The organism is Pauljensenia sp. C0254C2 (genome assembly GCF_056583835.1).
Genome location: NZ_JBWPJO010000006.1, coordinates 115,344 through 173,014 on the forward strand (window position 1 = coordinate 115,344; position 57,671 = coordinate 173,014).

A 57,671-nucleotide genomic window follows, 5' to 3' on the forward strand; every position below is an offset into this window, starting at 1 on the left:
AGCGCAACTCGATGGTTCAGAACGCTCAGACCCAATCAGATGCATACTGCGTTATTTCTCTGGACAACATCCACGTCGCCGAATTTGCTGCTCACCGCTGGGTTGAGCCGCTCAACGAGGCAGACTTCGAAAAGGACAAGATTCTGCCGGCTGTGTGGCAGACAGGCCTGTACCGTGACCAACTTTACGCCGTTCCATACGCTTCTGATGGTGGCATTCTGTACTACCGCAAGGACCTGCTTGAGCAGGCCGGCGTGACCGATCCGCCCAAGACGTGGGATGACATGAAGAAAGGCTGCGAAGCTGTGCGCGGCCTCGACGGTCATTCAGACATCGGGTGCTATGGCGGACAGATGGCCAAGTACGAAGGCCTGACGGTCAATGTTGACGAAGCCATTCACTCCGCCGGCGGACAGATTGTCAGCCCCGAGGGCGAAGTGGTTGTCGACTCGCCTGAAGCCCTCAAGGGTCTGCAGACGCTTGAAAACGCCTTCAAGGATAACTTCATTCCTGAAGAAGCCCTGACTTACAAGGAAGAAGAAGGCCGCGCAGCATTCGAGAGCGACCGCCTGGTCTACTACCGCAACTGGCCATACCAGTACTCCCTGACCAAGGAAAAGCTGGGCGACAAGTTCGGAGTTGCTCCGCTGCCTGGTTTGACCGCAGATCAGCCTGAAGGAGGCATGTCCTCACTGGGCGGCCACAACGTCGCCATCTCCAGCTTCTGCAAGAACAAGGCAACCGCGTACGACTTCATCAAGTGGTTCACCTCAGAAGATATCGAGAAGCGCCTGCTCACCGAGCAGACACTGGCCCCGATCTACTCCGCGCTGTACGACGATCAGGAACTGATTGACCAGTACCCGTATCTGCCGGCGCTGAAGGGCTCCATCGAGAGCGCTGCACCGCGCCCGCAGGTTGTGAACTACGGCGACGTGTCGGCAGCGATCCAGGATGCCGTCTTCCCCGTACTGCAGGGACAGGCCACGTCCGAACAGGCGGTTAAGGACCTGAGCGCTAAACTCACCGAGCTCACATCTGCTCAGCAGTAACATTGTCACCGCTCTTGGTTGGGTGGCTGGTGCCACCCAACCAGGAGCCTTAGCGCGCTTTCCAGGAGGAAGAACTCATGGCGAAAGCACCCGCTCAGAAGACGCAACGTCGCGGAAAATCTGAGTCGCAGAAACAGCAAAGTCGCCTGGCGGCACTGCTTGTTTCGCCCACCATCATCGTTATTTCAATCGTCATTTTGTTCCCCACGATTTCGGCTCTGTATCAGTCGCTGTTCGGCGCCAAGGGAATCGATCCTGAAACAGGATTCGTCAACGATACCGAGCCATTCGTTGGACTGGACAATTACATCAACATTTTCGCCGGAGACACCGGCGCACGATTCTGGACCGCGTTCTGGAACACGACATTCTTCGCGTTTGTCACAGTCAGTATCGAAACCGTCCTCGGCGTGATCATGGCGCTCATCATGCACCAGGCCATCAAGGCGCGCGGATTCGTCCGTGCGGCAATCCTCGTGCCATGGGCCATTCCCACTGCCATCTCGGCCGTGCTGTGGAAGTGGATCTTCGATGCGCACGGAGCTGCGAACGCCCTGCTCAATACGCAGATCCTGTGGGCGACATCTGAATGGCCCGCCAAATTCGCCATCATCATCGCCGACACGTGGAAGACGGCGCCGTTCATCGGACTGCTGACACTAGCCGGTCTGCAGATCATTCCCGAGGAAGTCTACGAGGCAGCCAAGATTGACGGTGCAAACGCATGGCGTCGTTTTCTGTCCATCACGCTTCCACTGGTCAAACCAGCACTTGTTGTCGCAGTCCTGTTCCGCGCTCTCGATGCTCTGCGCATGTTCGACCTGCCCTACATTCTGATTGGACCGCGTAAAGGATCTGTCGAAACGCTGTCCATGCTGGTTCAGGATGAGGCGACGAACCTGAGATACGGGTCAGGTGCTGCGTACGCAGTGATCCTGTTCCTCTACGTCTTCCTCATATCCTTCGCCTTCATCAAGCTGCTCGGCGCAGAACTGTTTGAAGATGACGGCCAGTCGCAGAAGAGCTCGAAGCTGCGTTTGAGCGCGTTCTTCAAGCGTTCGAAGGAAGCGAAAGAAGTCCAAAGGCCACCCTCGTCCACCACCGGGGGAGCTGACGCGCCTGCCCAGGCCGGATCGACTGCGGAGGTGTCACGATGAAAAGCAAAGGTGTCAAGGCGGCTCTGCTCGACACGTCCTCATGGATCGGCATCATCGCGATCGTGGTGTTCTGTCTGGCTCCGTTCTACTGGATGATCGTGTCCTCACTGCGTCCCACGCGCGACATTTTCGACACGACGCTGTGGCCGCGCGAAGTGAGCATGGAAAACTACGTTGAGGTCTTCAAGCCAGACCGCCTGTTCACGCAGTCACTGTTGAACTCGCTGATCGTTGCCGGCGTGACGACGATTCTGGCACTGCTGGTCGCGACGTTCACCGCGTACGCTCTGGCGCGACTGGAGTTCCCGGGCAAGACGTTGGTACTGACCATTGTCATCGCCTCGTCGATGTTCCCGTTGGTCGCCATCGTGGTGCCGTTGCTCAAGCTGTTTACACAGTGGGAATGGATCAACACCTATCAGTCGATGATTGTGCCCGACCTGTCATTCGCACTGCCGCTGGCCGTGTGGAACCTGACCAGCTTCTTCAGGCAGATGCCGCGCGAACTGGAACAGGCCGCAATGGTCGATGGCTGCACGCCAGGTCAGGCCTTCCGCAAAGTCATCATTCCGATCGCCGCTCCCGGCATTTTCACCACTGCCATCATCGTCTTTATCAATGCGTGGAATGAGTTCCTCATTGCCGTGACGATGGTCAACAAACAGGACATGAAGACTGCTCCGGTCATTGTGTCCCAGTTCGGTGGCGTATCCGGGTTTGAGACGCCGTTCGGCTCCCAGATGGCGGCCGGCGTGGTGGTCACCGTGCCGCTGGTCATCATGGTGCTGATCTTCCAGCGCCGCATCGTTGCCGGCCTGGCAGCAGGTGGCGTCAAACAGTAAAGGAGGCGCAGGCGCCGCGGAACGCCAGACGGAACGGGCAACCGAGGCGCCAGGGTACTCCACTACACGCGAATACTCCCCAGGTGAAATGCCCAATGTGATGTCATGGGGCAAGCTCTCCGCGCCGGCACTGCACGCGGTAGGCTTGCCCCATGACTAATGACTCCCATAAATCGCGCCTGGCCGAACTGGTACGTGAACTCGCCGTGATCCACGAGCACGTCACGCTGGCATCGGGCAAAGAATCTGATTTCTACGTCGATATGCGCCGAGCCACCCTCCATCACGAGGCAGGCCCCCTGATCGGCCACGTCATGCTGGACATGCTGGAAGAGGCTGGTTTCGGGCCCGAAGACTACGACGCGGTGGGCGGTCTGACGATGGGCGCCGACCCGGTGGCCACCGCCATGATGCACGCAGCCGCCTCTCGCGGCCTGAACCTGGACGCATTCGTGGTGCGCAAAGCAGCCAAGGACCACGGCATGAAGCGCCGCATCGAAGGCCCAGACGTTCAGGGCAGGCGAGTGATCGTCCTGGAAGATACCTCCACCACGGGTGGCTCACCGATCGAAGCTGTCCATGCTCTGCGTGAAGCCGGGGCAGAAGTCCTGGCAGTTGCCGTTGTTGTGGATCGCGCCACGGGTGCCAAAGAGCGTATCGAAGCAGAAGGACTGCCGTATTTCAGTGCCCTCGGACTGGCTGACCTCGACCTCGATTAGCTTTTACCTCGATCTCAGTGAGTGCTGACCGGAAGGTCGATTCACGAGGGTAGCCTGCACGCTGATCCCAGCCTGGCGCGGATTGGCCGGAGCTTAGCCGCGTCCGGCTTCGACCAATTCGACCAGATCGCCAATGCCTTGGTGAACACCAAACGGGCGGTACGGGAAATTCTGAATTTCGTGTTCATCGGTTGAGCCAGTGAGCACGAGGTGTGTGCGCAGTCCGGCCTCCACACCGGCCTGAATATCGGTATCCATACGGTCACCGACCATCGCCGCGGTCTCGGAGTGTGCGCCGATTTTATTGAGCGCGGCCCGGATCATAATGGGATTCGGTTTACCTACGTAGTAGGGCGAGCGGTTTGTTGCACGCTCGATCATCGCGGCAATGGAGCCGGTTGCCGGAAGGGTGCCCTCGTCGGAAGGCCCGGTCGCATCTGGGTTGGTAGCGATGAACTTCGCGCCTTTTTCGATCAAACGGATCGCGCGAGTCAGGGCGTTGAAGTCGTAGGAGCGTGTTTCGCCCAGAATCACGAATTCAGGATCCGTGTCAGTCATGATATAGCCCGCATTGTGCAGAGCAGTGGTCAGGCCGGCCTCGCCAATAATGTAAGCCGATGATTGCGGGGACTGCTGCGACAGGAACGCAGCGGTCGCGTTGGCAGACGTCCAGATACGGTCTTCCGGAACGTCCAGGCCGGAACGAGCCAGTCGGGCGGACAGGTCGCGGTTCGTGAACGTTGAATTATTCGTCAGCACCAGGAACGGCATGTTGTGCGATTTCAATGCGTCGAGAAACTCCTGCGCGCCGGGAAGCGCGCGGTTTTCCTTGACCAGGACGCCATCCATGTCGGACAGCCAGGCAGTGGCCGGTGGCATCTGCGAGAGCGGCACCGTGTCGTAGAGGTTTTCGTTCATGGCTCTAATGTATCGAGGATCAACCGTTAGTGGGCAGATGCGGGGCAAGAAGGTGCAGATGCTGTCGCGACATGTGTCTGCGTGTATGGCGGTGCGCGGTATTCAGGTCGAGAAGTGGCAAGACGAGGCGAGGGGGCAAGCTGGAGTGCAGTGTCAAGGCGACCTGTGAAACCGAGGTGCTCATTATCCGTGTACCCTAGTCGCCGTGGAGGATACGAATCGTTCAACAGCATCCAACGCTCCTGCAGGGGTAGGGCCGTGGCCAGGGGGATCAAATTCATGGCCCGATGACGAGCGACTCGACCCCGACTTGTTGGCGAACGGCGATACGCGAAACGTTGAAGACCAGTACCGTTACTGGACCATGGATGCCATCCGTGCCGACATGGCACAGCGCTCCACCGGGCTGCATGTGGCGATTGAAAACGTCGAGCATGATTTCAATATCGGCTCGATTGTGCGCACCGCAAACGCTCTTGGCGCCAGACGTGTGTGGATTGTGGGGCGTAAGCGGTGGAATCGTCGAGGCGCGATGGTCACTGATCGCTACCTGGATGTAGCGCATGTTGACGACTGTCAGGCACTCGCTCGCCAGTGCGTCGAGCAGGGAATCACGCTTATCGGCATCGACAATGTGGAGGGCTCGCGCCCGCTCGAAGGGGCCGTGATTCCCGAGCGGGCATGCCTGGTTTTTGGTGCCGAACGCGGCGGGCTGAGCGAAGCTATGCGGCGGGCTTGTTCCCAGATCCTGCACATCACGCAGTATGGGTCGACCCGGTCGATGAATGTGGGTCATGCCGCTGCCATTGCTATGTGGGCATGGGTTGTGCAAACAAAGGCGACGAGCTAGAGGCCATTGTCAACACTCATGCGCTGGGCCTGCTGCCAATAAGTGTGCAATGGTCGGACGGGACTTTCTCCCCTCCACGGCCGAGCAAAACATGAGATAATACTGATTGACCGACTGTCGTTCAAAGAGGAGGCTCCTGTGCCTATCGCAACACCTGAGGTCTACAACGAAATGTTCGATCGCGCCAAGAAGGGCAAGTTTGCTTACCCTGCGATCAACGTGACCTCATCCCAAACTCTGACTGCAGCTCTGCGAGGCTTCGCGGAAGCAGAATCCGATGGCATCATCCAGGTTTCTGTGGGCGGCGCAGAATACTGGTCCGGCTCGACGATCAAGGATCGCGTTGCCGGCTCACTCGCTATGGCTGCATACGCACGCGAGGTTGCCAAGAACTACCCAGTCACCGTCGCGCTGCACACTGACCACTGCGCCAAGCAGAACATTGATTCCTGGATTCGTCCGCTCATGGAACTGGAAGCCGAAGAGGTCAAGGCAGGACGTCTGCCCTTCTACCAGTCCCACATGTGGGACGGCTCATCCGTTCCGTTGGACGAGAACCTGAAGATCGCTCAGGAACTGCTGGAGCTGTCGCAGAAGTCCAACACCATTCTTGAAGTTGAGATCGGTGTTGTCGGCGGAGAAGAAGACGGCATCAAGGGTGAGATCAACGAAAAGCTCTACACCACTCCTGAAGACGGCATCAAGACCGTCGAGGCACTGGGTCTGGGCGAAAAGGGCCGTTACATCACAGCGCTGACCTTCGGTAACGTCCACGGTGCGTACAAGCCTGGTTTCGTCAAGCTGCGCCCGGAGATCCTCGGAGAGATCCAGGAAGCTGTGGGCAAGAAGTTCGATGCTGGCGATCGACCCTTCGACCTGGTGATGCACGGCGGATCCGGTTCGACCGCTGAGGAAATCGCCACCGCTGTCGAAAACGGCGTCATCAAGATGAACGTCGACACCGACACGCAGTACGCATTCACCCGTCCCGTTGCCGCCTGGATGATGCAGAACGTCGAAGGCGTTCTGAAGATCGACGGCGAGGTCGGCGTGAAGAAGCAGTACGATCCTCGTTCATGGGGCAAGGCTGCTGAAGCTGGCATGGCTGCTCGCGTTGTCGAGGCATGTGAGCGTCTGGGCTCCACCGGCACCAAGATGAAGTAAGCATTCGCGAGCCGCTGTCACTGACAGCATCCGCGAACGGTCACCTTGCCGGTGACTGACGTGAAGAAGGCTCGGATGGGCGCGCTGTCGAGCGTGACCATCCGAGCCTTTTCGCTGTGTAAAGGCAGAAAACGGCGCCTGACTGCTCAAAATGGGGCGCAAGACGTCTGCTCGTGATGAGATACTGGTAGTGAAATCAACGTGGGAGGATCCAATGACGCAACAGTGGAATCGGATTGACGGCATGATGATTGCCCAGACACTCAATCCTGAAGAAGTCGCTGAAGACTTGTCCAAGAGAGGAATCGTCGCGCGACTGGAGTGGTTTGACCGCAGCACGCGGCTGCTGGGCTTTGTCATGGCATCCAACGATGATGGCAAGCTCGCCACCATCGGACCTCGCTCCGAGATCCTCAAACCGGGACCAACCGAACAGGAACTCGCTGACGAACTTGCCACCACCTACAAGGCCGAGGTGCGACTTGGCGCCGGCCAGTCAGACCACCTGGATGAAGTTGTTGACGGACCGCACGACGATGCGCGGGCGGACGAGGCAGGCGACGACGATTCCGACAAGGACGCACCAGATACGGCCGACGAAACAGCCTCATTAAGCCAGGACGAACTGCGCGCCCAATTCAATGGCGACATGAACGAACCGCTCGATGCAGTGAAATCGCGCATTATCGAAATCGGACGGACTCCCGCATCGTCCGTCCCACTGTTGGCGGCACTCGAAGGTGTCGATATTGCAGATCTCGAGCTGCCCGGCGATGCACGCGCACTCTTTGCCGAACTGCCCCCGGAACGTTTGGGCTGGAACTTCGGCGATTTGCCGCTGGTCACGCTGTCCATGGCAGATGACGAATTCCAGATATTCCTGGTGACCGACGACCATCTTGAACATGTCATTTCCTTCAACTGGGCAATGCGATACCTGATGGTCCCCGGCAAACGCGGTGTCAGCGGGAAAAGCACCGACGAAATCGACGCGCTCGTCGGCGAAAACACGAATATGAAAGAAATCGCCGCGATGATTCCCGGTGCCGACGCCGACGCACTCATTGACGCCACCACAAAGAGCGGTGACGAGGCAGTGAAAGCCGTCGTAGCGGCAGTTGGCCTGCCGGATAGTGCCGCCGACTTCCTGCTCGGCAGGTGCGAGGCTGAAGCAGTTGAGGGAACGCAGCCTCACATGGCGCGCGGAATTTCCAATGCAATTGGTCGAAGCGTTGACATTCTGCTGCGGGAACCGGAAGCAACCGGCCACAACATCTGGGAAGCTTACCACTCGACCGCGCTTGAAAAGCCCTGGATTGTGCGCGTCGGCGCAGCGGTGGAAGCTGCAACCGGTGCGATGCTGGTGGCAACGGCGATCCGCACCTCGAAACCCCGATCCGGATGGAGCAAGGTCGCCGGTATCCTCGGTTCACTGCTCATCATTGACTCCGTTGCTGAAGTGTCACTGGCGAAACTGCTGGCACTGCGAGCCGACCGGCGCACGGACGCTGCCGCACAGTAGTTTCTTTCTTGGGGAACTGAGCGTTGTGGGCGGAGACGGCATGGGATGTTGAGGCTGTTACCGCAGTCTTTCTGCATCCAGGAGCCATACGGCCATTGCGCCCTGGCCGCGGTTATTCCATGCGTAGTACGGCACCAATGTTGCGCGAGTGCTTGTCAATGACGGCGAGTGATGCGAGTACAGTGCCGCGTTGTCCGAGGAGGTGGCCGCGGCGGCAGAAAGATGAAGCTCGTAGAGACCAAGCTCATTGTTGAAAGAAGTATCGGCGTCAGAGCAATCGGCTATGGCAATGCATGGTATGGGTGCATCGTTGTCAATCTCTTCAGCGCAATACACCAGAGGTCCACGTTCAATTGCCACCTTGCCGGCGCAGCCTCCTACGCGGGGATTTGCCCACACGCGGGTTGTGTCCATCGCAAGACGAAGGTCCACCTGCGTCGAGTCGTGCCACGTTCGTTCGATGCACGCGTACCCGTCGCACATCGCAGGGGTAACAGACTCGCCATTGATGGCCAGTGTGAATGACGAAGCCCATTGCGGAATTCGTAAACGCAGCATGTGCTCTGTCGGGGAACTGGCACTGACAGTGAGATTGACGTGGCCATCCCATGGCATGTTGCTCGTCTGCTGGATTTTCATGCTGCCGTTTGCAACAGGCCACGATGCCTCACTGCTGATATAGAGATTGACGGTCATCACTTCAGCCTTGTGATCGTCAGCAGTGTGACACGTGGTATCTTCAGTCGAAGTGGCAGGAGAGTCGCCCTCGTCGATGGAGTAAATAAAGTGTTCGAGCGAAGTGAGCAGACGTGCGAAATTCGGCGGGCAGCATGCGCACCCAAACCACGGTGAACGCGAACGCGTCCCATCGGACTCAAGAGGATTATCGTAGAAATAGCTCATGCCATCGAGTGAGGCTCCGGAAAGCACCCCGTTGTACAGTGCGCGCTCAAGAACATCAATGTGACGTGCTTGACCGGTCATGTACGCCATGCGTTGTGCCCAGAAAACGAGGCCGATAGCTGCGCATGTTTCGGCGTAGCCGTGTTCGTTCGGCAGATGATAGGCAGGCCCGAAGGATTCGAGTGCTGGTTCGGATCCCACTCCGCCCGTGACATACATTTTGCGTGTCGTCACGTCATTCCACAGGGTCTCGCATGCGTCGCGCAGACGCTGATCGTGAGTGGCGATTGCGAGGTCAGCCATTGCGGTATAGAGGTACATGGCTCGCACTGCGTGCCCAACCGCTTCATCCTGCTCGCGTACGGGTCGATGCGCCTGATGATATTCGTATGTGTCATCTGACTGCATGCCTGTCCGCGCGCGTTCTTCGAGTGCGAAGTATGAGGGTTTCTGGCCGCGCCGATCAATAAAGCGTTGCGCCAATTCAAGATAGCGTGTCTGGTTCGTAAGACGAGCCAACTTTACCAAAGCGAGTTCAATTTCCTCGTGACCTGGGTAGCCGCCACTGCAGGGTCCATCATCTGCAAACACACGGTCAATCAGGTCGACATAGCGGGTGACAACACCCAGCAGTTTTGTCGAGCCGGTTGCATACGTATGCGCGACGGCAGCCTCAATGAGATGGCCGGCGCAATACAGCTCGTGTTGATCTCGCAAGTTTGTCCAGCGCTTGTCAGGCTCGACCAGCGTGAAATGGGTATTGAGATAGCCGTCGTCCTGCTGGGCGCCGGCAAGCAGTTCAATCGTGGAATCAACGGCTTTTTCGAGGGCGGGATCTGGATGGGCGGCCAGAGAATTCGATGCAGCTTCGATCCATTTGGCGATATCTGAATCCCAGAAGATGTGAGGTTCTGGTGTCTGGCCAGGTTTCCACGCCATTTTTAGCGCATCAAAATGATGCCCCGGTTTGCTCATCTGAGCCTGCTGATGGGAAAGTGAGCGCGTGCGGACGATTTCGCGACGTGGAGACCAGAAATCATCAGTAACTGTGACTGACTTGAGAGGCAGTGCGCCTGGTAACGGAGAAAAAAACGATAAATGTGAACGTTCACGAATCACGGCAGTGTGAATCCTTTCGAACCGTTTTCTTTGATGGTAGTAGCCTGATGGCCATTCGTCGAATGTGCGTTGATACGCTGCACACCTGGCGTATCAGAAACTGCCAGAAGGAGACGGCGCGTCGACCGGCATACGGCCGACGCGCCACAACGTCTTCTAGGCGCGCAGAGCCTCAGCCGGGAAGTCCTGAACCCGGTCAGTGAAAATACCCGTGACACCCCATGCGGCCAGTTCGCGTGCGCGATCAACATCGTTGACAGTCCACACGTTCACTTCCAGGCCAGCCTGACGGGCATACTCCACGTCGCGATGTGTGACAGCCTTATTTGCAGGGTGAACCGCTGTGCACCCCAGTTTGGCGGCGGCATCGACGGCACTGGTGATCGACTCGGATTCGGGGTCAACGAGCCAGCCCAGATCGAGGGATCGATGCACCGTACCGAAGGCGCTGGCCTGGCCGCCCTGGTGATGTGCCTGCCATGCGACGGAAAAGTCGCAGAGGAGGGCGTGATCAAAGGAGGACACCAGGATCTGCGACGGATTCTTCATACCGGCAACGAGCACACAAATACGGTCGATCAGCTCGCTGCGCAGCGTCTGCCCACCCTGGCACGGCTTGATCTCCAGGTTGCCGATCATCTGATTGGCGTCCAGGAACGTGAGCACCTCGCTCAGCTCAGGAACTCGCTCAAAGCGATATGTGTCGGAGAACCACGCGCCCGCATCCAGGCGACGCAGGTCCTTGAAACCTTTGTCGTAGTAGCCGCCGGTACCGGACGTGGTGCGGTCGAAAGTCTGGTCGTGCATGACCAGTAATGTTCCATCGCCCATGATGTCGACATCGAACTCGATTCGACGAGCCCCGACTTCCATCGCTTTGACGAACGCTCCCATCGTGTTTTCGGGCGCGAGGGATGAGGCCCCGCGATGGGCGAAAAGGTGAGGAAACTCAGACACGGATTCTCCTTCAGACGTAGTCAGGGGCGGTGCAATGTCGCCCTCGTTAATACATATCCTCATTGTGGAAGGCAGGCAACTCTGCAGTATCGAGCGGGTCAGGATCGAGAAGCACAGCCTCGTCACGCTTTTGAGGCAGAACGGAACGCGTATAGGAATCGATGACGTCAGCGAGCGGGATATCATGTCCGGCTTGCTGAGCGAGGTACCAGCGGTGCTCCAGAACTTCATGGAAAATCTGCGCCGGCTCGAGTTTCCGGGTCATCTCGGGCGGCACGCCGGTGACGATCGGTTCGAACACGTCACGCATCCATTCGTGCGCCACGATTTCAATGGGCATGTTCTGACGACCGGTGATCGCACGATACGTTTGCAGATCATTCAGCATGCGGCGTGCCTGCTGTTCGCCCACATCCATTCCCGTCAAACGCATGATCTGTCGGTGGTAGTGCCCTGCATCCACCACTTTTGGCGTGATCGTCAGGTGCGTGCCGTCAATATCTGACACCATCTGCAGTTCGCCCACATTGAAACCCAGGTCGTTGAGGCGTTCGATGCGCTCAGCGACCTTCCACCGCTGATTCAGCTCGATGGATTCGGATGCGGTCAGTTCGTGCCACAGGTCCTCGTAGCGCGAACGGATGCGGTCGCCCACGATGATCGGGTCTTCGTCCTCCGGAAAGAAACCGCCAGCCTGCAGGTCCATCAGTTCACCGATAATGTTCGTGCGCGCCAGGTCAACGTCGTAGTCACGCTGACCGGGCGTCAGGTTCGGGTGCAGCTCGCCGGTTTCCGCGTCCACCAGGTACGCCGAAAATGCCCCGGCATCGCGGCGGAACAGTGTATTCGACAGGGACACGTCGCCCCAGTAGAAGCCGAGCAGGTGGAGGCGAACGAGCAGCACGGCAAGCGCGTCGATGAGACGAGTCGCCGTGTCGGGAGTCATGAACTGGCTGAACAATGCGCGGTAGGGCAGTGAAAACTGCAGGTGCTCTGTAACCAGTGCGGCGTTGAGCTCTTCGCCCTGCGGGTCGCGTCTGCCAGTAATGACAGCTGTAGGTTGGACGGACGGAGCATCCAGACGCACGAGATCGCGCAGGAGCTGATATTCGTGGTGGGCAACCGACTCGCCAATCTCCTTGACGGCGATCACGCGCCCGGACAGGTTGACGAAACGCACGATGTGTCGCGAAATTCCTCGCGGCAGCGCGGCCAGAATCTCACTGGGCCAGTCTTCCAGCGGAACTTCCCACGGAAGGTCCAGCAACGCAGGATCGACGCGTGCAGCAGTGATCTCCATGGACTGAGGCATAGGTCTATTCTCGCACTTTATTGGCGTGTCATGTGGGACGCATGGATGGACCGGCGGACGCCGGCTTGCAGATGCGCGGGGTGGGGTCGCCCTCGTTGAGAGTGAAAGATCACGAGGAGCGACTGACCAACCCGGTTTCTGCCTTGTGCGCGAGTTTAACGCTGCGCAAGAATCGCGTCGGTGAGCGTGTCGGCTTCCGCTGCCCAGCCACTGGGCGTGGGATGCATGTAGCCCATAAGGTCGGTGGAGGCGAAAGGTGCTGAGATCCAGGAATGATCTTGGGACGCCGCCATGTGCGGATCGAGGCCGTGCCCGTCGAAGGCGTCTCGAATGTCAACAAGGTGGAAGCGGGTCGTCCCATTGGCCTTGTTCAGATCGCTGATGATGCTGGACTGCAGGTCGGTGTAGCGAGCCTGGAGGGTGCGCAGCGTGGTGCCGGCATCGAACCAACCTGCAGGACCTTCGGGAAGCATGTAGGACGGCGTGCTCAGCAGATCCGGGTAGGACAGCAGATAGATGTCAGCGTTGCCGGCGGCACGCTCGTCAATATCTCTCAGAAGGGTGGTGAGGCGCGTGCGGAAGGTGTCGACGGTGACGGTAGCCTCGTTCATGCGCTGCTGGCAGGACGAGGCATCACGCCCGATGAAGCAGGACACGATGATGCCGAAGAAGTTGGCATCGTTGCCGCCAATTGTCAGGAACACGGAGTCATAGTCGGGGGTGACGGCGTCGAGCTGAGGGAGCGCGTACAGGTGGCATTCGGCGGTGGCCGTGTAGAGAGAACCGGCAGGTGCGGGAGCGACCTGGCGAATATCCCACGTGAAGTTCCCCTCGGGAAGTACGCCGCAGATCTGGGATTCTTCGACGCGGCGCTGCCATTCAGCGGGCTGGTCAGGGTAGGTCGACTTGGGTAGAACGTAGGTCTTCGTCACCGACTTCTTCCACCCCAGGGACTGTGAGGAGTAGAAGTCCTTCGACTGTGCACCTGAGCAGGCACGGTTTGTGTACGAGGCGCCAAGGCGTTCAGCGGTGACAGCACCGTAATTATTGGGCGAGCGGTAACAGTTCGTGTCCGTGTAGTTCTGCGCGCCGTTCCCGGCCGAGTAGGAATCGCCCAGCTGCAAAATAGTGTGCGGGGTCGAGGGTGACTCAGATGCGGTGGCGCTCTCAGCGTGCGCTGTAAGCGGTGCGAGGAGACTGAGGCATGCCACTGCAATGCCTGATGCAACTAGACGACGCATTTGACATCCTTCCATGATGGCCTGAGGAGCGGCCGCAGCTGGCCCCTCCTGTCATGACAATACCTTGTGAAGGGGACAGAACGCGTGAACAGGCCGCCAGGAATAGGCTGGTCGGTAAATCGCTGGACGTAGCGACACAGGGGGTCACGATGAGCCTAACGGTTAATCTGTATTACACAGGACACAATGGGAGCGCCCGCGCATTTGCTCAGGAGATGGTAACCAGCGGCATTGTTGATCGAGTTCGCGCCCAGGAAGGTAATGAACGTTACGAGTATTTCTTCCCGATGAATGATCCGGAGACGGTTCTGTTGATCGACCGTTGGCATGACCAAGAAGCCCTTGACCGGCATCACCATTCAGAGATGATGACGCAGATCGCGCAGCTACGTGAGAAGTACGCGCTGCATCTGCGGGTCGAACGCTATCGCGACGATCACTGACCATGGGGGCCTGACGGCGATCCGTGTCGTCCTCGATATCGCCCTACCTTCCAGCGAAAGCTGTACGATCAGGTGATCAGCCCTGATGGTGAAAACCGTGCAGGGGCGTGGTCTTCGCCATCAGGGCAGCTTCTCATCTCTCAGCCCTGCGCCGTAAACGCGCTCCAGCCCTGACAGCGACTCCTGCAGCGCCCAGTGCGCCGAACAACCACAGCGCCGTGGAATCAGCTCCCGTTTTCACCAGACGAGGCGGTGCCGGGGGTGTCGGCGGGGTTGGTGGAGTAGGCGGTGTCGGTGGCTTCTGCCTGTTCGTCAGTGTCACCACCACATCGTGAGAGCCCTCCTGCGTTGCTGTCTGCTGCGCAGCTGAGTCAAATCCTTCGATTGGCGTCTCGGCCACTGCGTACCGAACCGGCTCGCCTGCAACGGTTCGTGGCAAGTTCGTAAAGGTGTAAGTCCAATTGCCGTCAGCATCGGGGGTGATGGTGACGGGGTCGCCCACGTTGGTTGGGTCGCCCTTGCCAATTTGGCGAGTGAGCTGGACCGTGATGCTGTCCGGGATGGCGGGGGAGGTGCCTTCAAGCGTTTCGCCATCAACATCTTGCCAGATCTTGTTGACCGTCACAGTCATTGGAGTCTGCGTATTCGTGACGGTGAGTGCCTGTACTTGGGGATTATCCGAAACCACGGTGGTCGGGGAGATGAGTGAATCGTAGCCATCAACGTGCAGCTCACGAACCGAGTATGAGACCTCCTGTGATTCAGCACTGTCTGCGACGATGAGGGTTGTTGGAAGACCTTTAAACGTGTGACGCCAGTTGCCGTCCTTATCAGGAGTAATGGTAATGGGATCGCCGAGCTGAGTCGGATCGTGCTGCCCGATTTGGCGCATCAACTGGATCGTGATGCTTGAGGGCAACGAGGGCGACGCACCGGGAATCTCGGTGCCTTCACTGTCATGCCACTGCTTAGCGACTTCCAGATCAACTGTGTCGGGTTTTCCGAAAGTGACGTTACCGTTTGAACCGATTCCTGCACCTCGTTCGGCACTGTTTTCCGTGATTGTGAGCTTGGCCAGCGTTGATGCATCATTCTTCGTGTGATCTGTAGCCTCTGAGTGGAGACCCTCATTTCGGAGCGGCCGATCCCAGAAATTTTGCGGATCTCCTGGAGCCTCTGGGGAGAAACGTTGGTCTTCGTTATCGAAGTAGTAGGTGACGTCGCCGCCACCCAGCATACGATTGGCCAAGCGTAAATTGATCGACCCGGCGGAACCGTAATTGTCGTGGGCGATATCGGAACCGAAATGGCTGGCAGAGTTATTGAAAATCCCGGCACCTTCTGTCACGTATAAGTCGATGGAGCCGGTCGGGCAGACCCATACTCCGCCACCGATATGCTTAGCCTCATTACGGTTGACTGCAACGTTTTCAAAGTGCGCTGAGTAGGACTTGGTCGACACGTACACGCCGCCGCCCATTTGCTTCGCCGTGTTCGCTTCGATGTTTCCGCCGCGTAAAGTAACGCGGTTGCTGACGACGTTAATTCCGCCACCGGTGCGGTCCGCGCTATTGTGGGAAATCGTTCCACCATTCATGATAAAAGCTGCCGGAGAAAGGTCTGCCCAGGCATCAGCGGTGTACCCAGCCTGCTTTCCTGTGCTGGGGATCTCTGCCCATGTCTTTTCAGCGCCTTTTACGTAGTCATCGAATGTTCCTACGCCGCCTCCATTGGGAGCGGTGTTATTGGTGATCGTTCCGCCGTTCATTGTCACAACGGAGTTGCCAAATGAAAAAACTCCGCCGCCGCTGAATCGACTGGTGTTGTTGGTGATCGTTCCGCCGTTGATTTCTACTGTATTGCGTGCTGATTCTTTGGTCTGTTCAGCTTCTTCTTTCGAGAACGGCCACGACATTGCGAGAATGCCTCCGGCGAAGCCGTTGTTGCTGGAGATCTCACCGCCATTCATCACCATGTGGCCGCCGTTGTACAGGCCGACCCCTCCTGCTTCACCGTAGTCGTACTGTGAGTGTTTACTGACGCCGGAGCCCCAACCGTCGGTGATGAGTCCTCCATTCATGATGAACGTTGCACCATCGCTGACTGCGATATTGCCTGCACCCCTTTGAGTAGTGGTGGGATCTTGTCGCCTGTGGTTATCGGTGATGGTGCCGCCATTCATGGTGAACGAAGCTTTGGAACCCGTGACGGTCACTGCACCGATGTGAAATCCTGAGTGGTCGCGTACGCCGCTGAGCGTGCCTTGATTGAGGACAAATGCTCCTCGTGAGTGGACAAGGATCTGCCCATTCTTAACGTACTCGCCGCGAGCGCCCATCTCGATCTCGCCGCCTTCGGGTTGAGCAGAAATGGTCAGGGTAGCGCCTTCCTCGACGTTGAACAGAGCAGAACCCCTGAACCCGTCCTCAGCGATGAGCGACGAGGAATTGGCTCCCCACGCATTGGCAGGATAATTGACCAGCTCAATGTCAGCTCCGCGTGGAATCGTGACAGTGTCGGTGAGATAGGGGCCGACCATTCCCAGAACGATGCGAGTTGGTGTGGAGCCAGCCTGTGTGATCAGTGAACGGAATTGGTCCTCGCTGCACGTGAGATCTTGCTGAGGCGTGTAGCAATAGACCTCAGTGCGTTCAGCATCTGGCGCCGATTCGGTTGCGGCTGACCGTTGAGTACGGGTGCGTGCTGAATCGGTGGCCGGCGCTGTCATCAATGGGGTAGCTCCAGACATCGGCGCGCCGGCTGCTGTGGAGTAGTCTTCATCTTCCACAGTACCGACAACAGCGGGATCCCCCGGATTTTCAGGAATATGAAGACCTCCCTGCTCTGAGGGCGATTCAGTACCGCTTTGCGGTGAATCTGCAATGGTATTGGAGGCTTCGGGAGAGTCGGAGGCGGCGTCATCAGCCCAAGTCGGGGAGACGAAACCAACTACGAGGCTCGAGGTACACGCGAGCGCTGCCGCGCATAATGCTGCCAAATGTGTGAAAGCTGATGTGCGAGTGCGTGTCGGACTGTGCCCTGGACGAGAGGGTGCAAGAAACATGTGATCACCTGTCAATGGATTTGAGTTATGCTGCCGTGCAACTGTGAGAGACAATCAACGAAAGCTTACCACTAGGTTGGAGTAAAGAAAAAGGGGTCGTGACAAGTGCTCGTGGGAGGATGTCCACCACCACCATCGCCCGCCTCACCGGCCACGGGTCGTGACAAGTGCTCGTGGAAGGATGAGTCAGGCAAATAGTGCGCTGAAGATTCCCTCAGTGGTCTTGAAACGAAGCGTTGCGCTTTTGTTCTACGTGTTTCGGAGGTTTGGGAATGTGGTCGGGAGGTATTGGCGGGAGTTGAGGTGCTGCGAGGTCAGGATGGCTGCGGATCGTCCTACCGATGGTGGGCCGATGGCAGCGTGTGTTTTCTCAAACGACAAACGTCGCTGACGTGCAGGAATAAACCGGCAACGGGTAATGTATGTGATTCTGACGCGGAAGCCCTCGCCTGAAACCATCAACGGCCTGTTCGAAACTGAACCGATATGCAAGCAAATTTTTGGGACCGCTCCATCTTGTCGTACTCCCCACGAGCTAGAGCCCCTGGTAGAACGCTGCTTGCCTCCAGCAAGCCCTCAACTGCACCAGTGAAGAGCAAAGTGTTCGATCCAAATTTGACAGAGTGTAAAATTTGTGTCTAGAAGAGATACGAAAAGGTGGCCCGCCCCGTGTTGGGGCGAGCCACCGGTGATATTTCAGTGGGGCAACAGCATCAGATTTGCATCGTCAGCTGACCCTCGTGAGTCTTAGCTTAGGCAGGCAGACGCTCGCCAGTTGCCGCCGAGAAGTTGTGTTGCTGCGCAGGAATGACGCGAGCGTGGATCACAGATCCCGGCTTCGGGGCGGTACGCGGAGGAACGCGAACGATCAGCTGATCGCTCTTGTCTTCCTTATTCTCATCAGGATTCTCGTCGGTACCCGATCCAAGGCCGTGGCCTCCCTCGACACCTGCAAGGTGTCCGTAGATGTAGGCGTCAGAGCCGAGTTCCTCAACGAAGTCGACTTCGATCGGAATGGTGCCTTCGACATCTTCACCAACCAGCTCAAGTCCCTCAGGACGGAAGCCGATGACGACCGTGTTGTTGTCTTCTGGCTTCAGAGCCGCAATGGTGGCATCCGACAGGGCAACACGAGCAGTTCCGAGGACGCCCCAGTTGCCTTCGACCTTGAAACGACCCAGGTTCATTGCAGGTGAACCGATGAATCCTGCCACGAATTCGTTGGCGGGGCGTTCGTACATTTCCTGAGGTGTGCCAACTTGCTGAAGGATGCCGTTGTTGAGAACCGCGATGCGGTCACCCATTGTCAGAGCTTCGGTCTGGTCGTGGGTCACGTACACGGTTGTGACACCGAGTTCGCGCTGCAGTGATGCGATCTGTGTACGGGTCTGAACACGCAGCTTGGCATCCAGGTTGGATAGCGGCTCGTCCATCAGGAACACCTGCGGTTTACGAACAATTGCACGTCCCATTGCGACTCGCTGACGCTGACCACCGGACAGAGCCTTCGGCTTGCGGTCCAGATAGGGCTCTAGGTCAAGGATGCGTGCTGCTTCGTTCACGCGCTCACGGATTTCGTTCTTATCCGTGCCAGCGATCTTCAGAGCAAAGCCCATGTTGTCGCGCACAGTCATGTGCGGGTACAGAGCGTAGTTCTGGAAGACCATTGCAATGTCGCGGTTCTTGGGCTGAACATCGGTGACATCGCGGTCACCAATGAAAATGCGTCCAGAGTTGACGTCTTCAAGACCAGCAAGCATACGCAGTGACGTTGACTTTCCGCAGCCGGAAGGACCAACGAGGACGAGGAACTCGCCGTCAGCGATTTCCAGGGACAGTTCTTTCACAGCTGGCTTGTCTGAACCCGGGTAAATGCGGGTTGCCTTATCAAACGTTACTGTTGCCATGTTTTTAACCTCCACCGACAGGTACGTGCCGGACGATCCAAGTAGAGAGCCGGGACAACGGCGTCTTCACCGCTGCCGATGCTGCCGTTCCCCCTGTGAACGAAAGCACTGGATTAAAAATACCATGAGATCGACAGCGGGGGATACCTGAGATAGTGAATCAGTCCTGTTGCGCATGTCACTGACCAGCATCATCAGCTATGACAGTGCAAGAATCAGCCATGAGTGAAAGAGGTCTCGTCATTCTTGGACTCGCGTATGGCCCACAGTCTCACTGGGAGCTTCTTCCCGCGCCCGCTCTTACGTGAAAGTCGAAAATCCTCGAATCTAAGTCCTGCAGAGCGTCAACATTCGATACGCTCAAGGATGTGGATATCGGGCAACGCGTTGGCGGCTACGAACTGGTCAGCCGTCTGGGCACGGGAGGTGCCGGCACTGTCTGGCTGGCTCGTGACGATGGAGGAGCACAAGTCGCCCTGAAAATGCTGCACCCGGCTCAGGCTGCCACGGAGGAAGCCCGACAGCGTCTGAGCAGAGAAGCTGCCACGGTCAATCGAATCCGATCAGACGGCGTCGTGCGCGTCCTCGATGTTGAAACGGAAGCCGCCGAACCCTTCGTTGTCACCGAATACGTGAACGGCCCAACCCTCGCCTCGCGCATCCGCAGCGGGACAATGGAACTGAGCGAAGTGGCACGCCTAGCCACAGCACTGAACCGTATCCTCAAACGTGTCCACGGGGCAGGGGTGGTTCACCGTGACATCAAACCGTCGAACATCATTCTGTCCGAACGCGGCCCCGTGCTCATCGACTTCGGTATCGCGGTCGGGGATGGGGATGACCGGCTGACGGCGACCGGACTGGTGTCCGGCACTGCGGGCTACACCGCACCGGAAGTAATGACGGGCAGTCCGGTGACTCCTCAGGCTGATTGGTGGTCCCTGAGCGCCACGATCCTGCACGCATTGACCGGCCGACCACCTTTTGGAGGCGGAGCGCCCGGCGTCATCATTTCGCGCGTCCTTGCCGGTGATGCGGATATCGCGGGATTGCCTCCTCGCTTGGCATCGTCCATGAAACGATGCCTGGATCCTACTGTCGACAACCGTATGAGCTTCGAAAGCCTGTGCTCCGTTCTGAACGGTGCGGCAGATTCGCACGCTCGCGATGGATACGGCTCCGGCCACGACGACGAAACTGATCAGTACTCAGACACATGGACGGGGAGCTCACTGGTCACGTCCAGCCTGGGTGACCTGGGCTCAACATTCATGCCCTCATCATTTGACGAGGACGACTACACGAGCGACACGCCTGAGACAACACAGTATCCCGATATGACCACCAATCAGGCGTACACCCAGCCTCTGACTCAGAGCACTGACGTGTATCGCGCACCGCAACCCGGCCAGCCAGAGCTCTCTGCCGGGCAGCCCAATCAGTGGGAGCCGCCTGTCACGATACCGTACCCAGTTTCTTCTCCCGACCAGACGGCTGCCATCCCCACCGACGTGCCTCCGCTTCCGCCCGATGAGGCGCAACCAGGGTGGCAAAGCGCAGGCCCCTTCCTGGTCAACAAGGGTGGCGAGTCGTTCAAGAAACTTCCGACGTGGGATGATGCGCAGTCACCCTCGGCAATTACGGTGGACAAGCCTGCGCCCCTCGAACTGGCGGAGCCGGGCGAAGGGGACGTCGAGGAAACCGATGGCGAACCTGAATGGCGACCTCCCCCTCTGAAGAGAACGGGGGTCTTGTCGACCTGCCTGATGGCGGCCCTCTCGCTGTTGCCTGTCGCATACGGCATGTCGGGACTGGTCGCAGTGCTCGCAACCCTCCTGGTATTCAGCGTGATCGGGCAGTTCCGCGAACGCAAGGTCAACCGGCAGAGGGATCGCAACGGGCCGGGGCCGGGAGATACGGCCATGACACTTCTCAAAGTGCCGATCATGGTGGTGGTCGGTGTGCTGAGCATAGCCGTCGCTTCGGTGATCGCATGTATATGGGCGGCGATCGTGTGGGCCATCGCCATTGTGACGGTGCTGAGGGATTATCTTGAGATGTCTCTGGAAACCCTTCAATGGCCCGGTGACCTGGTGCTATGGGGCGGGGTACTCTCCGATCCCAGTGGAGTTGCGACTCAGATGATTCCGCTGACGGCGCTGATGGCTGTCTCACTGGTGCTGCTGATGAGCTTCAGGATCCTCGAGCTTACTGAATCGGTGCGTGATGGAATGGCGATCGTGTTCCGCACCGTGTCGCCGCCGTGGTGGGGGCGTGCGCTGTTGAGTGCGGCTTTCCTGGCGATCCCGGTCGCGTTCTGGCTGACGACGGTTTCCTAGATGTGCTGACGGCGGTTTTCGAGGAAGGCGGCTGTGGATGCTCTGGCCTGTTGGGTTCGCGTCAGGTGGGTCATCGCGTCATAATGATCCTGCGTGAAAATCAGTATCTGCCCGAAGCGAGGAGCACATAACCGATGGCGAAGTCAGAATCATCGCGTGATACGCGCACGAAGGCGCGGGAGATGCGCGAAGCCCAGCTCAAGTCGGAAAAGCGTACCCGCGTCATCATCATCGGCGTGGTCGTGCTGATTGTCGTCGCCGTGGTTGCAGCTGTGGCGGCAGTGATGCTGACGTATCGCCCGAAAGGTTCGGCTCTGCCTGACGAGGAGGCCGCAGCGCTGCTGGGACCCTACGCAGATTCGTCGCCGGTGGTGTACTCCCACAACGGCATTGAGGATCCTGATCCCAACCTGCCGACGCTGACGATCTATTTTGACTACTCGTGCCACGTATGTGCGCAGGTTGACACCGCGGGCGGTGAAGAAATCGTCCAGGCTGCTACTGACGGGAAGTTCAACATTGCCTACCAGCCCGTCACAACAGTTGGCATGGACTACGCGAAACCCGCGACCACAGCATCGCTGATCGTTGCACAGAAGGATCCCGAACACTGGGTGGCGTTCCACCACGCGCTGATGGGCTTCTTCAATGAGCAGTGGACGTCTGGCGATACACGCGTCGTCAAATCAATGGATCAGTCCATTGACAAGGTGGCGGAACTCGCCCGTTCCGTGGGAGTTCCTGACGAAGTTGTCTCGACCTTCGACGCCAATGCGGTGCAAACCTACTTGGCGAACTCCACTAAAGTATGGGGCGAGAAGAAGTTCGCGGGTCGCGGCGATTCGTACGGCACCCCCGAATACGTGAAGGATGGCACGAAGGTTATTCCGTTCACGCTGGAGAACTTTGCCTCCGACATTATTTCGGGGATGGCTGAGTAAGCGGTTCGCGCTTGCCGTAAGCGGTGAGTAGTCGTCTCGAGGGATTCTTCACACTCAATAGATTCGATTGGTGTTCACTGGCGTGCTCATGGCAAGATATGTGAGCTGGCCACCTTAGCTCAGTTGGTAGAGCACCCGCCTTGTAAGCGGACGGTCGCGAGTTCGAGTCTCGCAGGTGGCTCCATACTTTCGAATTGGATGACGTCAGGCCGGCGTTGAGCCGACGAATAGTTGGTGTGTCAGCGGGCGCGCAATCCCTTCAATCCCTAAGCGGACTTTTCAGCAACTATGTGATCCGTTAGCTGTTACTGATCCTGCGAAGCCAACTAGGAGCGGAGTGGCGTCACCCTGTACGCCATCTGCTCATCGGGAGTGCCCCCAGCTGGAGCTGATGCCAGTCGTCGCTGGCCTGGTTGTGTGAGCGGAGACGGCGCGTTGGAAAAGCAGCGAGGCGCTGCGAGAGTTACCAGAAAAGGGTATCAAACGGAGCGCCTCACTTGTATGCGAGTGCGTACAACACTGCCCGCGTCGATGATGTCTGAAATGGGCAGTAGAAATCCGGGCATTAACCCGGAATCTCCATAGTTTCGGTGAATGCTCGACGCATTCGTTTTCAGAGGAATTGCGTCTATCGCAGTGAACAGCAGGTGCGCTTGTTGGTGACGCCTTGACTACACCTTAAGAAACGCGTCAAAGTGCTGTCCTGTGTCGATCACCTGGACGTCTGGAGGTCCTCAGTCAGCTTAACTGTGACACCGAGCTCTTGGCACATTTCGACAACTCCGGTTGTCTGGGAGGCAAATGAGTCAAGCATGCCAGGATTCTGGGTCTCGCTGAACTTCTCAATATTGTTTCTTGTCCGCACGAGCTTGTCCTGAAGGTGAAGATCTTCCGCTGCGTCTTCCGCACTATTGAGCTTGTCGGTGATCTGCGACAGTGTGTCCTCATTCGGCGCCGAGCGATCCGCGATGGTGGCGAAGATATCAACGGCCTCTTTGTACAGCCCGCACGCTGTCTTGTCGCCTTCGGCGGCATTGCTTCCGCCACACGCAGTGAGTGTCAAAGCTGCTGCAAGTGTCAGAAGTGGTAGTGCGTAACGTTTCACCGCGTGTCCTCTGTTTCTTTATCTGCTAGTACGATGCGTATGGGCGCGTCAACAGCGTCCCGCGGTACATTACCACAGGCCGGACCGGGAACTGGTACGAAATGGATACAAAGTGGCTACTGGTGGCTGCCAGGGGATGCTGCCGAATCAGGTATGCCGCTACGGGGCTAGCCTCCGCCAATTGGCAAAGGCTCAGTCTGATCCCTCGCTTCCTTGTGAATCTCCACATCGCCAACGCAACGTAGACAAGAGCAAAGAGTAAAAGCGGCGCGCTCGTATCTCCTGCCGTTTTGAATGAACTGACTCCTCGCACTCACGACTGAACACATAACTGTCCAACTTTCAGGGGTCAGCACGGCCGTGAGAGCAGAGTTCTGCCTAATGGCGTCCAATCCGTCCTCGAAAGTCCGCTTTCAGATTGCCGGCCTCTGCGGCGCTATCTGCATCCGCGGCCAGCGGTCCCGCCTGAAAGAGTGACCCCTAAGATTCCTACGGCAACTGCCAGTTGACCGGCTCCGCACCCTGAGACTGCAGCAGCGCATTGACACGCGAAAACGGCCGAGAACCGAAGAACCCGCGACGAGCAGAAAGCGGCGACGGATGAGCAGACTCCACCACAGGTGTTGCACCCAGTCGCGGCTTCAGTCCCTGAGCATCGCGACCCCATAAAACAGCGACCAGAGGCCTCCCTCGTCCAACAAGAGCATCGATCGCGCAATCCGTCACCTCTTCCCAGCCGCGGCCACGATGCGAAGCCGGCGCGCCAGGGCGCACAGTAAGGACGCGGTTCAGCAGGCACACTCCCTCGCGTGACCAGGGAGTCAAATCACCGCTGGTCGGACGAGGCACACCCAGATCCTCCACCAACTCAGTGAAGATATTCTCCAGGGATCGAGGCGGGCGAACCCCGGGAGCAACAGAAAACGACAGCCCCATGGCGTGCCCGGGTGTCGGATAGGGATCCTGGCCGACGATGAGCACCTTGACCTCATCAAACGGATATGTGAACGCGCGCAACACGTCCCGTCCGGCAGGAAAGTACCCGTGACCAGATTGAATCTCCGAGCGCAACATCTGTCCAAGCTCATGCACGCGCTCTTCAACCGGAGCCAGCGCCCGCGCCCATCCCGGATCAAGCAGCTCACTCAATGGTCGCGGGCCGGTGCCGCCTTCAATTTCGCTCACGTACCTAGCGTATCCCGTCTTATTGACGAGGGCGCCCCTCGAGCCGCGGTCTGAGCGGTATGTTGAGACGGTCGTAACCGGCGCTGTCGATGCGACACCCGGCCGATTGGCCGCACAAAAGTGACAGTTACAGATAGTCTAAGCGCGTGAGCTCACAGTATCCGAAGGATGAATTTGATCGAGCTGGCGAAGATATGCCGGTCGGTATGCACCGCGCCCAGTCCTCGAAATGGCGCTCAGTCGCGCCGTTCTTGATTCTTCTCATCGTTATCCCGCTGCTCGGATGGGGTCTGGCGCGAGTCCTCACCAATGCAGGAATCACGCCGTCACAGTCCGATTCGACTCAGTCGGTCGCACAGTCGGCCGCGCCCCCCTCGGGCGATGTGCAATCGGGCGAGCAGGCAGATGAGAAACCAGATTCTTCGGGAACTGGCTCAACCGACACACAGGTATCGGGCGAAGAAGCTCAATCGTCTGGAGATGAGCCATCTGGGGACATCATCGACAAGCATGTCAAGATCGGCGTCCTCAACGGCACGGGTGTCGAGGGGCTTGCGGCCGAAAAATCCGCAGCGCTGAACGAGGCAGGATTCCCCGGAACTACCGCTGAGAACGCAGAAGGTTGGGTCTCCGACGTTTCTGTGGTGTACTACGCCGATCCGCAGATCGAAAAATCCGCCCACGAAATCGCCCGAGTCCTGGGAATTGACGAGGTTCGCGAGAACTTCGATGATGTCGGTGACTACGACGTGGTCGTCCTGCTCAGATAAGAGGAACCCCTCAAGAAGAGGCGGAAATATGGCTGACGACGCTCAGAAAGCTCACAACGCCGCAACCGAAGGCGCGTACGTACGCGACACCGCCTACATTGCTGACAGGATTGTGTCGTCGATCCCGCCAGGATCCGCTCCGCAACCGCGATCAGGCGATGCACGTGAAGTGGGGAACATGTTGTGGCCGGTCGAGTCTGGCCGCTACCGCCTCATGGCCGCCCGAGCTTGCCCGTGGGCACACCGCGCTGTCATCATCCGCCGACTCATGGGTCTGGAGGACGCTCTGACACTGAGTCTGGCAGGCCCCACCCACGATGCCCGGTCATGGAACTACAGTGGGATGTACCCCGACGACCGTGATCCGGTGCTTGGCATCGAGCGCCTCCAGGACGCATACTTTGCGCGCGTGCCCGACTATCCGAAAGGGAGCACCGTCCCTGCGATTGTGGATGTCCCCAGTGGTGCCGTGGTGACCAATGACTTTAACCAGATGACCATCGACATGTGCACACAGTGGTCAGGCGTGCAGCGTGACGGCGCTGCGGACCTGTATCCAGAGTCGTTAGTGGACGAAATCGAAGCCGTCAACGACGAGGTCTACCCGAACATCAACAACGGTGTCTATCGGTGCGGTTTCGCCGCTGACCAATCCAGCTACGAGGACGCCTATCGAGATCTGTGGCGCGCAATGGACTGGGTTAGTGATCGGCTCACCTCCCGCCGCTACCTGGTCGGTGACCACATCACGCTGGCTGACGTGCGACTGTTCACCACCCTTGTGCGTTTCGATGCAGTCTATTTCGGGCACTTCAAAGCCAATCGGATGATGATCCGTGACATGCCGGTACTGCGTGCCTACCTGCAGGACCTGTTCCAAACACCGGGTTTCGGTGACACGGTGGACATCCAACAGATCAAAGAGCACTACTACATCGTGCACGAGGAAATCAACCCCACCCGCGTTGTCCCTGTGGGACCGGATCTGTCGTACCTTCTGGAAGAACATGATCGCGAGCAGCTGGGCGGCCAACCGTTCGGACAAGGAACAGCGCCTGGCCCTGTGCGAGAAGACGAGCGCCCTCCCGCACTGACTGAATGTTAAAGAACGCGCAGCTCAGCGCCGTCGGTCACAGCTGCCGGGCAAGGTGGCCGCTGGGCGGGCTATCCGCCGGTACAACCCGCTTCATGACTGTTCGCTATGAGCGACTATGCCCGTCTTGCACTCTCGGGTCGAGAGTGCCAAAATTGGATTAGCACTCGCCAAGGCAGAGTGATAAAAGACCTTAGGGCTGGTGAGGTTACACCGGCAACGAGACAAGAACGTTGCCAGTGGAATCGTCCGTCGCGGGCACCGTCCCTACGATCCGCAATGCGGAAGGAATATACATAGCATGTCCAAGCTCATTCATTTTGATGAGGAAGCGCGCCGTGGCATGGAGCGCGGTCTGAATCTTCTGGCTGACACCGTCAAGGTCACGCTTGGCCCCAAGGGCCGCAACGTTGTCCTCGACAAGAAGTGGGGAGCTCCCACGATCACCAAAGACGGCGTGTCTGTCGCCAAGGAAATCGACCTCGAAGATCCGTTTGAGCGCATCGGCGCCGAACTGGTGAAGGAAGTTGCCAAGAAGACCGATGACGTCGCCGGTGATGGCACCACGACCGCAACCGTTCTTGCCCAGGCACTCGTACACGAAGGTTTGCGTAACGTCGCAGCCGGCGCCAACCCGATTGGAATCAAGCGCGGCATCGACCAGGCAGTTGAAGCAATCGTTGAGCAGCTGCACAAGGACGCCAAGCCGATCGAAACCACCGACCAGATCGCTGCAACCGCGTCGATCTCGGCAAATGATCCGGCCATCGGCAAGCTCATCGCTGAAGCTTTCGAAAAGGTCGGAGCCGAAGGTGTTGTGACTGTTGAAGAGACCAACTCCTTCGACACCACCTTGGAGACCACCGAAGGCATGCGTTTCGACAAGGGCTACCTGTCCGCGTACTTCGTCACCGACACTGAGCGTCAGGAAGCAGTCCTTGAGGACCCTTACGTTCTGCTCATGGAATCCAAGATCTCCAATGTCAAGGATCTGCTGCCCCTGCTTGAGAAGGTCATGCAGTCCGGCAAGTCCCTGCTGATTGTTGCTGAGGACATCGAAGGTGAAGCGCTGGCTACACTGGTCGTCAACAAGATCCGCGGAACCTTCAAGTCAGTGGCCGTCAAGGCTCCCGGCTTTGGCGATCGCCGCAAGGCAATGCTGCAGGATATGGCCATCCTGACCGGCGGTCAGGTCATCTCCGAGACTGTTGGCCTTTCCCTCGAGAACGCCGATCTGGAACTGCTGGGTCGCGCCCGCAAGGTTGTCGTCACCAAGGACGAGACCACCATTGTGGACGGCGCCGGTGAAAAGGACGCCATCGATGGTCGCATCCGCCAGATCAAGACCGAGATCGAGAACACCGATTCCGATTACGACCGCGAGAAGCTGCAAGAACGCCTCGCCAAGCTTTCCGGTGGTGTCGCCGTTATCAAGTCCGGCGCCGCAACCGAGGTTGAGCTGAAGGAGCGTAAGCACCGCATCGAAGATGCTATCCGTAACGCCCGCGCAGCCTCTGAAGAAGGCATCGTGGCCGGTGGTGGTGTGGCACTGCTCCACGCCGCACACGCAGCGCTGGACGACCTCAAGGTCGAAGGCGACGTGGCAACAGGCGTGGGCATTGTGCGCCTGGCTGTTGCAGCTCCTATCAAGCAGATCGCTGAGAACGCCGGACTCGAAGGCGGCGTCGTGGTGGATCGCGTGTCCTCCATGAAGCCGGGCGAAGGCCTGAACGCTGACAGCGGCGAATACGGTGACCTGATGGCTGAAGGAATCTCCGACCCGGTCAAGGTGACTCGTTCCGCACTGCAGAACGCAGCATCCATCGCCGGAATGTTCCTGACCACTGAGGCCGTTGTGGCCGACAAGCCAGAACCGCCAGCAGCGCCCGCTGCCGGTGGCGATGACATGGGCGGAATGTACTAAGCCGCATCTGACCTACAGACACCAATTGACTGGAAGGTGCTGACCGCATATCCAGTTAAGCGCGAGGAAGTCCCGTTGAGCACACGTGCTCGGCGGGGCTTCCTCGCATGTTCGCGACATCGTCACTTACGCGAACAACGACACGGTCTGCGACTCGGCATCAGCGTAGACGTTGGCAGCAGCGGATAGCTGCGTGCTGATCGAATCCAATGACGATTCAACCTGCGTTTGAGTTGCGCGCCAGGAGGCGGTCAGCTCAGCGAAATTAGCTGACGCAACTCCCGTCCATGTGTCCTGCAGGGCCAGAAGATCAGCCATCATGGATGCCACTTCTGTTCGAATACGTTCGGCTGTGGCGCCGATATTGGCCGCAGATGCAGCAACTAGATCTGAGTCGACGTTATATGTTGCCATCGGGGATCATCCTTTCGGTTGCGCGAACCCGCGGTGGGCTCGTCACACATACCGTAGGAAGGGCAGCCGCCCTCGAAAACATTGCGCCTGGAACCTGTGGATGCGCGCAGAGAATACCTCCTCCTGTGGATGCGCAGGAAGAATGCTTTTTCCTGTGAACGCGCGGGAAGAACGCCTCCTCCTGCGAACGCGCGTCGAGGGGGAGCCTGACGAGCGGCTTCAGGACTGAGAACTGGGGCGGCTGGGCACATCCAGCGTCTCGATAGCTGTTTCCAGTGAGGAAGCATCTTCGTTGTCGGAGTCGTCATCCCCATCGGAACCGGGGCGCGCCGCGTAACCATCCGCTGCCTCGGGAGCCAGCACAGGGATGGTGGATGTCGTCTCGACGTCATCGTCGTCACCCTCATCCTGCATCTGCGAGCAGTTATTCCACTTCAAATGCTTGCGGCGAATGATGATGGCACCCGACGATGTTACTTGCGCATCGTCAAACTGACCGGTTGTGGGTCCATCCACCACTTCGATGCCGGAGGTGTTGTCACTGGCCGATGAGATATCAGAAGGATCCTTCTCAAGAATTGCTTCATCGAGCTTGGCCAGCTCAGCTTCCAGGTTTTCGCGGGCACGCGACTCCCATTCAGCAGCGCCAGGGGAGTGAAAGACCGAATCGCGAGCCAGCAGGCGGCGCACCACGATCCGGCGGGCACGCAAGTAGGCCAAATCATCGACTTGTTCGTATTCTTCACGCAGCGACTGACGGAATTTCTTGTACTCCTGCGGCGCGGCAGCGATCGAAGCGAGGTCAGCGTCCACCAGAACCTGCGCGTCCACGTCATCACGCGGGGCGGTGTGTATGGCGACCATGCGAATCAGGTCGGCAACCCGCATTGCCACGTCGTCGCTGATTCCCAGTCCGGTCAAGTGTTCGTGAGTCAATTCGGCGCACTCGGCGCTGACGGCCTGCGGGCTTGAACCCCACAAAGCCGCCTGCACAGCGCGGTTCAGGATCAAACCGTGGTACCACGCTGCGATACGAAGAACATCGGGATCGTGTGTTGACCCCGACAGCTCATCGAGATGCGCCAGTACATCGATCAGGTGCCGCACATTGTGCAGCGTTCGACCCGGCTCATTCCACCGGCTGAGGAGTTCACGAGCCTCGGCGTCAAGTTGAGCGGGCGTTGCGGTAGCCCCCAACTCCTGCATTGACTGAACAAATGAACTGAACAGCCACTGAGGTGCTTCAGCACCCATGACGATTCACACTCCTTGAAAGGGATGATACCGAGCTATGGTAGCCGCACTTGGTGTCATATTCCTACCCGAGAGTCCCAAAAAAGGCGGATGTGTGGGCGAAATAGCATCGCGCGCCCAGCGCGCAGCGCCTCACATGCCTTGATCTGCCTCGTTTGTGAGGTCCTCCGCAGTCAAATGTGTGGGCAGTTCAATACGCACCGTCAAGCCACCACCAGGGGTCGTTTTCAGCTCAGTGGTGCCGTTGTGCGCCCCAATAATCGAAGCAACGATCGCCAATCCCAGACCAGATCCGCCCGTCGTGCGCGCGCGTGAATCCTCAGTGCGGTAGAAGCGCTCAAAGACGCGTTTTTGTTCGTCTTCAGCAATGCCGGGACCGTGGTCACGGAATTCCACGATCGCCATGCCGTCGTTGAGTCCCAGAGCCAGCTCCACTGGCGTATCGCTGGACGTGTAGCGGTTGATGTTGCCTACCAGATTCGTGAAAACCTGCTGAATGCGGTCACGGTCCACATTGACCGTCAACGTCATCGGAGCTTTACGCCCGGACAGTGACCTGACGGTGATGTCGCGTGCAGGATCGAGCGCCTCAAGGTCGGAGGCAGCATTGTCAGCAATTTTGACGAGGTCCACCGGAGTCAGGGCAAGAGGTCGCCCCTCGTCAATTCGTGCCAGCGTCAGCAGATCCTCCACGAGGTTTCCCATGCGCGTGGCCTCGGAGTGAATACGACTGATGACTTCTGGAACCTGGTTGCCGGGCACGCCTCCCATCTGATAGAGCTCGCCGTACCCGCGGATGGCGGCAAGAGGAGTGCGCAGCTCGTGTGACGCGTCAGAGACGAAACGACGGATCTTACGGTCAGACTCGGCGCGCGTATGGAATGACTGTTCGACCTGACTGAGCATCGTGTTGAGTGACAATGCCAGCGATCCGACTTCAGTGGTTGGCGGTTCGGGTGGGATGCGCTGACTCAGGTCTCCGGCAGCGATGCGACCGGCAACGACCTCAATATTGCGCAGCGGTTTGAGAGACTTGCGCACCAGGTACTGGCCGATCGTCCCTCCTGCGATGACGATAATCATGGAGGTCAGCAGGAAGTAGAAAGCGGTGTCTGACAGTGTGCGCTGGACGTCAGTGAGTGGAAGTGCAATGGTCATGACCCCAACGGGATCCTGACTGCCTCGCACTCCCAGCGGAATCGCCATTGCCCGCCACGTGGAGCCGGGCAGTGACGATGAGACGGTGACGGGCCGCGTCCACCCGGATTCAGTATTGGCAAATTCGCCCGGCTCGAGCAGGTCGGGAATATTCGGCGTGCCCGAGTACTCTAAGGTTTCAGGCGACGTATAGGTCCAGGTCTGCCCGTCGGCGTGCACCGCGCGAATGAAAAATCGGGTTGGAACATAAGCGTTGGTGTTCGTCAATTCGGTGAGGGATTGCCGGGCCAGGGGTGATGCTGACGAGACCAGTTGCGCGTCGATCTGTGAGGTCAGGTGACGCTGAAGCAGGCCGATCATTGCTGCTCCAGCCATTGTCAGGCCGAGGGCCAGCAAGGCCACTGTCAAGATCACCATGCGTGATGACAGGGGCCGGTGTTCCCATATCTGCCGGGCAGATTGGACGGGTTGCACTGTCAGCTGTCTTCCCTCAGCATGTAGCCCACGCCGCGGCGAGTGTGGATGAGCTCGCCCGACGATCCTTCGACTGACAATTTGCGACGCAGGTAGGAAATATACGACTCAACGATGGCTGCTTCACCATCCCAGTCGTATTCCCACACGTGATCAAGGATCTGCATCTTGGAGACGACGCGCCCCTCGTTGATCATCAGGTAGCGTAAGAGCTTGAACTCGGTGGGGGATAGCTCGATATCGATGCCCGCGCGGCGAACCTCGTGAGCATCCTCGTCCAGTTCCAAATCCCCCACACGCAGCATGCCGTCATCTTCGCCGCTGTGGTGAGTACGGCGCAGGATGGCGCGGATGCGAGCGACGACTTCCTCCAGGCCGAAAGGTTTGGTGACATAGTCGTCTCCGCCCACTGTCAGCCCCTGGATTTTGTCGCGCATATCGTCACGCGCAGTCAGGAACAGGACCGGAACCGTGATACCCGCTTCGCGTAAACGCCGCGTCACCGTGAAGCCATCCATGTCGGGCAGCATCACATCCAGCACGATGAGATCAGGGTGGGATTGCGTGGCCTCGTGAAAAGCGCTGGCACCATCCGCAGCAGCGATCACTTCGAATCCAGCAAAACGCAATGATGATGCGAGGAGATCGCGGATATTCGGCTCGTCATCGACGACGAGCAGACGTGCTTCGGTGGAGTCGGAGGAAGTCGGGATATGAACAGCCATACAGTTAGTGTGGCGGTTCATCCTGAAAGTTGGCTGAACGACGCGTGAGAGTTCAGCATGTTCTTCGCCCCAACGATGTGCCACTATTGACGATGAAAATTGAACGAATGATGAGGGAGACCGTGATGACAGATCCAATGAGTCCGGAAGGCATCACATTTACGCCGGTGTCGCCGGCGCTGGCTCGAGTGCGCACAATTGGAGTTCTGATCTTTGTCATTCCGCCTGCCCTGATCTTCGCAGTGCTGGCTATCGTGTCGTTTCCCTGGTGGTGGATCGGCACCGGAGTCATCATTGCGTACAGCATCTGGCAGATCTGGCTGATCCAGCGGCAGGTACGCGCGCTGGGATTCGCATTCAGCAACGACGAATTCATGATCCGCTCCGGCATCATGTTCCGCAATCTCAGCATTATCCCCTACGGTCGAATCCAGTATGTCGATGTGTCCGAGGGGCCGATAGCCCGTCACTACGGCATTGCGTCCATCAAGATCAATACAGCGTCCAACGAAACGGCCGGCTCGATTGATGGCCTGCCGACCGACCAGGCAGCCCAGCTGCGCGACATGCTGGCTAAGCGTGGCTCTGAAGAACTGACGGGACTGTGAGCGATATGAGCAACGAGACCGCAGACCCATCGGGCGCACCTGCGCCCACAGAACCAGCAGAGCCGACAACGCGAACGACGCCCGCACAGTCATGCTCGCCTTCGCAGTCACCTTCGTCCGCTGCATCGACTCCGCATACGAGGGCGACTCTGCCCGCTTCACGCACGCCGTCACAGTCCGAGCGAAAGAAGTGCACGGCGAGCGCCCTCGACAATGCGCTGCCGGAGGAAGGCTGGCGTAAAGTCCACCGCATTTCACCGGTCCTCAACACGTGGCAGTTCTTTGCTGCCCTGGTGGCATTCCTGGCCTACCAAGGCACCGGTGTGATCTCTGAGCTGCTTGACTCGGACGTCATCTCCCACACGCCGGGACTCCATATCGTGGGCTACATTCTGGGAGCAATCGCGCTCTTTTCGGTGCTGGTGGGCGTGTACTCCTATTGTGCGTGGAAGCGCACAGCCTACGCTCTCACCGATGAAGCCGTCTGGTACCGGTCGGGCATCATCTTCCGAGTACAACGCCACGCCCGACTGGAAAAAATCCAGGCGGTTGACATCGTCCAGCCTCTGCTTGGCAGGATTTTCGGTCTGGGCAAAGTCACCATCGAAGTGGCAGGCGGGTCACATTCGAACCTGGAGTTCGGTTACCTGAAAACTGAAACACTCCACAATCTGCGCGCCGAAATCCTCGCACTGGCTGCGGGTGTCACATCCGGATCAGCATCCGCTGCACTGGCGCGTCAGGCACGTGAAGCTGCCGCGGAAGCTCCCGACGTTGACCTCGGTGAACAGGTCGCCGCAAGTGACAGTATCGGCACTGGTGCTCCTGCTCCGGAGGCACAGGAAAATGAAGTCTTCCGTGTGCCATCTGGCCGTCTCATTGCCTCATTGTTCATGTCGGTTGGCCTGATCATCTCCTTCCTGGTGTTCCTGGCCGCCATGATCGGCATGATCGCCTTGATACTGACGGAGGGGCTGGCAGGCGTGTCAGGTTTCATCCCGATCATCGTCGGTATTTTGCCCATCGGCAGTGTTGTGTGGAGCCGTTTTGCCGGCGCGTTTGACTTCCGCGCAGGCATCTCAGCTTCGGGCATCCGTATTCGCAAGGGCCTGACTTCGACGCGTTCCCAAACCATTCCGCCGCGACGCGTCCACTCCGTGCGTATCACGCAACCCTTCCTGTGGCGCACCAAAGACTGGTACCGCGTCACCGTCTCGATGGCCGGCTACGCAGGCAATTCTTCCAACGGATCGGAAATGGCTGACGCCTCCTACGTGCTGCTCCCGGTCGGCACGCGCGAAGAAGCTGAACTGGCTGTGTGGATGGTGATCCAGGACCTGGGTGTGGATGACCCCCTCGCCCTGATCCACGACGGCCTGCATGGGGATAACCGCAGTTCCAGCCGCTACTTTGTGCCCAACCCGGAGCGCTCAAAAGTCATGGATCCGATTGTCTGGCGCAGGCGCGGCTCGGCTTTGACCGAACGGGTGATGGCGGTGCGCGATGGGCGGGTCACTCACACCTTGACGATCATGCCCTATGAGCGTTTCCAGTCTGTGAGCATCTACCAGGGGCCGTGGTTGCGCAGACGCAAGCTCGCTGTGGTCAATCCGAAACTGGTCAACGGTCAGGCACCGATTGCTGCTCACCATCTTGACCTGGAATTCGCCACCACGATGGTTGCAACCCTGATGGAACGAGGGCGACTTCGCCGTGACCATGAGCCGCCTGAACGCTGGATGCGTCGCGTGGCCCAGTCAGTGTCCGATCCGAAGGTTGCCGAGCAGATTGAACACAGTGCCAATGCTTACGAGGATTCACCTGAGGATGTTTCGCCCGCAGCTGGAGCTGACACTGACGCCCCGCCCGCAGCTAGTGCACCTGCTGCCGGCGCCTTGCCCGCAGCGGGCTCTGACGAGCGGTAGGGTAAACACTTGTGAATCCCCTGCACGACGCGCATGCTTGCCCGAGACGCAGCGCGCATGAGCATGCGGGCGAACCGTCGCGTCGTCCGCGCCCTGACCAGCTCCATATCGGAATCATTGGGATGGGGCATGTCGGTCCTCCCCTGGGATCCGCGCTGCGTGCAGCCGGTCACGATATCGTCGCGGTGAATGCGTCGTCACCCCAGGCGCGCGAACGTGCAGAGGTCATGCTGCCGGGAGTGCCGATCATGGATATTCCTGACGTCATCTCCGCCGCCGACCTGGTCCTCATCGCCATCCCTGACGATGCGATCGAATCATTGGTGAGCGGACTGGCAGATCTGGGAGCGTTCCGTCCTGGCCAGATCGTCGCGCACACGTGCGGAACGCACGGCGTCGCCATCTTGAACAAAGCCCAACAGGCAGGCGCACTGCCGATCGCACTGCATCCGGCAATGACGTTCACCGGCACGTCCATCGATGTGTCCCGCCTGGTGGGCACACCATTCGCCGTGACCGCGCCTGCTGCGCTGGTGCCGATTGCGCAGGCACTGGTGGTGGAGTTGGGTGGAGAACCCGTGATCGTACAGGAAAACGACCGCACCTTATATCACGCGGCACTTGCGCATGGTGCCAACCACCTCGTCACACTGATCGTGCACGCTCGACGCATGCTGGAAGCTGCCGGAGTCGAACAGTCCGGCACGTACCTGCGACCCCTGGTCGAAGCTGCGCTGGATCGCGCGCTGACCGAAGGAGAACAGGGGTTGACCGGCCCGATCGTGCGCGCCGATTCAGGAACTGTCGGCGCACACATCACCGCACTCCACAAAGCTGCGCGCCTGGCCGCCGAGGACAACGAGCAGGCAGGCGCGCGGCTGACCGATTCTGCCGACAACTACGCAGATATGGCGCAGGCAACGATCACGATGTTCACGCGCAGTGGCCGCCTGTCCCAACGCGCAGCCGACGAGCTGCGCACCGCCCTGATGGAGTCATAACCGCTTCGCCCCAGCACCTTCAATGTCGCGTGCGATCAGCGGCGCGTGCGCCAGCCTCGTCAATCGTGACCAGTTGCGCACCAATTGTGGTGGGAAGCAGGCTCAAACGGGGGAACAATAGAAGGGTCTGAAGGAGGCTGAAACGATGACCCCGATCGTTGCACATACTCGCGCCGAACTACATGATGCGCTGGCACACATGACGGGCACGCGCGCACTGGTCATGACGATGGGCGCCCTGCACGAAGGACACCTGTCGCTCGTTCGGCGCGGCAAGGAACTGGCAGATCACGTGATCGTGTCGATTTTTGTTAATCCGACGCAGTTTGCACCCGGTGAAGACTTTGACGCCTACCCGCACACATTTGACGCCGACCTCGCCAAGCTCAGTGACCTTGATGTGGACGTGGTGTACGCCCCGACGCCCGATGACGTGTATCCGCACGAACCCGCCGTGACCATTGATCCGGGGCCAATCGCGCGCGTTCTGGAAGGCAAGACCCGGCCCACGCACCTGGCTGGCGTGGCGCTTGTCGTCACCAAGGTCATCCAGCGCGTCCGCCCCGATGTTGCGCTGTTTGGCCAAAAGGACGCGCAACAGCTCGCGATGGTACGCAACCTGATGGACGAACTCGACGTGCCGGTGCGCATCGAAGGCGTGCCGATTGCGCGCGATACAGACGGCCTGGCACTGTCCAGCCGCAACCAGTACCTCTCGGATGAGGAACGTGAACGCGCGTTGACATTGTCGCGCGCCCTGCGCACCGCTCATCAACGTGCCAACGAGGGTGACTCGCCCAGCGCAGTCGTGGAAGCTGCAGCGCAGGTGCTCGACGAAGCCGAAGGCGTGGAGCGTGACTATGTGGCGCTGACAGACGAAGCGACATTTCAGATCGTGGCGCTCGCAGACTCTGACCAGTCAGGAGTAACGGTGCCCACCACCGATCAGTGGCCCGACCGCGCATATGTGCTGCTGGCAGCGCGCGTGGGGTCGACCCGCCTGATCGACAATACGATCATTGACCGCCCAAAGGGCGCTTCGGGGGATGCCAATGACTGACCAGAGCGCACCAGCGATGGGCCCGCGCGCGGCCAGCTCGCCTGCGGAAGTGTACCGCCCGATGATATGCGGCAAGATTCATCGTGCGCGCGTCACCGATGCCGACCTGCACTATGTCGGGTCGGTGACGATTGATGCGGATCTGCTGGAAGCAGCCGACATCCGTGAAGGTCAGCAGGTGGACATTGTCGATATCAATAACGGTGAGCGGCTGACGACGTACACCATCGCCGGACCGGTCGGTTCGGGCGTGGTGCAGCTTAACGGTGCCGCAGCCCGAAAAATCGGCGTGGGGGACCTGGTCATTATCATGGCGTACGTGTCCGTTCCAGAATCACGACTGGAATCCTGGCAGCCTCATGTGGTCTTTGTTGACCGCGACAATCACATCGTGGATTGCGGCTCTCATCCTGGTCGCGTGCCCGAAGACTCCGAACGCGCCCGCGAGCTGGACCTGCACAGTTCAGGTATGAGCGAAGACAGTGGAGGCCTCCCTCGTTTTTCGAAGAAAGACTGAAACAGATACCATGGCACACGTGAGTGAAGAACTAACGCCCCAGAAACCGGCCGGACACGACGATTCGAACGCTCCTCGAAAGGAAGCGGGACAGGGCCGTGACGACGCGCCTGAACAGATGCGGATCCGTGCAGGTAAACGTCAAACCATGCTGGACGAGGGGAAGCAGCCCTACCCGGTTGAACTGCCGATCACGTCGACCATCGCTCAGGTGCGTGAGGCGTATGGGCATCTGGAAGCCGGTGAAGAGACCGACGATGTGGTGGGAATTGCCGGCCGTGTGATGCTGATGCGCAACGGCGGAAAACTTTGCTTCGCCACCTTGCAGGACGGCGCAGGTGTGCGCATCCAGGTGATGCTGTCCGCCGCCTCCGTCGGACCGGACTCGCTCGCAACCTACAAGTCCGAGGTTGACCTGGGAGACCACCTGTTCGTCCACGGGCGAGTGATTTCATCCAGGCGCGGAGAACTGTCGATTATGGCGGAGCCGGGGGAGGACGAGGATGCCCCCGCATGGAAGATCGCATCCAAGGCACTGCGTCCACTTCCCAAGACCTACACCGCTGAAGACGGCACGGAAATGGCGTTGTCGGAGGACATGCGCGTGCGCCGCCGCTACCTCGACATGATCGTGCGCCCCGCAGCTCGCGAGATGGTGCGCATGCGAGCCAACGTTGTGCGTTCACTGCGCGACTACTTCCATGACGCAGGGTTCATCGAAATTGAGACGCCGATGCTGCAGGTCCTGCACGGCGGTGCGGCAGCACGCCCGTTCTCAACACACATGAATGCCTACGACACGGAGTTGTACCTGCGTATCGCCCCTGAGCTGTATCTCAAGCGCGCAGTTGTCGGTGGTGTTGACAAGGTCTTCGAGATCAACCGTAACTTCCGCAATGAAGGCGCTGACTCGTCGCACTCACCTGAATTCACAATGCTGGAAGCGTACGAAGCGTACGGAACCTACGACACGATGGCCACGCGTACCCGTGATTTCATTCAGAAAGCCGCGCGCGACGCACTGGGAACCGAAGTCGTCACCCTGCCCGACGGTTCGACCTACGACCTGTCGGGATCGTGGGAGTCGATCAGCCTGTATGACTCGATTTCAGACGCGGTCGGAACCGCGATCAGCCCGCAGACTTCGCGCGAGGATTTGGTGCGCATCGCAACAGATCTGGGCGAAGAGATCCCCGACCACTACGTCAATGGCAAGATTGCGGAAGTCATTTTTGAAAAGACCGTGGGGGACAGTCTGTGGGCCCCGACCTTCGTGCGCGACTTCCCGGAAGATTCCTCACCGCTGGTACGAGGACACCGCTCAAAGCCCGGCGTGGTGGAAAAGTGGGATCTGTATGTGCGAGGGTTTGAACTGGCCACAGCCTATTCGGAACTGGTCGACCCCGTGATCCAACGCCAGCGCTTCGAAGCCCAGGCACTCGCCGCTGCTGAAGGCGACCCGGAAGCTATGGTGCTGGACGAGGACTTCCTGATGGCGATGGAATACGGCATGCCTCCGTCGGGCGGCATGGGAATGGGGCTGGATCGCCTGCTCATGGCTCTGACGGGGCAGGGAATCAGAGAAACCATCACGTTCCCGCTGGTCAAGAAGATCTGATTCACTGCACGCCGTCTGCGCCACCACACTGCATCGATGAGAAGGACACGACCATGATGAATCGGAGCCGGGCGAGCCAGAAGCGACTGCTCATTGTTGGATCGATGATGGCAGCGCTGCTCACAGCCGGATGCCACGGTACAGACCAATCGACTACGCAGGCGCAGACAGTGGAGCTCAAATACGGGTACTGCTTGCTAGTGGCATTTACCTGCTCGACGTACTTGCTTACCGGCGACTTTTGCCCGCCGACCGTGCCCGTTTTGCAGTGACCTTCGCCTGTCGGACGCATCTGCCTGGCAGGACACATATATGCCGGCCGTATCTGCTCACGAGCCCTACGCTCCGAAACTTCTCAGCCAACATGCAGGTTCTGTGTTTACATTAAACGAAAGGCACCTGCTGGCTCCCATGCGCTTTCATGTGGCAGCGCCCAAAGATGCCCTCGTACATTAATAAAACGACGCAGAACCACTAAGGCAGTAATTCGTGACGAACTTCGTGAAGCAAACGCAAGCGCTCAAAGCGGATCGGGCGATCGGCGCTCTGACTGGACTTGCTCTCGGTGATGCGCTCGGCATGCCCACGCAATCGATGAGCCATGAGGAGATTCATCAGGCGTACATCCGTGTGGACGGCCTCGTCGATGCGAGCCCGACGCAGCCCATCGCGCCCTCCATGAAAGCTGGCCATGTCACCGACGACACCGAACAGGCCCTCCTGGTTGCCTCCCTGTTGATCGACGGTGACGGGCACATTGATTCGCTTGAACTGGCGCACCGCCTGCTCGCGTGGGAAGACACGATGAGAGCGCGAGGATCCCTCGACCTGCTCGGCCCCTCCACCAAGAGTGCACTCGAAGAAATCCGTGCCGGCGCCGAATACGGCACCACTGGAACGGAAGGCACGACCAACGGCGCCGCGATGCGGGTGACGCCGGTGGGCATAGCCATCGACATGCGCGAGGCCGAAGCGTTCACGCGCGTAGTGCGCGAATCATGCATGGTGACGCACAATACGACGCAGGGTTTTGAAAGTGCTGCGCTCGTCGCCGGAGTCGTCAGCCTGGGGATCAACGGGTTGGATACCCTGTCAGCACTTGAACTTGCGCTGACCGAAATCGACCGACTGGGTTCGCCCGGACACTGGAGTCCGCGAGCCAGCGTCGTTGCACGCACGCAGTACGCCCACAATCATGCCCGCAAGAGGAACGAGGAAGACTTCGCAACCTGGCTGCGCGAAATGGTGGGAACATCCGTCGAATCCAATGAAGCTGTTCCGGCCGCATTCGCGTTAACGCGCCGCTACGCGCAGCAGCCCTATCAGGCTCTGCTCCAGGCCGCCAATATTGGAGGCGACACGGACACAATCGGCGCGATTACCGGCGCAATGCTGGGTGCGACATGCGGTGTCAGTGTCTTCCCGAACACCGTCATCGAGCAGGTGATGAGCGTGTCAGGCATTGACGTGGCAACCCCCGCGCTCGAATTGCTTGACGTGCGTGAGCGGGCCCGTTAGCGAGACAATCACTGACCGTGCTCGCGGTTCATCCGGTTGAGCAGTGCGCGTGCCGCTTCGGAGTCGACCACCAGGTGCGTCATCACCCCTGCACGCAACGCTCCCAGCAAGGGAATCGCTTTCGAGACGCCGGAGACGACGCACAGCCGCACGGGGATGCGCCGCAATACGTCGGGCATGGGACCGGATGCTCGATGGTTGAGCTCCATATTCGTTGAGCCGTCTTCGCGGATCAGTACTGTACAGACGTCGCCCACTACTCCGTCGGCGCGTGCTGCGTGCAGTTCGGTGGCGTCAAGATATCCGCCCGAATACACGTGCGAGGGGAGCGCTGCGTCGAGCGAACCCACACCGAACAGTGCCACGGTTGACGACTCGATCGTCGTCAGGACCTGGCGAATTGAGCGTTCGCGCCACAGTGCCTCTTTAGTGTCGGCATAGTCGAAGAACGCGGGGACGGGGAAGTAGACCGTCTGGCCACCAAACGCTTCAGCAGCGCGCGACATGATTGAACCCGCGTACGGGACACCTGACTGTGCCGCATTGCCGGCCCCGTTGAGCTGGACGACCGTGACGTTGGGCAGGGGAGTCCTGGTCAAGTGGCGCGTGACTTCTGCTGTTGTATTGCCCCAGGCGATTCCAAGCGTGGCGCCAGGTTGCATCAAGTTGGCGAGCTGCGCCGCGGCCACCTGCGCCACCGATTCAAGCGTGGCGACAGGGGTGTCTACTGATGAAACAGGGACGACGACTGCGTTGACGTGGAACGCCTGCGCAATTTCGCGTTCCAGGTCGGTGCGCGCACCGGCCAGGTCCTGCACCTGGATGCGCACCAGTCCCACCTCTTTGGCGTAGGACAGCAGGCGTGAAACCGACGAGCGCGACATGTTCAATTGGGAGGCTATCGCCTCCATCTTTTCTTCGCGGATGTAGTACAGAACGGCCGCTTGCAGTGCCAGCTCATCACGTTTGCTCACGACTCCCAGTCTCTCATGCACAAATGCCCAACACCTTTGGGTAGACGTGCATTTCTGAGATAATGAAGGCAACAACTCGTCAAGCACGATCGAGAAGCGCGTCTAAGAGCGTGATCGATTAGCGCGAGCAGGCAGCGCGACTCAATGTCGCGATAAAGAAGTACGGTCCAACAACACGATCGATGGAGACGCAGATGAGTATCCCAGTTCTATCACCCACAGCCCGACACGATGCCCTGCAGGAGATGGCGTCAGGCCCCGAGCTGGATGTACTCGTCATCGGTGGCGGAGTGACAGGAGCGGGTATCGCCGTTGACGCCGCCACGCGTGGCCTGCGGGTGGGAATCGTGGAAGCGCAGGACTGGGCCTCGGGTACCTCGTCGCGCTCCTCGAAACTGGTGCACGGCGGGTTGCGCTACCTGTACCAACTCGACTTCAAACTCGTGAACGAATCCTTGCGGGAACGCGGTCTGCTGCTGACGCAGAACGCTCCTCACCTGGTGAAGGCGCAGCCGTTCTTGTGGCCGTTGAAGATTCCGGTCATTGAGCGCACGTATTCGGCTATCGGTGTCGGGATGTATGACGTACTGGCCCAGTTTGCGCACCGCGGGTCTGTTCCGATCCAGAAGCATTACTCGAAGAAAGGGTCCCTGAAGCTGGCGCCCGCCATCAAACCCGATGCGTTAACAGGATCGATCGTCTACTACGACGCGCGTGTAGATGATGCGCGCCTGGTGGTGACGCTTGTGCGCACGGCGGTGCGTTACGGTGCGCTGGCTGCCAACCGGGTTCAGGTTCAGGAACTTGATCAGGATTCCTCTGGCCGGGTTCGAGGGGCGCATGTGGTGGACCTCGAAACTGGCGAAGACTTGCATATCAAAGCTCGTAGCGTCATCAATGCGACGGGTGTGTGGACTGAGAAAACGCAGTCGCTGGCGCACACCGGCGGGGGACTGAAAGTTCTGGCATCGAAAGGTATTCACATCGTGGTGCCCAAAGATGCGATCAAGTCGAAAGTCGGTATCTTCCTGCGTACCGAGAAATCCGTGCTTTTCATTATTCCGTGGAAGCGGTACTGGATCATCGGCACGACAGACACCGCCTACCATGAGGATCGCCTCGAACCTGTTGCCGACAGGGAGGATATCGACTACCTGCTTGAACATGCCAACTCGGTGCTGGCGACCCCGCTGACGCGTGACGACATTATCGGCACGTATGCCGGTCTGCGTCCGCTGCTTCAACCCGGAACCCTCGACAATGACGAAACCAAGTCCACGAAAGTGTCGCGTGAACATACGGTGACGGAAGCCGCTCCTGGGCTGACGGTGATCGCGGGAGGCAAGCTGACGTCGTATCGCCAGATGGCGCAGGACGCAGTGGACTTTGCGCTCGGCTCTGGGGCGAAGAACAAGCCGTGCGTCACAGAAAAGACACCGCTCGAGGGAGCGAACGGCTACTTCGCGATGTGGGAATCCCGCAAGAAATTGGCGCAGGAGTCTGGTCTAAGCGTCGACCACGTCGAAGATCTCCTGGATCGGTACGGGGCCGATATCGAGTTGGTGCTGTCAATGATTAAGGAGGATCCTTCTCTCGGAGACGAGTTGCCCGGCGCGCCCGAATATCTCAGGGCGGAAATTGCATTCGGCATTGCGTACGAGGGAGCCCTGCACATCGAGGACCTGCTGACACGTCGTACCCGCATCCACTATGAGCACAAGGATCGCGGAGTGGAATCCCTGGATGCGGTGGCTCAGATCGCGGCTGCAATGCTGGATTGGGATGAAGAAACGACCGCGCGTGAGAAGGCGTCGTATCAGGCGCGATGCGATGCTGAGCGTGAAGCCGAAGGCATCTGGGATGAGAAGCAAGCGCAGGCCGTCCGCGAGCAGGTAGAACCGATCCGGCCCTTCAAGGACGTTGCTCCTGACGTCCAGGGCTGAATCAGCACTCAGCTTTGTCCCCGGTCAACGCCGCGTCGCCCCGCTTGGCTAACGGTGCGTTGCGCGGAGGCTCGGGGATGATGCACCCTCACGCTTTACCCCGGATAGCGTGGCCTCGTAAGACCTTGACCGGTTGTCGCCACGAGTCGGCACTATCTTGACGGGTGCTCGTTGGGCCTGTCGTGGGTGCTCCGTTGATCAGGCCATGTACCGCTCGCTGCACAATGCGCTAGATCTTAACCTCTTTCGTGCACGAACCCCTAGATCCTGAATGCTCTCCTGCACGAACCCCTAGATCTTAGGGGGATTTGTGCACAACCCCCTAGATCAACAGAGGACGGGACATCCCTCGAAAATTGGAATGTCTTGTGACCTGCGTTTTGAGGAACGCGGCACAATGACGGGGCGTTAGATCTAGGGGATCGTGCAAAAAACAGGGAGAATCTAGGGGTATGTGCATGTGCGAGGGGTAGATCTAGGGGATCGTGTATGTGCGAAAGACAGATCTAGGGCATGGTGCACGAGGCTCGCGGTGAGCAGACAGTGGGCACTGCGAGCTATCTGATCTGGGACTCCTCACGCGGGTTTGGTCACTGAGAAAGCCGAGCCTGTAGCACAACCACGCCAGCATGCCATCGCGGCACGAGTGCATCGGAAAGGTGCTGCTTCCGAAAAGCGTTGAGGGAGGGGCTTACAGGAATGCGAAGGGGTCGAAAGCGTCCAGATCGATGATCTGAAGCCGAGGAAGCACCACCTGGAAAGCGTCGAGGTCATGCTCGAGGTCGAGCACCTCAAGTCCCTCGTCAACAAGCTCCTGGAGCTGGGCGGAAAGGAACTCCTTGAAGCATACGATCGCGACCTTGCGCCCCATTGACAGGAGCTCGCGGACCTGCGGGACAAAGTCTCCGTCATGGCTCGCCAGGATCACTGAGGCGCCATCGAGTTCTGCGATGGCTGACAGGGTTTTTTGAATGCCGACGTCGACAACCTTGACGGTGGGGGACTCGCACGCCAGAGGGATTGGTGTGTAATTCATGGCGGTCAGAGCCTGTATGAAACCCATCGGGAGGTGCCCATTGGAACCGTTGAGGAAGAACAATCCTTTCGTTGGCTGGCTCCATGTGTGGGTCGCTGCATCGAGAACGCGGTCCCAGCGGGGACGTTCCTCCGGATTAGGGCGGCGTTCCAGAACTGACATACCTAATGTTGCATCTATGTTTTCGCCATCGACGACTAAATATGTTATTTCATCCATGGATTACAGATTAGTCCCAGGCGTTTCAGAAAGGAAACGTGTTTTCATACTCAGTCTTTTAAAAGTTCAACATATAAAACGTCCCATCACAATAGAGGTGATGGGACGTTTGAAGAATCTCGGCGTGTACGCGGCGAACTACTCGTGCTTCTTCAATGCAGCCAGACGCTGCTCGATCTCAATCTGCGACGAATCGGTTTCCAGCTCTGCGAACTGGTCCTCAATGCTGGAGGACGCGACTTCCATCTTGCCCTGAGCGAGCGCCTCGGCGCGGCGGACGCGATCCTCGTAGCGTGACAATTCAGACGTCGGATCCAGCACGTTGATCGTGCCAAGCGCATCGTTGACCTTCGTCTGTGCTTCGGCGGTGCGCTGACGAGCAACCAGAGAATCGCGCTTCGACTTCAGCTCAGACAGCTTGTCCTTCATGACAGCCAGGCCGTCCTTGAGCTTGTTGACAACCTCGGTCTGCGAGGCGATCATCGGCTCAGCCTGCTTGGCTTCGTTCTCGAACTGGATCTGCTTGCCGATTGCGACTCGCGCGAGCTTATCCCAGCGGTCGGCTTCCTCCTGGTTGCCAGCTTCGCGTTCCTGATCAGCCTTGTTCGAGGCAGCAGCCGCCTTCTGACCCCAGTCAGCAGCAAGCTTGGTGTCCTGCTCATGGTCGCGTTCGGCCAGGCGCAGGTTTCCAACTGTTTGTGCGACAGCATTTTCAGCTTCCGCAATCGAGTTGGTGTAATCGCGAATCAGCTGATCAAGCATCTTTTGTGGGTCTTCGGCACGATCCAGCAAAGCGTTAATGTTGGCTTTCGCCAGCTGTGCCATTCGTCCTAGAATTGTCTGCTTCTCTGCCATCGGGGCTCCTCCCGTATCTCATGACGTGATTCGTCTCACGCTTCGATTCAATACTATAGATCTGTGGCATCCGCTGCCTGGTGACGACGACAACTCAGCTACTTTTCGGCTCTCAGCGATGCCATGGAAGGGGCAAGAAATGCTGAACAGGCACACACGTGACTCTGACCAGGGCTCACCCACACCGAAGAACGATGCTCTCGACCGGGGTGCACCTGACCAGGGTGCGCCCGCACCTGCGAACGGCGCTCCCAGCTGGGGCGCACCCTCACCCACGGTTGGTGCACCTGAGCACTCAGATGAAGACAGCCAGCCGCTCGCGCGCATTGAAACCGGCAATCCCTCGGCCCCCACCACGATCTACCTGCTCCACGGCATCACGAGCTGCGCCGGTGCGATGGCCGACCTTCAGCTTCGCTTGGCGCATCCTTCGCGTCGCATTATCGCCTTGGATGCCAGGGGACACGGTTTATCGCCTCGCTGGAGTGACGATCAACTTGCGCGAGCAGGCGACCAGCTGATCGACGATGTTGTGAACGCGATCGAACGGGACCGGGCGTGCAGACGATCTCCCTCGCACCAGATCTTTCACCAAGCAGCGTCCCCCTCGGGCACAAATCGTGGGCCGCGAACAATCCTGATCGGGCATTCGATGGGAGCAGCGACGGCGGCGGCAGTCGCGCTGCGCAGGCCGGACCTCGTGGACGCAGTCGTGGCTGAAGACCCCGCACGTTTTGGGTCGCGCTCGCTGGAAGAACTTCATGAACGAGGGAAACTGCGCGCAGCTAAGATTCAAGAAACTGCGAATGACCTGGTCGGTGCACTGACGCGTGAGCTGGCGGCAGGGGCCGCGCCGAGCAGTGAGATTTTACCGGGTCTGTGGGCGAGCCAGCAGTGTGACCCGCGGCTTCTTCAGACGGGAGTCGTCGCGCCCGAAATCAAATGGGAAGAAGTCATGGCAGGACTGAAGGTGCCGATCCTGGTTGTCACTGGCGATGTTGTGGGTGAATCGCGGGTCGGGCTCGAGGGGATGGAGATCCTGCGCCAAATCGGCAACAGGTGTGTGGAATGCGTGATCGTGCACGGCGGAGTGCACAATGTGCGGCGCTCGCGGCCGCAGGGTTACTTTGATGCGGTCCTCCCGTTTATCGCGCGCATAGAGGCCAGTGGTAAGGGGGGGGAGGAAATCACTGGTCGACGCGAGTGGGCGGTGACGTGGCTGAAGGCCCGGCTGGCTCGAGCGAGTAAGTGAATCGCGCGCCAAGAAGGCTCCCTGCCAGCGAGCCGGTGTCGTCAGTGAACCGGAGGGGCCAGCGGCTGAAATCGCCGCCAAAGGCGCTGCCAAGACGTCAGCGGCTAAAGCCGCCGCCAAAGCTCCCGCCAAAACCGCCGCGGCTGAAGCCGCCGCCGAATCCTCCGCCGAATCCTCCGCCGAGGCCGCTAGAGCCACGACGCGTGAAACTGCCACCGACAGAGCCACCCACACCGCCGCGACGCGTAAACTTTCCGCCACCGTAGTGTGAACCGGAACCGCCCCAGTAGCCTCCGCCGCGGTTAGAACCTAGGGTGGAGCCGAACAGGGTCCACAAGAAGGGATTGCTCAGCAACGAATCGGAATCGAAGAGATTATCCTGATTGCCACGCTTACTCGCCTCGATGGCCTGATGCGCCGCCTGATAGGCAGTCTTGGACGCTTCCTCGGATTGAGCGGGGTCGGAGTCAACCAGCTCTTCAGCGCGCCGCAAGGCTTCTTCGGCACGGGCGAGAGCTGAGCGAGCATCCTCAGGCGAATAAGCGCCCGAGGAGCGCACAAATTGACGCGCACGCTCAACCCAAAGTCGTGCACTGGACAGCTGCTTGTGGGCACGCTCAATTGCGCGCTCGCTCTGCTCAGCCTGGGAGCGCAATGGATCCAACGCGGCGTCGAGTGCACTTTCTGCCAGATGCAGCGACTCCAGGGCTTCCAGCGGATCCGCCTGCTTCTTCAGCGCCAGCCTGCCCTTATCCACCGCCTCATGCGCATCGGCAAGCATCGGCGCAAAGGCCTCCTGGTCGGCACCCAACTTCGTCACGTCCGCAAGATCCGAGCTGATCGAGGCAATCGCGCGCGACAGATTGTCCGCAGCATGCGCCACATTTTCCTGCGCCTTCAAAATCGCGTCGACCTGCACCTGCGCAAGACCCAGCGCGCGCTCGGCAATATCGAGAAGCTGGTTGGCGCGCCCGCGGTCCGTATTCAACAGTCCGTGAGCCTCATCGGCAGAAGTGCGAGCCGATTCGATCAAGGTGCGCGCCTGCTCAGGGTTGTCGAGCAGCGAGGCGATCATCGTGTGCGAATATGCTGCCGTCAGGGTGCGCAATTCGCCCTCGGCAACGCGAATATTGCCTTCGATCTGGTTGATGCGTTCGCGAACAGCGCGTTCACGCTCATCAGCGCTGGCCTCTTTCTCACGCATCACAGCGAACTCGTCGTGCTGTTGAGCGAGCGGCCCCATCGCTTCTTCGAGCGCCTGGAGTATAGTCAGTGCGGCTTGCCGTTTCGTGCCCTCGTCATTTGATTCGAGCAGTTTCTGCTGATTCGCGAATTGAGCGTCTACAGTCTTGCGCGCGCGGCGGATCGCCTCGTCGTAGTCCTGAGTGCGGTTGCGACCAAACTGCGCGCGAGAATACGACAGCTCATCGGTGGCACTGCGAACAGTTTCGTCAGCGGCGAGCAGGCGTTGACCCGCCAGCGATACCAGCTCCTCGGTGCTCATATCCGCATACTGGCCACGCGTACCCTGCTGCCCCTGCTGCGGCCTGTTGCGGCGCCTGAGCCAATACAGGGCAATGAACAGCACGGGAAAGCCCGCGATCACCACCGCGATCGCCCAGAACGAGGTGCCCGACCCGGACTGCGACGGCGAGCCTGACGAGGAATCTGACGGTGACGGTGCACCCGACCTGGTCAAGGCATCAGCAACCGCGGTACTTGCGGCGACGAACTCATCGCTCGTAATGGCCCCACTGCCCTGATTGATGACGTCAGTTGCCGCGTCGAATGCTGCAGACAGGTTTGAGTTGGCTTCGGAATGCCCGCACATGCCCTGAAGCTGGTCATCCAAGGCCAGCACGTACAGGCTCGCTTTGTCCTGCCCGGTCGCGTCGATGAAATTGTCGAGGGCGTCCTCACACCAGTCTTCAGGAGAAAGTGAATCAAATGAGGAGATAGCGGCAAAAAGTACCGGGTGGCCGTCGCTCTGCGCCGCAGATGCACGTTCTTGCAGGGTGGAGTGCTGATCTGGCGAGAGCATCGAAGACGGATCCACCACCCACGATCCTGACTCAAAATCCAGCTCATCGGGAGATACTGCCCACGAAGGTGAGGCAATCACGCAAGCGGCAATCAACCCGATCGCCAGCATCCATGCTCGTTTCAACGTCTTCATCGCTGCTCCTCACGGGTTGCCGCTTCATCAGAATGTCGGCATAATTCTTTCTCTTGATAGCCTACTGTTTTCGACGTTTCTTCGATAGATTTATGAGGGTGTCCGTCGGTCGCCTCGCTGCGCGGCTGGCGAAAAACAGCCTGGAGAATCGCCCGGGACAGCTTCCCGGCTTATCATAGACAGGACACATGCGCGCCACCGCGGCGCGCACACCGACCCCGAAGGGCGGCACAGCTGCCCTGAGGGACTCTACTTTAAAAGGAGCGCGATCGTGCCGACCGGCAAAGTGAAGTTCTTCGATGCTGACCGTGGCTTCGGCTTCATTGGTGGAGACGATGGAGTTGAGGTTTTCCTCCATGCCTCTGCACTGCCACCCGAGACACCTACGCTCAAATCAGGAACCCGCGTTGAGTACTCGGTTGCTGACGGACGTAAAGGGCCTCAGGCTCTTTCCGTGCGCGTCATTAAGGAAGCTCACTCCATCGCAAAAGCGCACCGTCGCCGTCCCCAAGCCATGGTTCCCGTTGTTGAGGACCTCATCAAACTGCTCGATGACGCGTCGAACTCACTTCGACGTGGCCACTACCCAGAAAATGCGCGACAGGTAGCCAAAATGCTGCAAGCTGTCGCAGAGGATTTCGATGCCTGAAAAGACAACGCGACCCAGGAGTCGCAAGAAAGACGTCGTGCTGGAAGGCGCGGTTGAGATTGCGCGCCAAGCCGCTGAAGACGTCGCACGCCCCGGCACAGTTGGTGAACACGTCGGCATCCGCGTCGACGGTGACCGCTTGCTCACCCATCTGTTCGACAACCTCGATCCTGGTTATCGCGGGTGGACATGGGCAGTGACAGTTGCCCGCGTTCCGCGTGGACGCAAAGCAACGATCTGCGAAGTCGACCTTATCCCCGGTGACGATTCGCTGCTTGCACCGCCGTGGGTGCCGTGGGCTGAGCGTCTGACTCCCGACGACCTTTCACGCTCAGATGTCCTGCCGTATCGCGCAGATGATGAGCGCCTCGATCAGTCCTACGAGGACGCCGGGGAGAATCCAGACCTGCCGACGACGCGTGAACTTGGCCTGGGCCGTGCGCGCGTCCTTTCAACCGAGGGCCGTCGCAGTGCCAGTGAACGCTGGTACCACTCTCAGCAGGGTCCGGCACGAGGCCGCCTGGCGAAAAATCCGTGTTCGACCTGTGGATTCCTGGTGAAGCTGCCAGGGGAGTTCCGCACAGTATTTGGTGTGTGTGCCAATGAGTGGGCTCAGGACGATGGAAAGGTTGTCAGCCTCGACCATGCGTGTGGTGCACACTCGGAAACCGATACACCGAATCGGAAAACTCAGTGGCCTGTGCGCCCATCTCACGTCAACGATTTTGGAGTGGAAACGGTCGAGCTGGGGCAGGCGAACCAGGCAGGTCTCCCTCGTCAATTTGTGCCCGTGACGAGGCCTTAAGGTGCCTGACGAGGTGGCGCGGCGTTATATCGGTCTCTTTCAGCACTACCCAGCTTGAAAAAGTCATGTCGAGCGGGGCACCATTTTCAGGTGAGCTCCAAAAATTCCAAGCAGCGCAACAATGCGCGCAATCACAGTGTAAAGAATCAGAAAAACGCCGCAGCTCAGTCACAGCGTTCTGCAAGCAGCGGTGTTGCACAAAACGGTCTCGATCGTTTCTTCCACATCACTGAACGTGGTTCCACGGTGGGCCGGGAAATCCGCGGCGGCTTCGTCACCTTCTTCTCGATGGCCTACATCCTGGTGATTAACCCGATCATCTTGTCGTCAGCTCTTCCTGAGAACATCTCGACCCAGGCAGTCGCCGCCGGCACCGCGCTTGTCGCAGGCATCATGACCGTCCTGATGGGTGTCGTCGCCAACTACCCGTTGGGCCTGGCAGCAGGCATGGGGTTGAACGCTATGGTGGCATTCACCCTGGTCGGCGCATCAGGTCTGACCTTCCAGGAAGCAATGGGCCTGATCGTGTGGGAAGGTATCCTCATCACGATCCTGGTGCTGACAGGCTTCAGGGAAGCGGTCTTCAAGGCGGTTCCGCGCCAGTTGAAGACCGCTATTTCTGTGGGCATCGGTCTGTTCATCGCTTTTGTCGGTCTGCTGAACGCCGGCATCATCCGTCCGGGCGGAACACCCGTCCAGCTCGGTGTTGACGGCTCCCTCGACGGGTGGCCCGCAGTGATCTTCGTCTTTGGCCTGTTCCTGACGATCATCCTGTACGTGCGCAAGGTGCGTGGCGCCATCCTGATCGGCATCCTCTCATCGACCGTTCTGGCCATCATCATCCAGGCGTTCGTGAAGATCGGGCAGAAGTCCGACGAAAACCCGACCGGCTGGGGACAGTCAGTTCCTGAAATCGATGGCGCACCGGTGGCTTTTCCTCAGTTCTCCTCCCTCTTCCAGGTCGACATGTTCGGCGCATTCGGCAAGCTGGGACCCCTCGCAGTGATTCTGCTGGTCTTCTCGCTGATGCTGGCTGACTTCTTCGACACGATGGGAACGATGGTGGCCGTGGGCGCCGAGGGTGACCTGCTGGACGAAAAGGGCAACCCGCCGCGATCCAAGCAGATTCTGCTCATCGACTCTGTTTCGGCAATGGCTGGCGGTATGGGTGGCGTCTCCTCGAACACGTCCTTCATCGAATCAGCGGCCGGCGTGGGCGAAGGCGCACGAACTGGTCTAGCATCGGTAGTGACGGGATGTCTGTTCCTTGTCTCGACCTTCCTTGCACCGATCGTCAACCTGGTGCCGACCGAGGCTGCCTCAACGGCTCTGGTCTTCGTCGGGTTCCTCATGATGGTGCAGGTCACCGACATGGAGTGGCACAAGCCCGAAATAGCGATTCCGGCATTCTTGACGATTGCCTTCATGCCGTTCGCCTACTCGATTTCGGTAGGTATCGGCGTTGGATTCATCGCTTACACAGCCATTCAAATAGCGATCGGCAAAGCACGCAGGATTCACCCGCTCATGTGGGTCGTGTCGATTCTGTTCGTGGCCTACTTCGCGTTGGGCCCGATTCAGCGCGCACTGCTTGGCTGAACGCTCAACCTTTAAGGAGTAGTTCGTCAGGTGTCCCGGACCTTCCACTCGCTGCGCTATACCAACTTCCGCTACTGGTTCATCGGCAACATCATTGCCTCGACCGGTACGTGGATGCAGCGTGTGGCTCAGGACTGGCTGGTTCTCACCGTCCTGACGGATAACGAAGGGTTCCAGGTCGGCGTGGTGACAGCACTGCAGTTCATACCACTGCTGGTGCTGTCACCATGGGCCGGTGTCCTGGCAGACCGCCTCAACCGCAGACACCTCATTCAGGCCATGCAGGTCTTGACTGCGGCTCTCGGGCTGATCCTGGGTGCCCTCGTGCTGACGGGCACCGCCCAACTGTGGCACGTCTACGTGCTGGCCCTGATCGGTGGAATCGGATCGACCCTCGATTCACCTGCCCGCCAGGCATTCGTGTCCGAACTTGTTCCCGCTGAATCACTGCCGAACGCAGTGGGACTGAATTCAACTGCTTTCAACTCGGCCCGCCTCATTGGACCGGCACTATCTGGCCTGGTCATTGATTGGGTGGGTCCGGGCTGGGTCTTCATCATCAACGGTGCGTTGTTTGCGGCGCCTGTGATTGCGCTGGCACTGATGCGCACAGATGAGTTGAACGCTCAGCGTCACGTCAAGCGCGAGAAGGGTCAGATCCGCGAAGGTCTCGCCTACGTGCGCTCGCGCCCAGACATCATCCTGATCCTCATCGTCGTGTCCGTGGTGTCAGCCCTTGGCATGAACTTCCAGATGACTTCCGCCATGATGGCCACAGAGGTCTACCACCGTCAGGCCGGCGACTACGGAATTCTTGGTTCCTTCATGGCGATCGGAGCGCTGACCGGCGCCCTTATCGCAGCACGTCGACGCGTACCGCGCCTTCGCCTGATTGTTTTGGCTGCAGCAGCATTCGGACTGGTTGAAATCATTCTGGGACTTGCACCCAACTACTGGTCGTTCGCTCTCATTTCGATTCCGACTGGCCTGGCGATGCTCACCATGATTACCGCGGCCAATGCCGCCATCCAGATCTCCACTGCTGAGGAGATGCGCGGACGGGTCATGGCACTGTACTCGATGATCTTCATGGGATCCACTCCGCTGGGAGCCCCGCTGATCGGCTGGATAGGGCAGCAGTTCGGTGCCCGCTGGTCAATCCTGATCGGAGGAATCTTCTCCCTCCTGATCGCTATTGCAGCCGGCGTGTGGGCGATTATCCACTGGGAAATCCGCGTCCGACTGCACTGGTCATTCCACCCGCTCGAAGCGGTCGGCCCTGTTGAACGCGCCAGGGCCGCTCAGGATGCGGCCGAGGCCACCCGACGCGCATCCGAAGGTGGATAGCGACCTGGTTCAGGCGCTAGGCGAGGTTGTTGTCGATCACCCAGTCCACGCACTGTGTGAGTGCGCGAACGTCCCGGCTTTCCACCGAGGGGAATGTACCGATGCGCAGCTGATTGCGCCCGAGCTTACGGTACGGTTCGACATCGACAACCCCGTTGGCACGCAGAATCCGGCATACGCGCGCCGCATCGACGGTGTCGTCACAATCGACCGTGACAACAACGGGGGAGCGCCACTGAGCATTGGAGACGAACGGCGTCAGGTGCGAGTGCGCATCCGCCCACTGGTACAGCACGTCCGAAGATTCGAGGCAGCGAGCTTCCATCACCTGCAGGCCACCACCGGCCAGCATCCACTGAATCTGCTGATCCAGCATGATAAGCGTGGCGATGGCAGGAGTATTCAGCGTCTGATCCTTGCTCGAATTCCTGCATGCGATTGACAGATCCAGGATCTGCGGCATCCAGCGTGCATCATCGCCGTGCAACCTTTCGGCGCGCTCCTGAGCCGCAGGGGAGAGCAGCGCGACCCACAGGCCTCCGTCGGAGCCAAAACACTTCTGAGGGCTGAAATAGTAGACGTCCACATTGTTCAGATCGACGCGTACACCACCGGCGATCGACGTGGCGTCCACAACGGTCAGACAGTCATCAACGTTGACCCGATACAGCGGGCTGAGAGCACCAGTGGAAGTCTCGTGATGCGGGTATGCCGCAACGTCGATCGGTTCCCCTGAATCATGGCCGACGGCACCCTCGTCAATGAGTGTGGCCACCGTGCCAGGCTCACTTTTCACAATCAGGGGTGCGGCAAGGTGGGGCGCGCGGGCGGCCTCGTCAGCGAACTTCGAGCCGAACTCGCCGAAAACGGCGTGGGCGCTGCGCCTGCGAATCAGTGAGGTCGTAGCGACGGCCCAAAATGTTGTGGATCCACCATTGCCGAGGGTGACCTCCCACCCTTCGGGCAGGGAGAACAGATCGCGTAGCCCACTGCGGATCGATGCCACAATGGAGCGGACAGGCTGCTGACGGTGAGACGTTCCCATGACGAGTGGACGCATCAACGCGTCGAGCTGCTGGGTGCGAATCTTCGACGGGCCGCAGCCGAACCGGCCATCGTGAGGCAAGAGCGTGTCAGGAATGCGAGGGCACTGAGCGTCCAACTGATCTGTCATAGCCCCCAAGGTAGTCCCTTTTCAGGCTCGAGAGTGCCAGCCTTGGCGGGGTGGACACTCGTGCCGTCGAAGCATCTGCGCTGCATGCGCACCGCCGCGAATAAGGCAACGCCCGCCTTCCGAATACGAGCGTTTACAGCGGCCGGCAGGCACCTTGACTTTTCGGCGTTCTGCAGCTATCTGCGGCGTTTTTCACTGTTCGACACTAAAGTCATTAACGTTGTGGCTAATACCACGTCACGAAATGGGGATGGAGGACACAGTGGGAGAGCTCATCGACACGACGGAGATGTACCTCAAGGCCATCTTTGAATTGGAAGAAGATGGGGTCACACCTCTGCGTGCCCGGATCGTCGACCGGCTCGGTCACTCCGGCCCTACTGTTTCACAGACGGTGTCGCGCATGGAGCGCGATGGTTTGCTGCACGTGTTGGGGGATCGACGCCTTGAACTGACGCGAGACGGATGGTACCGGGCGCGGGAAGTGATGCGCAAGCACCGTCTCGCTGAGCGCCTCCTCCTCGACATCATCGGTCTGGGATGGGCGGACGTCCACGAGGAAGCATGCCGATGGGAACACGTGATGTCCGAACAGGTCGAAGCGCGCCTGGTCAAACTGTTAGGTGTCCCCCAGACGGATCCGTATGGCAACCCTCTTCCGGGTATTGAGATCGACCGTCCGGAAGTGTCCGTGGAGGTTGCGCTCAGAGAATCGGAACGTGTTGTAGCTCCCATTGCACGCATTGGTGAACCCATCCAGGCAGAGGTTGATGTGCTGGCACGCTTCGAAGAACTCGGCCTGTTTCCCACAGTCATGGCGGTTGCCGTGGCTGATGAGAAGACGGGAGATGTCCTGATTCGGGCGCTCAGCGACGAGGGCGAGGACGCTCATTTCCTTCGGCTGAATGTGGCTTTCGTCCCGCATCTGTTCTTTGCGATGGAACGCAAGTAGGGGTGCTCCAAAAGATTGCGTACATCACCGTTACCATTGCGTGACATTTGAGGGGTAGACGCGCTAATGTATCTCTTGGTTGCGACGCATCCACCCACACACCATCCGCTTAAGCCAAACAATGGTGAGCGTGGGAAGCACCTGTTTGGCGCGGGGGACCCAAAACCTGACGTGATCGCCTGGCGATCTTGGGGTGAAGTCCCAAAGTGGACCGGACACTCCAGTCCGAACCCGACAGCTGACCTCGTAAGCGAATAAGTGGAGATTTTAAAAGAAGTGAAACGAACGAAAACCGTTCTGCGGCATCGCAAGGCTTGCCGCCCTTTGACACCCTTGACACCGATTACTGATGCCGTATCGTCGGTTACCCTTCAGCCCGTGCGTGGGACAGCTTTTGTTTCCGTGACGGGTCTTGCTTTGACCGCTGCTGTTGTCGGCACCGCTCAGGCAACCCCGGAAGGTTCTGACGCGCCTTCCACTCACGTCAAAGGCATTACTGCTGGCACTGAAAAAGCAGCACCGACCCTGAGCGTTCCGAACATCGCTTGGAAAGCATCTGACCTGATCGGTGACGAAGCTGCAGTCACGGCAGCAGCCCCTGAAGAGGCAGCGCCAGCTACTGAAGAAGCTGACGGGATGGAGGCCGCCAACCGCGATGAGGCGCGCGCGGAACTTACCGACGGTGAGCAGGCTCCGATCGCAGTGAACGCTGCTTCTGGCGATATCGTTTCGATCGCCATGTCTCTGCTGGGTGTGCCCTACGTCTACGGTGGTTCCTCACCGGCTGGATTCGACTGCTCGGGCTTCACACAGTACGTCTACGGCCTGGCGGGCATTTCCATTCCCCGCACCTCCGGAGCGCAGGGAGCGGCCGGCGTGTCGGTTCCTGCATCGGAAGCTCAGCCTGGTGACCTCGTGTGGCACGCATACGGCCACGTCGGCATCTACGCCGGAAACGGAATGGTTATCGAAGCCACCACACCTGGATCCGTGACCAAGGTCCAGGGTCTGTGGGGAAGCTACGAGTTCATCCGCGTCGCTCACTGACCTCAGCAAGGCGGCAGGGCTCCTTGGATGCGGGCTCTGACCTGATTGTCACGCGTGGGTCTCACCGTAAGGTGAGGCCCACGTTTTCATGCGAGCAGGAATCGTTTTACGCCGTTTCGATCTCTATTCGCCCCACAAAGGCCAACTTCAAGGCACAATGGTGGTAACACTTCATGAAGGAGGACAATATGGGGTCCAAGGAAGTTATCCTCGTCGGAACGGATGGTTCCACTGAGTCTCTTGCTGCTGTGAAGTGGGCGAGTGACCGCGCGGTTCGAACGGGTGCGCGAGTCCATGTGATCTGTACCTATGCGCTTGCCTCGTATTCTGCGGCCGCCCTCGACGGCGGGTACGCCATGCTGGACGACGAAGCTCTCAAGCGTGGGGCGCAAACTGTCGTCGATGAAGCTGTCGAACATGCGAAGAAGCAGGGAGACATCCACGTTTCCAGTTCGATTGAGCCGGGGGATCCTGCAGGCGTCCTGGTTGACATGTCCAAAGAAGTGGACATGATCGTTGTCGGGTCGCGCGGCGGTGGCGGGTTTGCCGATCGGCTGCTGGGAACAGTTTCCAGCGCCTTGCCGGCTCACGCGAAGTGCCCTGTGGTTGTCGTGCCGCGCCATACCAGCGGCAAGTCGTTCACCCCTGTGGAGCGAATCGTGGTCGGCAGTGATGGCTCCGAGGTTGCCTCTGCCGCCTTGAAGCGCTCCATTGATGAAGCTGAAGTGTGGGATGCTGAACTGACGGCAATTTCGGCGGTACCGATCGCGCAGGGCAACTCGATGATGGCGTGGATGCCGACGTCAATTGACCGCGAAGCGCTGCTGGCCGACGTGCGTCAGGG

At 59.1% G+C, this 57,671-nt stretch carries 49 protein-coding genes, 1 tRNA gene and 1 riboswitch (2 of these 51 cut by a window edge); of the genes, 32 read left to right on the forward strand and 18 right to left on the reverse strand.

Going from position 1 to position 57,671, the window contains the following annotated elements; all coding sequences use genetic code 11:
* The 4 genes from AC1DA5_RS06280 to pyrE form a co-directional block, all read left to right on the forward strand.
* Positions 1-1,052, forward strand: the 3' portion of a protein-coding gene (locus tag AC1DA5_RS06280) for an ABC transporter substrate-binding protein (protein WP_058237285.1). It extends 271 nt beyond the left edge of the window; the window shows 1,052 of its 1,323 coding nt (coding positions 272-1,323); its start codon lies beyond the left edge, outside the window; it ends in the stop codon at positions 1,050-1,052.
* Positions 1,053-1,129: 77 nt separating this feature from the next.
* A complete protein-coding gene (locus tag AC1DA5_RS06285) occupies positions 1,130-2,209 on the forward strand; it encodes a carbohydrate ABC transporter permease (protein ID WP_092648838.1) in 1,080 nt (359 codons plus the stop codon).
* On the forward strand, positions 2,206-3,051 hold the full coding sequence (locus AC1DA5_RS06290; RefSeq protein ID WP_058237283.1) for a carbohydrate ABC transporter permease: 846 nt from the start codon (positions 2,206-2,208) through the stop codon (positions 3,049-3,051). The genes AC1DA5_RS06285 and AC1DA5_RS06290 overlap by 4 nt, the downstream gene beginning before the upstream one ends.
* Before the next feature lie 152 nt (positions 3,052-3,203).
* Entirely contained in the window at positions 3,204-3,770 is a 567-nt protein-coding gene (gene pyrE, locus AC1DA5_RS06295; protein WP_058237282.1) for an orotate phosphoribosyltransferase, read from the forward strand.
* Between the two features lie 93 nt (positions 3,771-3,863).
* Here pyrE and AC1DA5_RS06300 read toward each other — a convergent pair whose 3' ends face one another.
* The gene (locus tag AC1DA5_RS06300) at positions 3,864-4,688 is read right to left on the reverse strand and encodes an HAD-IIA family hydrolase (RefSeq protein WP_058237281.1); all 825 of its coding nucleotides are present in this window, start codon (positions 4,686-4,688) and stop codon (positions 3,864-3,866) included.
* Between AC1DA5_RS06300 and AC1DA5_RS06305 the strand changes: the two genes are divergently transcribed.
* From AC1DA5_RS06305 to AC1DA5_RS06320, 4 genes are all read left to right on the forward strand, one after another.
* Complete coding sequence (locus tag AC1DA5_RS06305) at positions 4,687-4,857, forward strand: hypothetical protein (protein ID WP_480289565.1); 171 nt, start codon at positions 4,687-4,689, stop codon at positions 4,855-4,857. The genes AC1DA5_RS06300 and AC1DA5_RS06305 overlap by 2 nt on opposite strands.
* A 36-nt stretch (positions 4,858-4,893) precedes the next feature.
* Positions 4,894-5,538 (forward strand): TrmH family RNA methyltransferase, encoded by a 645-nt coding sequence (locus tag AC1DA5_RS06310; protein WP_480289567.1) that lies wholly within the window; start codon positions 4,894-4,896, stop codon positions 5,536-5,538.
* A 138-nt stretch (positions 5,539-5,676) separates the two neighbouring features.
* Entirely contained in the window at positions 5,677-6,702 is a 1,026-nt protein-coding gene (fbaA, locus tag AC1DA5_RS06315; RefSeq protein ID WP_058237279.1) for a class II fructose-bisphosphate aldolase, read from the forward strand.
* Positions 6,703-6,916: 214 nt separating this feature from the next.
* Positions 6,917-8,224 carry a hypothetical protein gene (locus AC1DA5_RS06320; RefSeq protein WP_058237890.1) on the forward strand — a complete coding sequence of 436 codons (1,308 nt, stop codon included), beginning with the start codon at positions 6,917-6,919 and terminating at the stop codon, positions 8,222-8,224.
* Between the two features lie 57 nt (positions 8,225-8,281).
* On the opposite strand, the gene AC1DA5_RS06325 is transcribed toward AC1DA5_RS06320, so the two are convergent.
* From AC1DA5_RS06325 to AC1DA5_RS06340, 4 genes are all read right to left on the reverse strand, one after another.
* Positions 8,282-10,246 (reverse strand): glycoside hydrolase family 127 protein, encoded by a 1,965-nt coding sequence (locus tag AC1DA5_RS06325; RefSeq protein WP_058237278.1) that lies wholly within the window; start codon positions 10,244-10,246, stop codon positions 8,282-8,284.
* 156 nt (positions 10,247-10,402) lie between these two features.
* Complete coding sequence (locus tag AC1DA5_RS06330) at positions 10,403-11,203, reverse strand: glycerophosphodiester phosphodiesterase family protein (RefSeq protein WP_058237277.1); 801 nt, start codon at positions 11,201-11,203, stop codon at positions 10,403-10,405.
* Between the two features lie 46 nt (positions 11,204-11,249).
* Positions 11,250-12,515: a DUF4032 domain-containing protein gene (locus tag AC1DA5_RS06335; protein WP_257525571.1), complete on the reverse strand. Its 1,266-nt coding sequence runs from the start codon at positions 12,513-12,515 to the stop codon at positions 11,250-11,252.
* A 155-nt stretch (positions 12,516-12,670) separates the two neighbouring features.
* A complete protein-coding gene (locus AC1DA5_RS06340; RefSeq protein ID WP_058237276.1) occupies positions 12,671-13,756 on the reverse strand; it encodes an SGNH/GDSL hydrolase family protein in 1,086 nt (361 codons plus the stop codon).
* Positions 13,757-13,905: 149 nt separating this feature from the next.
* On the opposite strand from AC1DA5_RS06340, the gene AC1DA5_RS06345 reads away from it, so the two are divergent.
* Positions 13,906-14,199, forward strand: coding sequence for a putative quinol monooxygenase (locus AC1DA5_RS06345; protein ID WP_058237888.1), 294 nt, complete (start codon positions 13,906-13,908; stop codon positions 14,197-14,199).
* A gap of 133 nt (positions 14,200-14,332) precedes the next feature.
* Here the strand turns inward: AC1DA5_RS06345 and AC1DA5_RS06350 are convergent, their stop codons facing one another.
* Together AC1DA5_RS06350 and AC1DA5_RS06355 are read right to left on the reverse strand one after the other, a co-directional pair.
* Positions 14,333-17,263, reverse strand: a complete 2,931-nt coding sequence (locus AC1DA5_RS06350) for a Cna B-type domain-containing protein (protein WP_480289570.1) — start codon at positions 17,261-17,263, stop codon at positions 14,333-14,335.
* Positions 17,264-18,015: 752 nt separating this feature from the next.
* Complete coding sequence (locus AC1DA5_RS06355; RefSeq protein ID WP_285014849.1) at positions 18,016-19,170, reverse strand: ABC transporter ATP-binding protein; 1,155 nt, start codon at positions 19,168-19,170, stop codon at positions 18,016-18,018.
* A gap of 368 nt (positions 19,171-19,538) precedes the next feature.
* On the opposite strand from AC1DA5_RS06355, the gene AC1DA5_RS06360 reads away from it, so the two are divergent.
* The 3 genes from AC1DA5_RS06360 to AC1DA5_RS06370 all read left to right on the forward strand — a co-directional run bounded on the left by AC1DA5_RS06360 (position 19,539) and on the right by AC1DA5_RS06370 (position 22,634).
* Entirely contained in the window at positions 19,539-21,509 is a 1,971-nt protein-coding gene (locus tag AC1DA5_RS06360; protein ID WP_480289572.1) for a serine/threonine-protein kinase, read from the forward strand.
* A 134-nt stretch (positions 21,510-21,643) separates the two neighbouring features.
* Positions 21,644-22,450 (forward strand): DsbA family protein, encoded by an 807-nt coding sequence (locus AC1DA5_RS06365; protein WP_285014846.1) that lies wholly within the window; start codon positions 21,644-21,646, stop codon positions 22,448-22,450.
* Positions 22,451-22,558: 108 nt separating this feature from the next.
* Positions 22,559-22,634: transfer RNA gene (locus tag AC1DA5_RS06370), tRNA-Thr, on the forward strand.
* Positions 22,635-23,162: 528 nt separating this feature from the next.
* Here AC1DA5_RS06370 and AC1DA5_RS06375 read toward each other — a convergent pair.
* Both AC1DA5_RS06375 and AC1DA5_RS06380 read right to left on the reverse strand, forming a co-directional pair.
* Complete coding sequence (locus AC1DA5_RS06375) at positions 23,163-23,555, reverse strand: hypothetical protein (RefSeq protein WP_480289574.1); 393 nt, start codon at positions 23,553-23,555, stop codon at positions 23,163-23,165.
* Between the two features lie 489 nt (positions 23,556-24,044).
* Positions 24,045-24,740, reverse strand: a complete 696-nt coding sequence (locus AC1DA5_RS06380) for a uracil-DNA glycosylase (protein ID WP_285014841.1) — start codon at positions 24,738-24,740, stop codon at positions 24,045-24,047.
* A gap of 146 nt (positions 24,741-24,886) precedes the next feature.
* On the opposite strand from AC1DA5_RS06380, the gene AC1DA5_RS06385 reads away from it, so the two are divergent.
* From AC1DA5_RS06385 to groL, 3 genes are all read left to right on the forward strand, one after another.
* A complete protein-coding gene (locus AC1DA5_RS06385; protein WP_480289575.1) occupies positions 24,887-25,510 on the forward strand; it encodes a LytR C-terminal domain-containing protein in 624 nt (207 codons plus the stop codon).
* Positions 25,511-25,538: 28 nt separating this feature from the next.
* Positions 25,539-26,615, forward strand: a complete 1,077-nt coding sequence (locus AC1DA5_RS06390) for a glutathione S-transferase C-terminal domain-containing protein (RefSeq protein WP_480289577.1) — start codon at positions 25,539-25,541, stop codon at positions 26,613-26,615.
* A 289-nt stretch (positions 26,616-26,904) separates the two neighbouring features.
* Positions 26,905-28,527, forward strand: a complete 1,623-nt coding sequence (groL, locus tag AC1DA5_RS06395; RefSeq protein ID WP_058237261.1) for a chaperonin GroEL — start codon at positions 26,905-26,907, stop codon at positions 28,525-28,527.
* 126 nt (positions 28,528-28,653) lie between these two features.
* On the opposite strand, the gene AC1DA5_RS06400 is transcribed toward groL, so the two are convergent.
* From AC1DA5_RS06400 to AC1DA5_RS06415, 4 genes are all read right to left on the reverse strand, one after another.
* The gene (locus AC1DA5_RS06400; protein WP_058237260.1) at positions 28,654-28,941 is read right to left on the reverse strand and encodes a WXG100 family type VII secretion target; all 288 of its coding nucleotides are present in this window, start codon (positions 28,939-28,941) and stop codon (positions 28,654-28,656) included.
* Positions 28,942-29,160: 219 nt separating this feature from the next.
* Positions 29,161-30,195 (reverse strand): HD domain-containing protein, encoded by a 1,035-nt coding sequence (locus AC1DA5_RS06405; RefSeq protein ID WP_058237259.1) that lies wholly within the window; start codon positions 30,193-30,195, stop codon positions 29,161-29,163.
* Positions 30,196-30,327: 132 nt separating this feature from the next.
* Positions 30,328-31,770: a sensor histidine kinase gene (locus tag AC1DA5_RS06410; RefSeq protein WP_082628585.1), complete on the reverse strand. Its 1,443-nt coding sequence runs from the start codon at positions 31,768-31,770 to the stop codon at positions 30,328-30,330.
* 59 nt (positions 31,771-31,829) lie between these two features.
* Positions 31,830-32,552 (reverse strand): response regulator transcription factor, encoded by a 723-nt coding sequence (locus AC1DA5_RS06415; protein ID WP_070727648.1) that lies wholly within the window; start codon positions 32,550-32,552, stop codon positions 31,830-31,832.
* Positions 32,553-32,677: 125 nt separating this feature from the next.
* On the opposite strand from AC1DA5_RS06415, the gene AC1DA5_RS06420 reads away from it, so the two are divergent.
* From AC1DA5_RS06420 to AC1DA5_RS06455, 8 genes are all read left to right on the forward strand, one after another.
* Positions 32,678-33,160: a PH domain-containing protein gene (locus AC1DA5_RS06420; RefSeq protein WP_070727929.1), complete on the forward strand. Its 483-nt coding sequence runs from the start codon at positions 32,678-32,680 to the stop codon at positions 33,158-33,160.
* Between the two features lie 5 nt (positions 33,161-33,165).
* A complete protein-coding gene (locus AC1DA5_RS06425; protein ID WP_070727645.1) occupies positions 33,166-35,085 on the forward strand; it encodes a PH domain-containing protein in 1,920 nt (639 codons plus the stop codon).
* Positions 35,086-35,096: 11 nt separating this feature from the next.
* Positions 35,097-36,086, forward strand: coding sequence for a Rossmann-like and DUF2520 domain-containing protein (locus tag AC1DA5_RS06430; RefSeq protein WP_227469375.1), 990 nt, complete (start codon positions 35,097-35,099; stop codon positions 36,084-36,086).
* A 145-nt stretch (positions 36,087-36,231) separates the two neighbouring features.
* A complete protein-coding gene (gene panC, locus AC1DA5_RS06435; protein ID WP_070727636.1) occupies positions 36,232-37,146 on the forward strand; it encodes a pantoate--beta-alanine ligase in 915 nt (304 codons plus the stop codon).
* Entirely contained in the window at positions 37,139-37,663 is a 525-nt protein-coding gene (gene panD, locus AC1DA5_RS06440; RefSeq protein ID WP_480289580.1) for an aspartate 1-decarboxylase, read from the forward strand. Before panC ends, panD begins: the two co-directional genes overlap by 8 nt.
* A gap of 10 nt (positions 37,664-37,673) precedes the next feature.
* On the forward strand, positions 37,674-39,281 hold the full coding sequence (gene lysS / locus AC1DA5_RS06445) for a lysine--tRNA ligase (protein ID WP_480289581.1): 1,608 nt from the start codon (positions 37,674-37,676) through the stop codon (positions 39,279-39,281).
* A gap of 53 nt (positions 39,282-39,334) precedes the next feature.
* Positions 39,335-39,553: a hypothetical protein gene (locus AC1DA5_RS06450; RefSeq protein WP_480289582.1), complete on the forward strand. Its 219-nt coding sequence runs from the start codon at positions 39,335-39,337 to the stop codon at positions 39,551-39,553.
* Between the two features lie 229 nt (positions 39,554-39,782).
* The gene (locus AC1DA5_RS06455; protein WP_070727919.1) at positions 39,783-40,799 is read left to right on the forward strand and encodes an ADP-ribosylglycohydrolase family protein; all 1,017 of its coding nucleotides are present in this window, start codon (positions 39,783-39,785) and stop codon (positions 40,797-40,799) included.
* A gap of 8 nt (positions 40,800-40,807) precedes the next feature.
* Here the strand turns inward: AC1DA5_RS06455 and AC1DA5_RS06460 are convergent, their stop codons facing one another.
* The gene (locus tag AC1DA5_RS06460; RefSeq protein WP_070727916.1) at positions 40,808-41,734 is read right to left on the reverse strand and encodes a sugar-binding transcriptional regulator; all 927 of its coding nucleotides are present in this window, start codon (positions 41,732-41,734) and stop codon (positions 40,808-40,810) included.
* A gap of 233 nt (positions 41,735-41,967) precedes the next feature.
* Here AC1DA5_RS06460 and AC1DA5_RS06465 point away from each other — a divergent pair, with 233 nt between their 5' ends.
* Positions 41,968-43,716 carry a glycerol-3-phosphate dehydrogenase/oxidase gene (locus AC1DA5_RS06465; protein WP_058237254.1) on the forward strand — a complete coding sequence of 583 codons (1,749 nt, stop codon included), beginning with the start codon at positions 41,968-41,970 and terminating at the stop codon, positions 43,714-43,716.
* Between the two features lie 691 nt (positions 43,717-44,407).
* Here AC1DA5_RS06465 and AC1DA5_RS06470 read toward each other — a convergent pair.
* On the reverse strand, positions 44,408-44,971 hold the full coding sequence (locus tag AC1DA5_RS06470; RefSeq protein WP_070727632.1) for an NYN domain-containing protein: 564 nt from the start codon (positions 44,969-44,971) through the stop codon (positions 44,408-44,410).
* 138 nt (positions 44,972-45,109) lie between these two features.
* The gene (locus tag AC1DA5_RS06475; protein WP_070727629.1) at positions 45,110-45,826 is read right to left on the reverse strand and encodes a PspA/IM30 family protein; all 717 of its coding nucleotides are present in this window, start codon (positions 45,824-45,826) and stop codon (positions 45,110-45,112) included.
* A 139-nt stretch (positions 45,827-45,965) separates the two neighbouring features.
* Here AC1DA5_RS06475 and AC1DA5_RS06480 point away from each other — a divergent pair, with 139 nt between their 5' ends.
* The gene (locus AC1DA5_RS06480) at positions 45,966-47,078 is read left to right on the forward strand and encodes an alpha/beta fold hydrolase (RefSeq protein ID WP_480289585.1); all 1,113 of its coding nucleotides are present in this window, start codon (positions 45,966-45,968) and stop codon (positions 47,076-47,078) included.
* A gap of 97 nt (positions 47,079-47,175) precedes the next feature.
* Here the strand turns inward: AC1DA5_RS06480 and AC1DA5_RS06485 are convergent, their stop codons facing one another.
* Complete coding sequence (locus tag AC1DA5_RS06485; RefSeq protein ID WP_480289586.1) at positions 47,176-49,254, reverse strand: hypothetical protein; 2,079 nt, start codon at positions 49,252-49,254, stop codon at positions 47,176-47,178.
* Between the two features lie 271 nt (positions 49,255-49,525).
* Between AC1DA5_RS06485 and AC1DA5_RS06490 the strand changes: the two genes are divergently transcribed.
* The 4 genes from AC1DA5_RS06490 (at position 49,526) to AC1DA5_RS06505 (ending at position 53,654) form a co-directional block, all read left to right on the forward strand.
* Entirely contained in the window at positions 49,526-49,903 is a 378-nt protein-coding gene (locus AC1DA5_RS06490) for a cold-shock protein (protein WP_058237249.1), read from the forward strand.
* Positions 49,896-50,708, forward strand: a complete 813-nt coding sequence (locus tag AC1DA5_RS06495; protein ID WP_092648824.1) for a DUF3027 domain-containing protein — start codon at positions 49,896-49,898, stop codon at positions 50,706-50,708. The genes AC1DA5_RS06490 and AC1DA5_RS06495 overlap by 8 nt, the downstream gene beginning before the upstream one ends.
* Positions 50,709-50,933: 225 nt before the next feature.
* Positions 50,934-52,307: an NCS2 family permease gene (locus tag AC1DA5_RS06500; protein WP_257590441.1), complete on the forward strand. Its 1,374-nt coding sequence runs from the start codon at positions 50,934-50,936 to the stop codon at positions 52,305-52,307.
* 30 nt (positions 52,308-52,337) lie between these two features.
* The gene (locus AC1DA5_RS06505; RefSeq protein WP_058237247.1) at positions 52,338-53,654 is read left to right on the forward strand and encodes an MFS transporter; all 1,317 of its coding nucleotides are present in this window, start codon (positions 52,338-52,340) and stop codon (positions 53,652-53,654) included.
* Between the two features lie 16 nt (positions 53,655-53,670).
* Here AC1DA5_RS06505 and serC read toward each other — a convergent pair whose 3' ends face one another.
* The gene (serC, locus tag AC1DA5_RS06510) at positions 53,671-54,828 is read right to left on the reverse strand and encodes a phosphoserine transaminase (RefSeq protein WP_480289589.1); all 1,158 of its coding nucleotides are present in this window, start codon (positions 54,826-54,828) and stop codon (positions 53,671-53,673) included.
* A 262-nt stretch (positions 54,829-55,090) separates the two neighbouring features.
* Here serC and AC1DA5_RS06515 point away from each other — a divergent pair, with 262 nt between their 5' ends.
* The 3 genes from AC1DA5_RS06515 to AC1DA5_RS06525 form a co-directional block, all read left to right on the forward strand.
* A complete protein-coding gene (locus tag AC1DA5_RS06515; RefSeq protein ID WP_058237879.1) occupies positions 55,091-55,780 on the forward strand; it encodes a metal-dependent transcriptional regulator in 690 nt (229 codons plus the stop codon).
* 96 nt (positions 55,781-55,876) lie between these two features.
* Positions 55,877-56,048: riboswitch (cyclic di-AMP (ydaO/yuaA leader) on the forward strand.
* A gap of 110 nt (positions 56,049-56,158) precedes the next feature.
* Entirely contained in the window at positions 56,159-56,827 is a 669-nt protein-coding gene (locus tag AC1DA5_RS06520; RefSeq protein WP_480289591.1) for a C40 family peptidase, read from the forward strand.
* A gap of 188 nt (positions 56,828-57,015) precedes the next feature.
* A protein-coding gene (locus AC1DA5_RS06525; protein ID WP_058237245.1) for a universal stress protein crosses the window boundary here: on the forward strand, positions 57,016-57,671 show its 5' portion. The gene runs 274 nt beyond the window's last position; only the first 656 of its 930 coding nucleotides appear in the window; it begins with the start codon at positions 57,016-57,018; its stop codon lies beyond the right edge, outside the window.

Coding starts and splice junctions, on each gene's coding strand:
- AC1DA5_RS06285 (WP_092648838.1), top strand. CDS start 1,130: ATGGCGAAAGCACCCGCTCAGAAGACGCAACGTCGCGGAAAATCTGAG.
- AC1DA5_RS06290 (WP_058237283.1), top strand. CDS start 2,206: ATGAAAAGCAAAGGTGTCAAGGCGGCTCTGCTCGACACGTCCTCATGG.
- pyrE (WP_058237282.1), top strand. CDS start 3,204: ATGACTAATGACTCCCATAAATCGCGCCTGGCCGAACTGGTACGTGAA.
- AC1DA5_RS06305 (WP_480289565.1), top strand. CDS start 4,687: ATGGCTCTAATGTATCGAGGATCAACCGTTAGTGGGCAGATGCGGGGC.
- AC1DA5_RS06300 (WP_058237281.1), bottom strand. CDS start 4,688: ATGAACGAAAACCTCTACGACACGGTGCCGCTCTCGCAGATGCCACCG.
- AC1DA5_RS06320 (WP_058237890.1), top strand. CDS start 6,917: ATGACGCAACAGTGGAATCGGATTGACGGCATGATGATTGCCCAGACA.
- AC1DA5_RS06335 (WP_257525571.1), bottom strand. CDS start 12,515: ATGCCTCAGTCCATGGAGATCACTGCTGCACGCGTCGATCCTGCGTTG.
- AC1DA5_RS06340 (WP_058237276.1), bottom strand. CDS start 13,756: ATGCGTCGTCTAGTTGCATCAGGCATTGCAGTGGCATGCCTCAGTCTC.
- AC1DA5_RS06345 (WP_058237888.1), top strand. CDS start 13,906: ATGAGCCTAACGGTTAATCTGTATTACACAGGACACAATGGGAGCGCC.
- AC1DA5_RS06350 (WP_480289570.1), bottom strand. CDS start 17,263: ATGTTTCTTGCACCCTCTCGTCCAGGGCACAGTCCGACACGCACTCGC.
- AC1DA5_RS06355 (WP_285014849.1), bottom strand. CDS start 19,170: ATGGCAACAGTAACGTTTGATAAGGCAACCCGCATTTACCCGGGTTCA.
- AC1DA5_RS06365 (WP_285014846.1), top strand. CDS start 21,644: ATGGCGAAGTCAGAATCATCGCGTGATACGCGCACGAAGGCGCGGGAG.
- AC1DA5_RS06390 (WP_480289577.1), top strand. CDS start 25,539: ATGGCTGACGACGCTCAGAAAGCTCACAACGCCGCAACCGAAGGCGCG.
- groL (WP_058237261.1), top strand. CDS start 26,905: ATGTCCAAGCTCATTCATTTTGATGAGGAAGCGCGCCGTGGCATGGAG.
- AC1DA5_RS06400 (WP_058237260.1), bottom strand. CDS start 28,941: ATGGCAACATATAACGTCGACTCAGATCTAGTTGCTGCATCTGCGGCC.
- AC1DA5_RS06405 (WP_058237259.1), bottom strand. CDS start 30,195: ATGGGTGCTGAAGCACCTCAGTGGCTGTTCAGTTCATTTGTTCAGTCA.
- AC1DA5_RS06410 (WP_082628585.1), bottom strand. CDS start 31,770: ATGGTGATCTTGACAGTGGCCTTGCTGGCCCTCGGCCTGACAATGGCT.
- AC1DA5_RS06415 (WP_070727648.1), bottom strand. CDS start 32,552: ATGGCTGTTCATATCCCGACTTCCTCCGACTCCACCGAAGCACGTCTG.
- AC1DA5_RS06420 (WP_070727929.1), top strand. CDS start 32,678: ATGACAGATCCAATGAGTCCGGAAGGCATCACATTTACGCCGGTGTCG.
- AC1DA5_RS06425 (WP_070727645.1), top strand. CDS start 33,166: ATGAGCAACGAGACCGCAGACCCATCGGGCGCACCTGCGCCCACAGAA.
- panC (WP_070727636.1), top strand. CDS start 36,232: ATGACCCCGATCGTTGCACATACTCGCGCCGAACTACATGATGCGCTG.
- panD (WP_480289580.1), top strand. CDS start 37,139: ATGACTGACCAGAGCGCACCAGCGATGGGCCCGCGCGCGGCCAGCTCG.
- lysS (WP_480289581.1), top strand. CDS start 37,674: ATGGCACACGTGAGTGAAGAACTAACGCCCCAGAAACCGGCCGGACAC.
- AC1DA5_RS06450 (WP_480289582.1), top strand. CDS start 39,335: ATGATGAATCGGAGCCGGGCGAGCCAGAAGCGACTGCTCATTGTTGGA.
- AC1DA5_RS06465 (WP_058237254.1), top strand. CDS start 41,968: ATGAGTATCCCAGTTCTATCACCCACAGCCCGACACGATGCCCTGCAG.
- AC1DA5_RS06470 (WP_070727632.1), bottom strand. CDS start 44,971: ATGGATGAAATAACATATTTAGTCGTCGATGGCGAAAACATAGATGCA.
- AC1DA5_RS06475 (WP_070727629.1), bottom strand. CDS start 45,826: ATGGCAGAGAAGCAGACAATTCTAGGACGAATGGCACAGCTGGCGAAA.
- AC1DA5_RS06480 (WP_480289585.1), top strand. CDS start 45,966: ATGCTGAACAGGCACACACGTGACTCTGACCAGGGCTCACCCACACCG.
- AC1DA5_RS06485 (WP_480289586.1), bottom strand. CDS start 49,254: ATGAAGACGTTGAAACGAGCATGGATGCTGGCGATCGGGTTGATTGCC.
- AC1DA5_RS06495 (WP_092648824.1), top strand. CDS start 49,896: ATGCCTGAAAAGACAACGCGACCCAGGAGTCGCAAGAAAGACGTCGTG.
- serC (WP_480289589.1), bottom strand. CDS start 54,828: ATGACAGATCAGTTGGACGCTCAGTGCCCTCGCATTCCTGACACGCTC.